Genomic DNA, 52,036 nt, shown 5'->3' with positions numbered 1-52,036 from the left:
ATGTAGGGGCAGTGGCTTGTCCCTGCCCGCTTGTCATCGTTTACGGGCACCCACAAGGGGATGCCCCTACAGCAGGATATAAAATTTTGTCATGTACTATGAAAATATTCGTATAAAATTTAAACAGACTCTAAAAGAAATCTAATACACATCACATTATGAATTATTTTAAGATTACGATTTTAACAATCGCGTTATTGCTGTTGTCTCACTCCCTGTGTGCTCAAAATGAAGGGAAATACAATCCTGTAGATTTTTCATTACAACTGAAGAATATGCACTTATGGAGAGGGTTACAAGTTACAAACACGGCATTGGCAGCTGTAGACCTGAACATTAAAGATAAAAGCAAGAGCTTTACTTTCGGCCTTTGGGGTGGTGCAGGTTGCACAGGAGACTATAAAGAGTTTGACTACTATTTGTCGTATGAGAAAAACGGTTTCAAAGTAGCGTTGTGGGATATTTATAATTTTTCCAAAGACGCGACTTACAACAACAGGCAGGTCTTTAATTACAGTGCCAGAGAAACAGGGCATTTTATAGATCTTTCGATTGCGTACCGTTTTCAGGGAAGTTTCCCGTTGAATATTAGCTGGGCAACTGTGATTTTTGGACGAGACAGGGGGGCGATGAATGAAAAGAACCTGTATTCCACTTATGTGTCTATGGATTATCCTGTACTGAGAGGAAACGTTGTGGATGTGGATCTGGGGCTTGCCGGAGCATTTGCTCTCAATCCTGAAAAAGGAACGGATGCTCATTTCTACGCCAAAGACGCCGGTATTGTAAATATTAGTGTTACAGCCTCTAAGAAACTGCAATTAGGAAGCTATACTTTGCCCGTTTCGGTGATGGGTATGTGGAATCCGGCTAATAATGAAGCTAATCTCCAAATCGCATTGGATATATTCTAATAGTAGTGCTATACTTTTACGTTAGTGAATTATGTCAATCAGTAGTTGATAAGTTAAATGTTCAATTTCATTAGTCGTTTGTCGTGACTCGGCATAACATAAAATAAATTTTAGTTCTGCCCTCGCTACTTAAAACGTTCTTTTATTTTTTACATAAAGCTATCCTAGGCTAAATACTTTAGTCGTAGCTCCCTGCTGCCGCGCCCTCCCGGGCTTGTCCCTTCTTTTGGCATTGCCCAAAAGAAGGCAAAAGGCTAGTGCTTTGTCCCTCGGCGACCCACCAACGGCTTGCCGGCTAAACGGGACGAAACTCGCCTTCGGCTCGGACAACATCCCGTTTCACGCCGCCTGCACCGGGTGGGTACCCCGCCTGCGGAACTTATGCACGGAGTCGCAACGCAACGTCAAGACAGAGGATAGACCCTGCAAATCAGGCGTCAGCCAGCGCCGTTAGCAAGCGTACGGGGTACCCACCCGGTGCAGGCGGCGTANCCCCGCCTGCGGAACAGATGCACGGAGTCGCGACGCAACGTCAAGACAGAGGATAGACCCTGCAAATCAGGCGTCAGCCAGCGCCGTTAGCAAGCGTACGGGGTACCCACCCGGTGCAGGCGGCGTAGAATGAAGTGCGGGCGCTTTTAAGCATCATCTGCCAATTATCGCAATGATGAATTTTTCATCACTTCATTCAGCCGGCAAACCGATGGTGGGTCGTACGGCGAAGCGGGGCGCAATGCTTTTTTGCTTACTTTTGGAGCTTTGGCCAAAAGTAAGGCAAGCAATCTGTGATTGCGCGCAGAATAAAAAATAAAAGAACGTTTTAAGTAGCGAGGGCAGAACTGAATTAAAAATTCATGTTATGCCGAGTCGCGACAAACGACTAATGAAATTGAACACATAATTTAAACAAAACGAAATACTGATTCACATGAATTATTAATTTGGAAAGGAGTTATCAGCCTGATAACTCTTTTTTACTTACATAAACTTTCGATATTTATTTAAATAATTTCGATTTAAATATTTTGTATTTCGAAATGTTTCGTATATTTGTGTATCATATTTTTAAACTAATTGTCATGAAACATTCTCCGGAATCATTTGATGTAATTATTATCGGTGGAGGCGCTACGGGGGCGGGCGTTGCCCGTGACTGCTCGCGCAGGGGACTCAATACCGTGCTTCTCGAACGCTATGATATAGCTACCGGGGCTACCGGGCGAAATCACGGGCTTTTGCATAGCGGAGCGCGGTATGCCGTCACAGACAGGGAATCGGCTGAAGAATGTATCAAAGAAAATATGATATTAAAGCGGATAGCCAGCCATTGTGTTGAGGAAACGAACGGTTTGTTTCTAAGCCTTCCCGAAGATGATATCAATTATCAGAAGCGATTTGTTGAAGCATGTACTTTAGCCGGTATAAAGGCGGATGTAATTGATCCTAAAGCCGCCCTTCTGTTAGAGCCTTCTGCAAACCCTGATATTATTGGTGCGGTGCGAGTTCCTGATGGTTCTATCGATCCGTTCCGGTTGACGGCATCCAATATGATAGATGCAAGGGAGCGTGGAGCTACAATACTGACTTACCATGAAGTAACAGGGTTGATCAAAGAACAGGATCGCGTTGTTGGCGTAGAAGTTTTCGATCACAAACAAAAAGAAACGAAGAATATATACGGTTCCATCGTTGTGAATGCCGGAGGTATCTGGGGGCAACATATCTCGGCACTGGCTGGTGTAACAGTCAAAATGCTACCTGCAAAAGGTTCTTTGCTCATATTCGGGCATCGGGTAAACAATCTGGTGTTGAACAGATGCCGGAAGCCTGCTGACGCGGATATTCTCGTTCCGGGAGATACGATATCGTTGATTGGTACCACTTCTATGAATATTCCTTACGACCAGATCGATAATATGATTGTAACCCCGGAAGAAGTGGATATATTGGTAAGTGAAGGGGAGAAGCTTGCGCCTAAACTTGCCCGCACCCGTATTCTGCGCGCTTATGCGGGAGTGAGGCCTTTGGTGGCTTCGGATAATGACCCTACCGGCCGTAATGTAAGCCGTGGCATTGTGTTGCTGGATCATGCCGAAAGGGATGGCTTGCAGGGATATATCACAATCACAGGCGGAAAACTGATGACTTACCGCTTGATGGCGGAATGGGCAACCGACCTGGTTTGTAAGAAACTGAATGTTGTTAATGCCTGTACGACGGCTGATGAAAAGCTTCCCGGATCGCGTGAGAATGTAGAAGAAATTAACAAAAAGATAATATCATTGCCGGCGGCTCAACGCAAATCGGCTATTTACCGTCATGGTGATATGGCTGGGAAATTTTCGGATAATACACAATTAGACAATAGCCTGGTTTGTGAGTGCGAAGAAGTTTCGGTAGGAGAGGTTAAATATGCTTTGGATGAGCTGAATGTGAAAAGCCTTGTAGACCTCCGGCGTAGAACACGTGTTGGGATGGGTACTTGCCAGGGAGAACTTTGTGCCTGCCGTGCTGCGGGAATAATGGGAAATACGGATAAATTCTGTACCAAACGGGCGAAAGAAGATCTGTCGTCTTTCCTCAACGAGCGCTGGAAAGGTATTTATCCCATCGCATGGGGCGATACATTGCGCGAAAGTGAGTATACGGCATGGATATATCAGAGTATATGCGGTTTAAAATCATCGGAAAAAGAAAAATAGTATGAAAATGAGCATGGATCACAATTTATCAAAGTCCAAGATAATTTTGTCATGCGAGTTTCCATACATCCATTGAAAACAAAATTATAGTATGAAATTCGATACAGTCATAATAGGAGGAGGATTATCCGGCCTTGTGTGCGCTATTCGTTTGTCTCAGCAGGGGCAACGATGTGTTATTATCTCATCGGGACAAAGCGCGCTGCATTTTTCATCCGGTTCTTACGATTTGCTAAATACTTTACCGGATGGGAAAGAGGTGGGCAACCCGTTTTCTGTAATAGGCGACCTGATTGAGCAAGCGCCGGATCATCCATACTCTAAGCTTGGAGTTGATAAGTTTCCTGTGCTGGTAAGTAGAGCCGAACAATTCTTTTCGGGGATAGATGTTCCTTTATCCGGTTGTGGGCAAAAGAATCATTACAGGGTTACCCCGATGGGCACGCTTAAGCCTACATGGTTGTCAGCCTCAGGATTCGTGACCAGTGACAATGCTGATAAGTTGCCGTGGAAGAGCGTGTCTATATTTAACCCTGTAGGCTTTCTGGACTTCTATCCGCAGTTTATAGCCGATGAATTCCTTAAACTGGGTACCGAAAGTGATATACATCTGTTTAATCTTCCCGATTTAGACTACCTCAGGCGTAATCCGAGTGAACTGCGTTCTACGAATATTGCACGGGTGCTGGACAAGAATGTAGATGAAGTCGCCAACATATTGAATGATAAAAGCGAAGGCAGCGAAGCTATTATTTTCCCGGCTTGCATAGGCTTGGAGTCTGATGCTTTTCTGCGCCTGCAACAGGCTGTGCGTAAGCCTGTCTTATTAATACCTACAATGCCTCCTTCTATTATAGGCATTCATACGCAGCAGTATTTGCACGATTATTTTCTCAAGCTGGGAGGTGTATATATGCTTGGCGACAGTGTAAAGAGGGCTGACGTGGAGGATAATGCGGTAAAAAGGGTCTATTCATTCAATCATGGAGATATACCTTTCGCAGGTAAAAATATAGTCCTTGCCACCGGAAGCTATTTTAGCCAGGGACTGATAGCGACTTCGGATAGTGTGTACGAGCCAATTTTCAATCTGGATGTATCATATTCAACAGACCGCCAGGAATGGTATAATTCTAAAATATTCGAACCTCAGGGTTATCAGCGTTTCGGAGTGAAAACGGATAATTCCTTCAGGGGGATGCGGAATGGTAAGATTATCGATAATTTATATGTATCAGGGGCTATTCTTGAAGGTTTTAACCCGATAAAGGAAGGCTGTGGGGCAGGCGTATCCATATTGAGCGCGCTGAGTATAGCCGAAAGTATTTTAAATAAATGAGATAGATTATGAACTTGCAACAACATAATATCAGTGAGAATAATTTCGAGCAATGTATAAAATGTACAGTCTGTACAGTATATTGTCCTGTGGCAGCCGTAAATCCCGACTATCCGGGGCCAAAACAGGCAGGGCCTGACGGCGAGCGCCTTCGCCTGAAAAAGGCAAATTTTTATGACGATGCGTTGAAATACTGTATCAATTGCAAGAGGTGTGAAGTTGCCTGTCCTTCAAATGTCAGAATCGGGGATATCATACAATCTGCTAAAATAAAATACAGCAAGAAGAAGCCAAAAGTAAGGGATTTTATTCTGGCGAATACCGACCTCGTGGGAAGCCTTGCCACTCCGTTCGCACCCATTGTGAATACAACCTTAGGATTGAAACCCGTAAAATTGGTATTGGATACGGTGTTTAAAATAGATAGTCACAGAAGTTTTCCTAAATACTCTTTTGGGACGTTCGAGGGTTGGTATAAAAAGCATGCGAAGGAGCAACTGGCTTTTTCGAAACAGGTCAGCTATTTTCATGGTTGCTACGCTAATTATAACAATCCTGATTTAGGGCGTGATCTGGTGAAAGTTTTCAATGCGCTGGGCATTGGGGTGCAGCTGCTTAAAAAAGAGAAGTGTTGCGGTGTCGCCCTCATTTCCAACGGCTTTATCGAACAGGCCAGAAAACAGGCTAAAGTAAATGTCGCTTCTATCCGTGAGTCTGTACTGGATAATAATATTCCTGTGGTGGCTACATCATCTACCTGCGCTTTTACAATAAGGGACGAATATCCTCACTTGTTGGGTATCGATACCAAAGATGTGCGGGATAATGTCGAACTCGCCACACGGTATATATACAGGCTGTTGAGTACTACCGACTTAAAAATTAAGCTGAAAGATAAAAAAATCAAGGTGGCTTATCATACACCATGCCACATGGAAAAGCTGGGGTGGTCTTATTACTCAATAGAGTTGCTCAAGCTTATTCCTAACATCGAACTGAAAGTATTGGATTCGCAATGCTGCGGCATAGCGGGAACTTATGGTTTCAAGAAGGAGAACTACAGGACATCACAGGATATTGGCGAGACTCTGTTCAAACAAATAGAGGCAGCCGATATTGATTATGTGGTAACAGATTGTGAAACATGCAAATGGCAGATAGAAATGTCGACCACAAAGCGTTGCGAACATCCTATATCTATACTGGCTAAGGCGTTAGCATAATTGCAGGGACGGGGCTTGCCCGCCCGTTTTTAATATATTTTCGAATAAAGTTTCGGTATAGCTTGAAAGTTTTGAAATTACGAAATATATTGGAGCTGGATATTTATGAATATATCGGTCTTTATACTATGAATAATTGATGTTGTATAGTTTTAATGTGTTTGTATATAGTATTTTAATTGAATGTTTATGTAAAGTTTCGATTCGAAACTTTTTGTAGTCTTTAAATTTGTGAAAAAACTTTATTATTAGTATATTTGTTATAGAGCATGGAAAAAGAGGATGGTAGCCTTTCAATTATAGTTTTCCTATTGTTTTGTTTTTCCGATATAAGAAACTGTTTAAATTTTATTCGTTCCAATTTTTAGAGATGTTTTAGAGATGCTTTTTTCTTCCTCGAAACGATAATAGCGGGCTATTTGAGTTGAGAGAAAGGAAAAAACAGCCTAAAACAGACTAAAAATGAACGAAGAAAAAGGTATAATAAAATATTCGTATAAAATTTAAACAGTTTCTAAGAATATTCAAACAGGTCTGTGACCTGAAACATTATAAAATATAAATATTATGTCAAAAATTTACAGTATAGATGCAACGCAGGATTTGAAAAGAAGGGAATATAATCTCTTTGAGAACCGTGAACAGGAAAATAATTTATCTCCGACTTATGTAGGCATTCTGAAAATATTCAAAGAAATATTTAAGCAGGTGGATATAGCTAAAATTATCAGCAATAAATAATCGGCAAGAGGTTATTTAATATTTCCTCTTTGATTTGAGTCATTCGTTATCTGAAAACGAATTCATAAGCTACACTCTGTAAAAGCCGGATGCCCGCTATAAAACTTTGTTTTCCCATACTTATTATACACTTCCCGTTTTTCCGTTAAGAGCGGACAGGCTGTTGCTTGTTCATTAAATTATTTATGTCTTTTGTTTAAAATTGTCTTATATAGAGATATTTGACATAGTTGAACAAGGATATAAAGTAACAACAGAAAAGCATGAAAAAGGTGTCACTTTTGTCACTTTTTTGTGGTATGTGTTTTGTTATTAGTGCTTTATGTTGCTCGTGAATTGTGACACTTTTTTCTTATTATTACAAAAGCAACATAATTGGACTATTTGGTGTTATTTTTGTATATCATTGGAATATGCAGAAGATATGGCTGAAAATAAATTATATATCAAAAATATGGTTTGCAACCGTTGTATTATGGTTGTCAAGGCGGAACTGGAGAAGTTGGGAATTAAACCTTTATCTGTAGAACTGGGCGAGGTTATCCTGCCTCAAGCCCTTGATGCAAAGCAGAAAGAAGAACTAAGTGACGATCTGCAATCTTTAGGTTTTTCCCTGATTGACGACAGACGGGGACGATTGATAGAGCAGGTCAAAAACCTGATTATCGAACTGGTTCATTATAATGATAATGACTTGAAAATCAATCTTTCGGATTATATCGGCGAAAAGCTTCATCATGATTACAATTATATAAGCAACCTGTTTTCGGAGATAGAAGGTTCTACCATCGAAAAATATTTTATAGCTCAGAAGATAGAGAAAGTAAAAGAACTATTAGTCTATGATGAGCTGACTCTGAATGAAATAGCCTTTAAGCTTAATTATTCGAGCGTAGCCCACCTCAGTGCACAGTTTAAGAAGGTAACGGGGTTGACACCAAGCCACTTTAAGCAAATAAAGACAAATAAGCGCAAGTCGTTGGACGAGGTGTAAATCTCATAAACTTTTCGAAAAATAATGTAACATGTCTGTGAACTATTACCATCATCTTTGCATTGATATATAAATAAGACAAAGATGAAAACTGATAATATAGTTAAAAAAGCATATCCCGTACTTCAAATGAGCTGTGCGTCATGTGCTATCAGCGCGGAAAGCATTGTAAAAGGATTGGAAGGGGTAGTTAGCGCGTCTGTTAATTTCGCAACTACGATGCTTACCGTGGAGTTCAATCCAGCCATTGTTACAGCCGAAGATATACGCGCAGCGGTGCAGGATGGCGGTTACGACTTGCTTATCGAGGAGGATAAAGCTGCTACAACGGATTTGCTCGATGAAATCCATACAAAAAAGTATAACGGACTGAAACGAAAAACGATACTTGCCGTTGTCTTGTCACTTCCAGTGGTTGTTATAGGTATGTTTTTCATGGATATACCTTATGCGAACGAAATAATGTGGGTATTATCCACACCTGTTATTTTCTGGCTTGGAAAAGACTTTTTTGTAAATGCATGGAAGCAGGCACGGCACCGTTCCGCCAATATGGATACATTGGTGGCATTGAGTACCAGCATGGCATATCTGTTTAGTGTATTCAATACATTATTCCCTCAGTTCTGGGCGGGCAGGGGAGTACATCCGCATGTGTATTTCGAAGCGGCCAGCGTCATTATAGCGTTTATCCTGTTAGGACGCTTGCTGGAAGAAAAAGCGAAAGGCAACACATCTTCTGCTATAAAGAAACTGATTGGATTGCAGCCCAAGACTGTAACTGTGGTTGAATTTGGCGAGTATAACGAAATTCCTATCGAACGGGTGTATGCGGATGATATAATTGTAGTAAAGCCCGGCGAAAAGGTCGCTGTTGACGGGGTGGTTACGGAAGGGGCCTCGTATGTGGATGAGAGTATGCTTAGCGGCGAACCTGTTCCCGTACTGAAAGAGAAGGGTGGAAAAGTGTATGCAGGTACGATAAATCAGAAAGGGAGTTTCCGGTTCAGAGCCGAAAAAGTCGGTTCGGACACGATGCTTGCCCAGATTATCAAGATGGTGCAGGATGCGCAGGGTAGCAAGGCTCCTGTACAAAAGCTGGTGGACAAAATAGCCGGCATATTTGTACCTGTGGTTATTACCATCGCGCTAGTCTCTTTTGTCATCTGGATTATAGTTGGGGGTACTAACGGCTTCACACAAGGGCTGTTGGCATTGGTTACGGTGCTTATTATAGCTTGTCCCTGCGCGCTCGGACTGGCTACGCCTACTGCCATTATGGTAGGGATAGGTAAAGGCGCGGAAAAAGGTATACTGATAAAAGATGCCGAAAGCCTTGAACTTGCGAAAAAAGTAAATGCCGTAGTACTGGATAAAACAGGAACTATAACGGAAGGAAAGCCTGTAGTGACCGATATACTTTGGCTGAATAATGATGACGTTAAGAAGGATATATTATACAGTCTGGAAAAACAATCGGAACATCCATTAGCTGATGCCGTTATAAATTATTTTTCAGATGTGTCGCCCGTAGCCGTTTCAGATTTTGAGAGTATTACAGGGGCAGGCGTCAGGGGAAAGGCAGATAATGAAGATTATTTTGTCGGAAACAGGAAATTCCTCGATGAAAAGGGCATAATTGTAGATAATTCATTAATTGCCGAATCGGATAAGCTGAGTAAAGAGGCAAAGACAGTAATCTGGTTTTCGGATAGTGATAACGCATTGGCTGTTATTGCCATATCCGATCAGATAAAAGAAACATCGGTAAGTGCTATACGGAAACTGCAAAGCTCTGGTATAGAAGTGTATATGCTTACCGGAGATAACGAGGCAACCGCTATGGAAATAGCGTCTAAAGCAGGTATCAGTCATTACAAGGCAGAAGCGTTGCCGCAGCAAAAAGCGGAGTATATAAAGGAATTACAATCGGAAGGCAAGATTGTTGCGATGGTTGGGGACGGGATAAATGACAGTACGGCGCTTGCACAGGCCGATCTCAGTATAGCGATGGGGAAGGGCAGCGATATTGCAATGGATGTGGCTAAGATGACTATTATTTCATCAGACCTGACCAAGATTCCTGAGGCCATTAAGCTGTCGAAGCAAACCGTGGCCACTATTCGCCAGAACCTGTTCTGGGCATTCATCTACAATCTGATAGGTATCCCTGTTGCCGCGGGGATTTTGTACCCTTTCAGCGGATTCCTTCTGAATCCTATGATTGCGGGCGCGGCTATGGCTCTGAGTAGTGTTAGTGTAGTAAGCAATAGCCTGAGGCTGAAATGGAAAAAGTAAATACGTAGGTTTAATAAATTAAAATAGAGGACGTTATGGAAACAAATAAAATATTAAAATTCAGAACGAATATCAATTGTGGCGGATGTATTGCCAAAGTAACTCCCTTCTTAAATGAAGCTAAAGGTGTAAGCAGCTGGGAAGTAGACACAGATAACCGAAATAAGGTACTTACTGTGGTTTCGGATGGAATTACTGAAAATGAGGTAATTGATGTTGTACAGAAAGCCGGTTTTAAGATAGAGAATCTCGGCTGAGGTAATATAAAAATAAAAGTCTCCCGTTAACTCAACGATAGACTTTTATTATAATTTAATTGAATGAAAATAAAGAACCGTAGTGCGGTTGTAAATAAGAAGTTGTGAAAAGCAATGTAATCCGGCACTACGGTATTGAAAATCAGAAAAACTACTCTAATATATTTTACCTATAAATAATATTAGTTTTTACAATCTGAAGCTGGCTGTGCCTGATTTACCGTGAGTTACATTGGTTATAACAATCCTGTAAGTGCCTGAATTCCAGGTAGCCATATTTACGGATAGCACTTTTCCGCCGTATCTGCTTACGGTCTTGGTGTACAATAATACATTAGACGAATTATATATTTCTATCTTAAATTGGTCTTTACTATAAAAATAGAAATCAAGGCTACGGCCTTCAATATAAATGTCTATAGGCTCTATGCCTGTTGATTTTGTTTCACCCTCACTGCTAATCTCTCCCATGATTTCGATTTTATTATCTAATACATTATTAGAGTCGGCAGAGATAGAAATTGGAGCAAGCAATAGTAAAAAAGTGAAAAGGCAAAGATATTTCTTCATAATATATCAGTTTTAAATTAGTATTTTGTAGATGCTAAGTTAAACAAGATATATCGCGTTTCTGATACCTAAAAACGGGGATATGACTTTTTTGAGAGGACTCGTTTTTCTAATTCTCTTTTTGTCAATTAGTTAATCTTCTTAGTCGTTTAATGAAATATGACTTTTATTTAGGGCAAATATGACTATTCCTACTTTTTTTTGACACTGCTATTGAGGTAATCCACAATATTTCCATAATCTTTTACCCCGATCTTTTTTCTTATGGTAGACCTTTTGGATGTGACCGTATTGATACTTTGTCCCATTATGATACTAATTTCCGAATTGGTGAAGTCGGAATAAATAAGGCAGCATATCCTGAATTCCGATTCGTCCAATTGAGGGAATGTTTCGCGGAGTGAATCAAAGAACCCATCGTGTAGTTCATTCATTGTCTGGTACAGGATGTTCCAGTCCAATGTAGCTTGGTTGTATACTATTTCGTTAAATTTCTTCAATAGTTTTTCGCCATATTTCTTTTCATCTTCACGCAGGAAACCTTCCAGTAAAGCTGATTTCTTGAGTATATCGAAATGGTGCAGCAGTTTGTTTCTGAATGAGTCTTCCTTCTTATTATAGCTTTTAGCCATTTGGCTTAGCTGGATTATTTTCTGCTCGGCTTCCAGTAAAGCCCTGCCTTTTTTCTGGTTCTTATAATAAAAGTAGAAGAATATGACAAGTATAATTAATCCCAGGCCCAGCATTACTATAATTAAAAACTGCCTTTGGATAAGCAACCTGTTATTTGTATTTTTTATAAGTTCAAAGTCATATTTTTTCTGTATTTCCAGAATACTTTGATTTTCGTTCTTTTCGTAAATATTATACAGATTGGTTATACAGTCTTTATTATATTCTAAAGCTTTTGTATAGTTGTTTTTTGCTTCTTCAATTTCAGATAGAGACTTATATATTTTAAAAGATATAAAAGGATCATTATCCCCTTTTAATAGGTCTAAAGATTTCTCGAAATAATATATTGCGGAATCATTCTTATTCTCGCTGTTTAATACTTGAGCTAATGTAGAGTATATTTTAGCTTTTGTCAGAGGATTAGATGCATAAATAATAGCGTCATTTAGATATTCTTTTGATTTGACATAATCCTCTTGTTTCTTAAAAATCGCTCCTATATTCATTCGGATACTGGACTGGCAAACAGAATCTTTTGATATATCGGCTATATCCAGTCCTTTTTGGTAATAGTAGAATGCGCTGTCACTCTCCTTTTTCAGCAGGAAGCTATTTCCTATATCTCTTAAAGTGTACGCTTCATTTTTGAAGTTTTTGGCTTTTTCAAAATAGTTAACAGCCTTTTTAAATCTGGTAAGAGCTTCATCCTGTAAGAGTTCATTGTAATAAAGATACCCTATGTGCGACTGTATCAGGCCTTTTACGTTGTAGTTTTCCTGCGTTTGGTCTGCATAAGTCTCAGCTTCCATATAGGCGGTCATCGCATCTTTATTGTTCTTCTGTGCTCTCAGCACTTTTCCGGAATAGAAGCATGCAAGCGCGGCTTTTTCAGCATTATCCTTTCTTTTGTAATAGTTTTTTACCTTGAAGATGATTGTGTCTTTAGATATATCTTTATGGCTTCTGTCGCGGGCTTGTACCCATAACAGATAGTACCTGTTCATATTTTGATTACTCAGGTTTTCGGGGTATAATACCGAATCTAATAAGGCGAGCGCACTATCGGGCTTGCTCTCGATCAGGGATTCTGCAATGTTGATATGTTCTCTGGCATTTTTCGATTCTGAGCTACACGAAAAATAGAAAATTGGTATTATTAATATAATGTACAACTTTAGCTGTCTCATAGTTTGTAAATTTCAATAGTCACAAAGTTACTTTTTATATTTTTATTGTGACAAATGTTTCTTAAAAAATAGTAGTCTTAAAATAACACAGCGCGGATTGTATGTTATTACTTCAAAGGGTATTTACTCTTCTGGCAAAATATAATTGAATTAGATAAAACATCAAACGTTAAATAACATTTGAGGCCTAAGGTAGGGGGTGAAAATGAATATACAGGCCGCCTTGTGTATTTTGTTAAAATATAGCATAGGCTCGCATAATGTTAAAAGTGATGCTTTTTTAGCGAAAGGCAATGTTTTTATATTAATAAATTTGTTTTTCTGAAAAATAAAGATGATGTTTGTGTAAACATATTTTAATATATGGGTGGTTGACCTTTTTTCTGGATATTATTATTTTATATTTTAACAATCATATTTTTAACGGTTTAAGTAGATATTCTATTTTTGAAATATTGCAATCTAAAATAAATTAACATGTTTATGTGTTATATGTCATAAAATTAGTTATTTTATTTGACAAAATAGTATTGCTTTTAGATAATATAGTATTTGTATATTATTATCCAATATGGTACTTTCGAACAGTTAGGAGACATACTGAAATGAACATAACTTAATTAACCTAAAATTTATGCTTATGAGTGAATAATACAAGTAAACCATGTAGATTTAACCGACCTCAATTTAATACATTAAGAAATACACTCACAATAAACACATCCATACCTGAATTATGAAAATAAAAAGGCAAAATATAACGAAGTTAAGTGCTATTTTTACCCCTGTAAATTTGGTGGTTAGTTCTATTTTGCTAGAGAGAGAGAGAGAGAGAGAGAGAGAGAGAGAGAGAGAGAGAGAGAGAGAGAGAGAGAACATAATACAGAAAAATATTTTCATCAGAGGACAAATACAGGGAAAGATATTTTGTCCCAATCTTTTATTTCCGAAAATGAAGCTTATTTCGAATAACTCCGGTTGTTTGGGATAAGTTTTTTGTGTTTATTATTTGACTGGCTATTCTTTACTGCACTTAGATGTGAGGGGATGAATTTACTACAGATCCCTAAAAAGTATTTTCAAGTTATTAAGGTATTTCTGGTTAACCTTAAACAGGAATACGAAGTTTCACAAACAAATGATAGTTATATGAAGAACATACAAGTTTTACATGAAAAATCATGGAAAGAGATTAATCGCTGCTTAAAGTTGATTATCTTGTTTTTATTGATAAGTGTACCTTGTGCTTATGCCGAAAGTAATGGTATTAACGAAGCGAAGCAAGAACGATTAATTACCGGTACGGTTACGGACGATACCGGAGAAGCACTGATCGGGGTAAGTATCAGCATAAAAGGTACTACAACAGGTACGTTGACAGACCTGGATGGTAAATATTCATTATCTGTACCAAATAGCAGTGCAATACTTGTTTTTACATATGTAGGTTATGATACACAAGAGTTTACTGTTGGAAACCAAAGTAATATCTCTGTTGTATTAAAAAATAAAGACGCGTATCTGGAAGAAGTAGTCGTAGTAGGTTATGGTGTGCAGAAGAAGAAACTGATAACAGGTGCTACTGTACAGGTATCCGGCGACGATATAGCGAAACAAAGTACTGTTAGTCCTTTTACAGCGTTGCAGGCTCAGACACCCGGCGTAAACATTACACAAGGTTCGGGTATGCCTGGCGAAAACTTTATTGTAAATATTCGTGGTAAGGGAACTATGGGTGATTCTGCGCCACTGTATGTTGTTGACGGAATAACCGGAGATATAGGTCTGTTCAATTCACTGAACCCTTCAGATATTGAATCTGTAGATGTGTTGAAAGATGCGGCTTCTTCCGCTATCTACGGCTCGCGTGCAGCTAATGGTGTTATCCTTGTTACAACCAAGAAAGGGAAAGCAGGTAAAGTTCAACTTACATACGATGGTTGGGTAGGCTGGCAAAATGCTTATAGAATGCCTGCGTTACTGAATGCGAAAGAATATATGACCATCGTAAACGAATCGTACTTCAATACTGGAGGTAGTGGAGCGATGCTGGATTTCGAAAAACTGATACCTGCACAATACCAGTCGATAATGGATGGTACATGGAACGGCACAAACTGGCTAGAAGAAATCCGGAATAAAAATGCTCTTACCCAGAATCATTCCATCGGCCTGACCGGTGGTACAGATATGTCTAAATTCTCGATGGGGTTCTCTTATACATCACAGGATGGTATATTTGGCAAACCGGCCAATCCGGAATATACACGCTCTAATGCACGTATTAATTCGGAACATGTGTTGCTGAAAGGCAATGGGTTCGATGCTATCAAGATAGGTGAGAATGTAAACTATACATATAGCACAAAATCGGGTGTAGGTATTACCAATATATATTGGAACGACGTACACAATATGGTTGGTGCTTGTCCACTGTTGCCTATCTACGACAGCAATGGTAATTACTATGATAAAGCAGATAAGGATGCGGACGGTTGGGCTCTACAAGGAGCTATAGCCAATCCGGTAGCCCAGATGCTTTACTCAAGGGGTATGAACATGAGCCGGAATCATAATCTGAATATGAATGCTTATCTTGAGATACAACCGATAAAGAATTTAATATTCAGAAGCAGTTTCGGATATAAGATGAGCTCTTACAACTACAGGTCGTACCAACCCAAATATACACTGAGTAATACAGTAAGTAATGCCTATGACTCTAACAGCCAGAGTGCAGGTATGGGGTATTCTATTTCACTTGATAACACAGTATCATACTCTCTAGATGTGAATCAGGTACATCACTTTGATGCTGTACTAGGACAATCTATAGAGAAAGATGGTACGGGTGAAAGTGTAGGTGCTACAAATTTTGTTTCGCAATTTCCTGGTTCGTGGGATAATGCTTATTTGGATAATATGAAAGGCGAACCTGGCGTAACAGTAGTTACTGCAACCGGATCGCCGTGGGGAGAAGGCCGCCTTGTTTCATTCTTTGGACGCGTGAATTATAACTATCAGGAAAAATATATGGCGACAGTCATTCTGCGTGCAGATGCGTCTTCTAACTTTGCCCGCGGAAATAGATGGGGTTACTTTCCGTCTGTGTCGGCTGGTTGGGTAGTTACCAACGAATCATTTATGGAAAGTTCTCGTTCGTGGATGGACTTCCTGAAATTGCGTGGTAGCTGGGGACAAAACGGTAATAACCGTATTAATGCATTCCAGTATTTGGCTACTATTGCTGCGGATAAGCACAATGGCTATTATTTTGGAAATGATATGAAGAGTTTGGTACAAGGTTCTTACCCTTATGTTCTGCCAAATCCGGATATAACATGGGAAACTACAGAACAGCTGGATTTCGGTATCGATGCACGATTCTTGAATGCTCGCTTAGGCCTGATTTTCGACTGGTATAAGAAAACTACTAAAGACTGGTTAGTAACAGTTCCTGTGCCGGCCATGTTAGGATTGGCAGAGAAAACCATCAACGGAGGAGATATTGTAAATCAGGGATTTGAATTAGGGTTGAACTGGAATGACCGTATTAACGATTTTACTTATGGGGCCAATTTCAATCTATCTCACAATAAAAACGAAGTAACCCGTATTGACAATTCGGAAGGTATTATACATGGTGATGAGAATGTCTTGAGTCAGGGGACTGGAGAAATGTACCGTGCTCAGGTAGGTTTTCCGCTTGGATATTTCTATGGATATAAAACTGCAGGTGTATTCCAGAATGCCGAACAACTTGCGGCTACTCCGGCTAAACTTGCAGGCTCGCAACCGGGAGACCTGATCTTTGTAGATGATAATAACGACGGATCTATTACAGCTGAAGATAAGACAATGATTGGAAATCCGAACCCTAAATTTACAGTGGGCTTGAGCCTGAACTTCGGTTATAAAGGTTTTGACCTTTCTATCGCTGCCGCAGGTAAGTTGGGCTTCCAGATTGCAAAATCATATCGTTCGTTTGCCGATAGTCCGTTGAATAATTATACTACCGAAATATTTGACAGATGGCATGGTGAAGGTACCTCCAACAGATTACCTCGATTGACCACAGGTAGTGATCCTAACTGGCAAAACATTTCCGATATTTATATTGAGGATGGAGACTTTATAAAACTTCAGAATCTTACTATAGGTTATGATTTTAAGAGACTGTTCCCAGCGATGCCTTTAAGTCAGGCTCGTCTGTATTTTACTGCGCAAAACCTGTTTACAATCACAGGCTATTCAGGTTTGGATCCTGAAATCGGATATGGAGACAGTAAAAGCTGGGCATCGAACATCGACGTAGGATTCTATCCTAGTCCGCGTACATATCTGGTAGGTGTTAATCTTAAATTTTAATAGGTATTGAATTATGAAAAAAATAATATATATAGGATTTGCAATTATAACAACCTTGCTGTTCTGGAGCTGTGAAAGTTTTCTTGATACAAAGAGCTATACGATGAAGGATACGAGTAATTTCCCTCAGACAGTAAGTGACGCAGAATCATCATTGACTGGTATTTATACCACATTCAGCAAAGCTATAGATAACGTGGCTCAAACCTCTTTCTTTGTGGCAGAGTTGGCTTCTGACGACCGTTTCGGCGGAGGTGGGGATAATGATAAACTAGTGCAGTCTATCGACCATTTGATGAATTATAAGAGTGATGGTGCTGCCGATGCATTCTGGAAAGCCCGTTACAGTGGTATTCTTCGTGCCAATATGTTGCTTGAAACCATAAATAATTGTTCCGGTTGGGAGAGTGATGCTCAGAAAAATCAATTCGAAGGCGAAGCTTTTTTCTTACGTGCTACATTTTATTTCGACCTGTCGCAGATGTATGGCGAAGTACCTTTAGTACTGAGTTCAGCGGCTGAAAATAAGCCGAAATCTCCTGCTGATGAAACTTATGCACAGATAGCTTCCGACCTGAAAAATGCTATTGAAAAGATGTATTCCACTCCTTATACTTCGGTAGCATCAGGTCATGCAACTAAATGGGCTGCAGAAGCTTTGATGGCGCGTGTATTCCTGTTCTATACCGGATATTACGGAAAAGATTCTCTTCCTTTGCCTGATGGTGGAAGTGTTACTAAAGATCAGGTTGTAGGATGGCTCGAAGATTGCATCAACAATAGTGGACATGGCCTTGTAGGCGATTTTCGCGAATTGTGGCCATACACGAATTCATATACTGTTGAGCAATATAGTTATACAAAAGGTAAAGGACTGGCATGGGCCGATAATGGCAATAAGGAAACTATATTCTCCATTAAATTCGGTACACTCTCTGACTGGGGTGATCAATATACACTGGGTTATTCCAATCAGTACAATCTGTTTTTCGGACTTCGTCAAGGTTCTACCAATAATGGAACAGAATCTACATTCCCATTCGGACCGGGATGGGGGGCAGGTCCTGTAAACACTGGGCTGTGGAACGAATGGAGAACGGCTGAACCAAACGACCTACGACGTGTAGCTTCTATATTAGACGCAGAAGCCGAATTAGCAGATTATGGTTTTGGAGGTGATTCGCAAATGGAAGAAACCGGATACTGGGCAAAGAAATATATGCCTGTTTCGGCTTACAACGGCGGTACATGGATTGGATCCTATACTATAGCTAAAGATGGGGCAAGTACAGATATGCAATTATTTAACACGCAGGATTTGGTTTTGATTCGTTTTGCTGATGTATTGCTGATGCATTCCGAATTGAAACAGGATGCTACAAGCATGAACAAGGTACGCGCACGTGTGGGATTACCTGCTGTTTCTTATTCTCTCGATGCATTAAAGAAAGAACGCCGTTTTGAACTTGCGTTTGAAGGTTTACGCTATTACGACCTGATGCGTTGGGGTGATGCTCCTACAGCTTTGGCTAAACAGGAGGGGGTGAACATCTATAATAAGGGTGTTGCTACAGTTATGAAGGCTCTGGGTGGCGGCTATAAGGCTCGCTATGAGGCTACAGGTGGATTCAGACCTATTCCTCAGACTCAGATTGACTTGTCTGCCGGATTGCTTGAACAGAATAAAGGTTGGGACACATCTGACGCAAATTATACAAGCTGGTAATTTCCTTAGTGTATTGTTTAATTATAACATATAAATTATGAATAAAGCGATTATATATATATTAATGCTGTTCATGGGTATATTGACAGCTTGTGATCCTATTGAAGACAGAGATACGCTGACTGGCGTTATTACTGCTGACCAACTCGATATTTCCGCTACTCCTATATTGGTAAACGGGTTGAGATCGAACAAGATCGTATTGATAAATCACAGTCCTGTATCATGTGAATGGGATTATGGAGTAGGGCTTTCCCAAAAAGCGCTTGATACAGTGTTGATGGTTATTGAAGGTGATAGCCCGATAAAGTTCAAAGGTTTGAATGCTGATGGTACATTTATTGAAAAAACGTTATCTGTAAATGTAGAGGAATTGTCGTTTAAAGTACCTGCAGAATGGGGGTTGCTTTGCGGAACCGGCGAAAAAGAATGGGTATGGGCTTCTTCCAACTGCTGGGGTAACGGAGGATATTTGATCAATCAGGCTCCCGCATGGTGGATACTTTCACCTGGTGCAGATTTGGACGCACAAGCAGAAGGAGAGGGAACTGTTGATGCAAGTCTGGTATTCTCTATACAAGGTGCCTCTTTAACTAAGAAAAGGTCTGATGGCACAACTGCAAAAGGCACATTCTCATTTGATATGACTAAGACTACCAATGATACAAGTGGTAATATCTGGGCTATAGGCAAATTGAAAACTGCCGGAGTTACAGTCCTTGTCGGTGTGTCGCCGGATGAAGGTAAAGCACCAGTGTATGAATATGACATACATACTTTAGATGAAGAAACCTTGATTTTAAGTTATGCACCTGCAGGATCTGGGGAATGGGGTACTGCGTATTATTGGGTGTTTAAGGCAAAATAGGCTTTAGGGATTTGACTATTAGTATTATTTGTGAGGGTTGTCTTATGTATATGAGTCAACCCTTATTTCATTAAAATACCTTACAGTAATAATTTCCTGTTTATTGCTTTGATAAATAGGTGATTATATGAGAATACGTTCCCGCTTAACGCTGTGAGGTTTTATTATTAGAAAACAATTGGGTAAATACCCGAAAATATAACACAGAAAAAAGGTTATCATGAATGTAATGATAACCTTTTTTATTGAAAAATTAAATCCTTACTTCAGGTAAGTATCGAACCAACGGAAAAACTCTCTTTGGAACAATACTCCGTTTTGCGGCTGGGCTATCCAATGATTTTCATTCGGATAAATAAGCATACGTGCCGGAATACCTTTCAGTTTGGCAGCATTGAATGCCATCATTCCCTGCGATGCAAGAATACGGTAATCCAGTTCGCCATGCGTAATCATGATAGGGGTATCCCATTTATCAATAAATTTGTGGGGCGAATTGGCGTAAGAACGCTGAGCGATAGAGTTGCTTCTATCCCAGAACGAACCACCCAGATCCCAATTGGCAAACCACATTTCTTCTGTTTCCAGATATTGAGCTTCCAGATTGAAGATACCTGCATGGGCAAGGAATGCTTTGAAACGTTTGTTGTGGTTCCCTGCCAGCCAATACACAGAGAAACCTCCATAACTTGCTCCTGTGCAACCAAGTTTATCTGCGTTCACATAAGGTTCTTTAGCAACCTCGTCTATTGCCGACAGGTAGTCCTTCATATTTTGGCCACCATAATCTTTACTGATCTGTTCGAGCCACTCCTGACCGAATCCCGGCAATCCGCGGCGGTTGGGCGCTACAATGATATACCCGTTAGCCGCCATCATTTGCAAGTTCCAGCGATACGACCAAAACTGGCTCACTGTACTTTGAGGGCCTCCCTGACAGTAGAGCAGGGCAGGATATTTCTTATTCGGGTCGAAGTTTGGCGGATATACTACCCATGTAAGCATTTTTTTGTTATCGGTAGTCGTTATCCAGCGCTCTTCCACCTTACCCATTGTCAGTTGGCTGAGTATGTCCTTGTTTTCGAAACTCAGTTCAGAAGCTTCGCCTGTAGCTATATTTACCGAGTATATTTCGTTTGGTTTAGATAGCGAATGGCGCAGCGCTATCAATTTATCTCCTGCAATACTGAATGATTCATAGTCATGTTCGCCTTTGGTTATCTGTTTTATTTCCTTTGTGTGTATATATGCTTGGAAAAGCTGGGTTTTAGCTTCTACGCAAGATACAAAGTAAATGCTTTGGTTATCGTCGCTCCATGCCAGATAGTCCGTATTATAATCGAACGCTTCGGTTACATATATTTTGTCCTTTGTAGCCAGATTCATAACAAACATCCTGTTCTTATCCGACTCATATCCATCACGTTCCATGCTTTGCCATGCGATATATTTGCCATCGGGAGAAAATACAGGATTAATATCGTAGCCCATCATTCCTTCTGTCAGGTTTGTAGTCTGTTTGCTGTCTATGTCGTACAGGTAGATGTCCGAATTGGTAGACAACGCGTATTCCAAGCCTATCTTCTTGCGGCATGTGTAGGCAATTGTTTTGCTGTCGGGGCTCCATGCCAGTTGTTCTGTACCACCAAACGGCAACATCGGGCATTCGTATGGTTCATCTCCCAGAATGTCGACACCGTCAGACATTTTATCTCCATCAAAATCGGCTACAAATGTATGTGGTATTTCTTCTACCCATTCCGACCAGTGCTTATACATCAGGTCGTCTATTATGCGTCCCGATGCCTTTGGCAGGTCTTTGTAGCGGTCGGATGTACGTTCTCCGAACTTAATATTCTTGATGTACATTATTCTTTTACCATCAGGAGAGTATGAGAATCCGTTTACATCCCCTTCTATTTTGCTGATTTGCTTGCGTTCGGTTCCGTCCGGATTCATTTCCCATATCTGGGAAGAACCGCTTTCGCTGCTAAGGAAAGCAATTTTAGCTCCGCCTTTTACCCATACGGCATTGCTTTCACTTTTAGGGGTTTGGGTTATCTGTGTCTTGTCCGAACCATCTGCATTCATCGTAAACAGCTCTCTGTTAGTCTTGTTCTGTTCTATGCTGACATAAGTCACACCATACAGTATTTTAGACTTGTCAGGAGAGAGTTGCACATCTGTCACACGTCCAAAACTGTGCAATATTTCGGGAGTCATTATCCCGTTTTCAACCTTGACAGACGCTTTGCCTATAATAGGAGCGTCCTGCTCTGTGTCAGCCTTTTTATCTGTCTGATTACAAGCCATCAATGTTGCACCTAAAAAGAATGCCATAATTGATTTATATTTCATATGTTTAATTATTTTTATGCCTGCAAAGGTAGTGATTTTTTAGAAATGCGGTATTATTCAGGAGATTGAACTATTGAAATTTAGCGATAGGTAATGATTTAGAAACTACTTAACCGCCTTACCTCGCTTCATTTTTCACCACTTCAAATAACTCTTTTACAAAGGTAGACAATATATCTTAAACCTCAAATAGGCAGAATATTTTCATTTGATTCTGACCGATTTGAATTCCACTGTTGGCACAGTTATTTTATTTTCAACATCGTTTCTTCTTTCCCATTCCTCATTATTGATGGCATCCTAATCGACTGTTTTCTGTTCGATTGGCAAAGGTATCCCAGAGATGCGATACGTCAAATTCGGAGCCCTAAAGGGTTTTGCCCGAAATCTTCCTCTTTCCGCAAGCGGCGAGCGTATTTAGTGCAAAAAATTTGTCTTCATCACCTCTCTGACCTTTTGCCGCCAATACGAAACAAAAACAGCCGATCTGACGGATGCCGCATGAAAAAAAAAGTCATGGAAAAGAGAAACGATAGAACGAAACAAAAGAACAACCTCACCTCTGGAATTAACATAAAATTGGTGCTTAGGTTAGTATGTACGGTAGTATGTATCTGGTTACTGACAAAAGTTAGTGCTGCTGCATGGTCATTCGTTACTATGGCAGTTGTGTATCTGTTTGTCCGCTTACTGATTAAGTGCGTATTCCGTCTGATAGGCATTCTTATATCGGTTTTCCTTTTCCTGCTTATCGCTTCATTAATCGTAGTATTCATATTCTAAAACTTACCATCATGAACAAAGTATTTTTATTAGGTGCAAACCGTGAAATCAACAGAGATAAACAAGTAGTTGAAGTAAACCAAGTTATCCAAATGGAAGGATACCATTACGACCGATATGTAGTGTATGAAATCCGTAAGAACAATTGGGGATTGGCATACAAGCTGATTAACCTACGGACGAAGGAGTTTTTTACGACAGATATTATCCGACCGCTTAAAGAGAAGTATGGTATCGGCTACTATTACGATAGCGAGAACCCTCAACTTATGGACAGCACAGAAGTGGCTAAATTTTTACAAGAGGCAAAAGACCAAAAGCAAGCGGAGGAATACGAAGCAGAGCAGGAACGCATCCGCACGGAAGAAGTCCGGGTTATTGGGCGCAAACGTTTAGCTGAGATACTTCCCGATGAAGCAAAGGCAATGATTGTCGGACGGTTGAAACAAAACGAGTCCGACTCGCAAACCGATTACTACGCTTCTTCGGTACAACGGACTGTGATATTAGGTTTTTCCAAACATACACGGGATTTGTTTTCTGAGATGCGCAAGTATGCAGGGAACTTTGAAGGAACTGCCTATCTATCCGAATACAACGAGGACTATGAACACCGTGAGAAGTACAGTATGGGCGATGGGTATTACTTGGGAGAGAGCAAGTACAGCGGTTGGATAATCGAGAAAGTAAGCCTATACAATCGGGAACGGTTTATAGAGGATTACGCCTATACAGCAGGACAAGAGGAAAACATCTGCATCAAGGCACTGCAAACAACACCTCCTGCCGTAGTACAACAAACGGACGGTCTGCAATTTGAAATCGTGGATTATTCGGAGAAAGCATTAGCTTTATTTGGAGATACACGACCGATTAAAGACCAACTCAAAGCATTGGGAGGGCGTTTTAATCCAAAATTATCTCACAATGGGACCAAGAGAGCAGGGTGGATTTTTGCCATCGCTAAGAGAACGGAATTGAACAACTTATTAAACCTAAAATAGATAAAGCCATGAAAGGAACTGATATTTTCGAGAGAACGATACATACCTATTTAGTACAACGTGCTGCAAGTGATGAACTATTTGCCGAGAAGTATGCAAACCCGCAGAAAAGCATTGACGATTGTGTTACTTACATTTTAAACACAGTACAGAAAAGCGGTTGCAATGGTTTTGCCGATGATGAAATTTACTCTATGGCAGTACACTACTATGATGAAGATAATATCGAAGTAGGAAAGCCGATGAACGCCCATGTAGTAGTAAACCATGTAGTGGAATTGACCGAAGAGGAAAAAGAACAGGCACGTAAAGATGCCATACAAAAAGTACAAGATGAAGCATACAGGAAAATGACACACCCAGTCAAGAAAACGAAGAGAGTAGTAGTAAATCCCCAACCATCTTTATTTGATTTTTAAGTTATGAAACCGAAGAATAAATATCAGAAGCGAGTTTTTGAACTAAGTAAAAAACTATCTCCCCTTACCAAAGCACAGGTAAAATGGGGATATAAGAACTGTATCGACCATATCGGACGGAGAACGAAGAAAGGCATTATCTCTTGTTTGGAGTGCGGTCATACATGGACGGATAAGACAACCGAAACACATTGTACCTGCCCGAGTTGCAATACAAGGCTGATTATCAACGATACAACGAAACGGGTATTTGATGATTACCAATACTTCTGCATGGTTACCAAATCCGAAGAATTTCAGATACTCCGTTTCTTCTATATCGACTACAAAGCCAAAGTAGGAGAAAAAGCCAGGTATTTTCATTCGGAAGTAATACAACTCTGGATTGATGCTAACGGCAAGCATACAACCATTGCCAAGCTACGACCGATATTCTGCTTTACCGATACATGGAACTTTTGTAGTAATCTTGAAATACGTCCGAACAAGAACTTTTACAATGCGCTCCCAACCGCCACTTATCCGCGTATGAAGTTAATCCCCGAAATCAAACGGAGCGGATTTACAGGCAACTTTCATAAACTTACACCGTTCGACCTATTCCGCTATATCGTAACCGAAAACAAAGCAGAAACCCTATTGAAAGCGAAGCAAACAACACTATTACAGTTCTTCGCTTACCATACCTCACGGAGTATTGCTGATTATTGGTCATCTATCCGTATCTGCATCCGAAACGGTTACAACATTGATGATGTTGCCATGTGGTGCGACTACATTGATTTACTCCGCTTCTTTGGTAAAGACCTGCATAATGCACATTACGTTTGCCCCAAAGAGTTAAAAGGCGAACACGACAAATATGTACAGAAGAAACGAGCGCATATTGAGCGGAAACGCAAGGAAGAAGCCAAACAACAAGCCCTAAAAGACGAAGCCTCATTCCAAGAACTGAAATCCAAATTCTTTGGCATTCAATTTACGGACGGAGTAATCCAAGTTCGGGTACTTGAAAGCGTAACAGAAATTATGCATGAAGGCGATGCGATGCACCATTGTGTATTTACCAACGATTATCATCTAAGACCCGATAGTCTTATCCTTTCTGCTTGTATTGACGGGAAACGGCTTGAAACCGTTGAAATCTCCCTTTCCAAATTGCAGGTAGTTCAATCAAGGGGTGTATGCAATAAGAACTCAGAACACCACGATAGGATTATCAAACTTGTAAATAAGAATATATCACTCATTAATAAAAGAATAGCAGTATGAAAACAACAGAAGTAAACGAGAATTTAATCGGCAAGTATTGCCACATTTTGGGCGACTTAGAAAATGGCTTTTTTAACGGAAAGCCGTATATCTGCCACGAAAGTATCACACGAGTTATCACTCGCATAACTGATACCCATGTCATTTGCGAATGTGGCAGGAAATTCTTGAAAAACGAAAACTTAGAGATTGTTGAACGATAGTAACCATAGGGCGGAGCAATCCGCCCACAACATCCAAAGCAATGAAATTGAAAATAAATAAAGCAAACACAACCTGCACAATCAGCGGACTGACCCCTATCGAAGTAGATGTAATGTTGGCAGTTGTTGATACCGCCAACAGACGATGTTTTCGGGAGCAGGAAAATAGTGGAGAATGGTATAGCAACGATGATTTTATATTACTCCTTACCAATGAACAACGCAAAGCGTTGGCAAAGATAGGCGAAGAAATACAGCGGATTTATAACAGCTAATAAGTAATATCATGGCACAGGAAAAAATGGACGATTGGATGCAGTATGCGAAAGACCTTGCAAAAGCGGAACGAGAACTGGGTATTGAACATTGGGTATATATCACTTTTGAAATTCGCCACGAGGACAGAAGCCGGGAAGTCTTGCACAAAATAGACATCCCCCGTGATATGTTAGACCGTTGGCGGTGGCTTATCGAATGGCGTAAGGCAAAGTTAGTGTGCAAATATCCGAGAAAAAGAGTTCAGGTATATCATTGCTATTACGACAAGCGTACAGGTTTACAGACTGGTTTTGATTTTTTGTTAGGTAAAGTAGCATCGGCAAAAGCACAGATTACCAAAGTCGAAAGAGCCATTGCCCGATATATTGACTACAAAAAACACAATGACTTGTTTTTCAACATTGATACGGACGAACAGCTATTGAAGGTTTACGGCAAATTAGAACAGAAGAAAACGAATTATCAAAAAATGTATGCGATGTTACAAGAAGAAGTTAAGAAGCATAAGGAGAACAGCGATAGATACAAACTATTTATCGGCTTCAATAAATTAGGCGAATTCGGCACAATCAGTGAAGCCAAGAAACACGCCAACGATAGCGGATTATCGGGTGTATTTAACCTGATTGGCGACAAGTATCAAGACAGTTGGTATGTCTCCGAAATAAAGTAACAAAAGGGCGGTTTTTTCCGCCCGACTTCTTTTTACAGTGAGCCTGAGCGGTCAAAAAAGAAGCAAAAAACCAAAAGAAAAAACGATAGTTTTTCTCATACTTTTCCTAAAATAAAGCTTATCACCTGATGTGATATACATTCAGTTTCTACTCCTTTACCCTTTAATCATAGTAAGCAACATCTTAAACTGTTTGCTTGCATACAAAGCATGAGGAATACCCGCAGGCATAATTACAGACTGACCAGTAACCAGCACTAACGGTTTGCCTGCTATTGAAATTTCAGCTTCCCCATCTAAAATTTCTACCATAGCATCAAACGGTGCAGTATGTTCGCTTAATCCCTGTCCTTTATCGAACGAAAAGAGGGTTATGTTTCCCGCATCATTTTTCAATACCTGTTTACTGATAACACCACCGGTTGAGTATTCAACCATTTCTGCCATATTCAGGATGGCTCCTTTTTCAAATAACTCAGTCATAACCTATTGCCGTTTTATTCCCATGCGCCGGAGCAGGCACATTTGGGCATTTCTTTTTTTAATATCTGTGTAATGTAAAATTCGGCGAATTTATTTTTAATCTCAAACCTCGTTCGGAGAAACTGGTCTTTGATAAATTCCGGTGTACCTTCCGCTTTCGACGGATCACGAAAGCCAAAGTGCAAGCGTCGTTCCACCTTTCCAATAAAAACAGGACAGGTTTCATTGGCTTCATCACAAACGGTTATTACATAATCCCACGCTTGATTGATATACTCCCTGACATCATGCGGAGTATGGTTACTTATATCCACTCCGGCTTCAGCCATTACTTCGACAGCCATCGGGTTTACTTCCTTTGCAGGTTCTGTTCCCGCTGAATAAACTTCAATCCCTTTATCAAACGATTGTAGGAAACCGTGAGCCATTTGGCTGCGACAGCTATTTCCTGTACATAAAATCAATATTTTCATTGTGTTGTATTATTAAAAGAATGTTCCATAAACCAGACCGGAGATTGTCGCCATGATAATGACCAGTGTTACATAGACAACCGTCTTTTGCGTACCCATAACACCTCGTATAACGAGCATATTCGGTAAGGAAAGCGAAGGGCCTGCAAGAAGCAAAGCTAATGCAGGGCCTTTTCCCATACCGGAAGCAAGCAATCCTTGAATAATCGGTACTTCGGTCAATGTGGCAAAGTACATGAACGCTCCTGTAAAACTGGCAAAGAAGTTCGACAATAGGGAGTTTCCACCTACCGCCCATTCAATCCATTCATTGGGTATCACACCCGCAATCGCAGTATCATCGTGCGTAGAGCCGAGCAGGAAGCCTGCTGTAACCACTCCGATAGCGAGCAACGGCATTATCTGTTTGGCAAATCCCCAGGCAGAAAGTGTCCATTCTTTGTTTTCGGCATCCCGTTTATCCAACAAGGTAACAAGGGATAGGGCTGCAATGCCGACAATCATCGGAACAAGTGGAACCAGTTTTGGGTTCGGCACAAATTGATATGCCAGTACTGCTGAACTTGCAGTGGCGATAACTCCGGCTATAACCCATTGCCATTTAATTTTCAATATAGCTATCAGGGAATAAGCAAGCAGAAGGGAAAGTGCGCCTGTTATATACCATTTATAAGTAAAGATATAGAACCATATACTTGAAGTATCATCCACAGCAGGAGCACCCCAATTAGCAAAGACAAGGATAAATACCAACGTAAAGAAATGGAACATCGTCTTTGACATCGGGCGTTTAGCCGGAGGAACAGTAATGTTCATCTGTTCTTCTTTTTTCGCTTTTTCCTCTTTGCGATAGATAAACGACATCACCAGTCCGATAATAACCGAAAATGTAACTGCCCCAATCATACGGGCGACACCCATTTCCACTCCAAGAATACGCCATGTGAGAATAATAGACAGTATGCTGATTGCCGGTCCTGAATACAGGAATGCAATAGCAGGCCCTAATCCGGCTCCACGTTTATAGATACTGGTAAACAACGGCAGAATAGTGCAGGAGCATACCGCCAGAATAGCACCCGAAACAGCAGCAACTGTGTAGGATAGCCATTTTTTAGCATTTGCTCCGAAATACTTCAATGCCGCACCCTGACTGATAAAAACAGCTATCACCCCTGCAATGAAGAAAGCAGGCAGAAGGCACATGACAACGTGTTCCTGTGCGTACCATTTCGATAAGTCGAGTGTCGCATCAATCGCTGTCATAAACCGTTCGCTGCCTAAAGGCAGGAAAAATACTCCGGCGAAAATGACAACCATCCAAAGCAGGATTTTCAACTCTTTCTTAGTTTCCATATTTGGCTTTGTTATACTCCCAATAACTGGCGGATTTCGCTTTCAGAAGGGACATGACCTTTGATTTTTACTTCACCGTCCACAACTATACCCGGCAAAGACATCACGTTGTATTTCATAATTTCCATAATATCTTCCTGTTTGGACAGTTTTACATCTAATCCATTCTCTTCAATTACTTTCTTTACTGTTTCGTAGGTTGTTTTACATTTGGCACAACCTGTACCCAATACTATGATTTCCATATTTGTAATTATTAAATTCCTGTTATTATATAATAGATGCCGACCACAATAAATATCGCTGCCACAATCCATTTGAACCATTTTTGAAAAACACTCATTTTGTTATAGAATTTTCCCACGTTACTTACGCTATAGGCCAAAAGCCATGCGATGATGATGACAGGCAGTCCTGTGGCAATAGCGAATACAGGCGGAAGCAATAACCCTGACGGGCTGGCAATCGTCATCGGTATCAATCCGCCGAAATACAAAACACCGCTGTATGGGCAGAAAGCAAGAGCAAAGAGTAATCCAAGCAAGAAAGCATCAAGGTAGGTTTTCTTTCCTTTTTTGTTTTCTATCTTTGAGGTTAGCTTGCTCATTCCCGGAAGCTTTACTTTGATAATATCCAACATAAATATCCCAATAATAACCAATGCTATTCCCAGCCACATCCCGCCTACGTTTTGCAGTAATTTGGCTACCTGAAACTGGCTTGCTCCGAAATAGAAAATCAGTCCAAGCACTGTGTAAGTGAACATTCTGCCAAGCGTATAGAACACGCCGTTAAACATCACTCTGTGCTTATCGCCGATGTCTTTGCTTAGATAAGCCGTGGCAGTGATATTGGTAGCCAGCGGGCAAGGACTGATGGCTGTCATTAACCCCAAGAGGAATGCTGTCAGTAATGGGAAGTTAGACCCATCGACCAGATTCTGCAAAAACTCCATCATAACCTTTTATTGACTTCGGCTTTGATAAGGTCGGTGAGACTTTCAGGAGTATTGATGGCAGTAGCAAATGCTTTGTCGGTAATATCTATGGAATTGTCCCCTTTAGCAATGATAAGAGCATTCCACGTTACTTCGTATTTTTCTACAAGCGAAGCATTTTTCTCCTCATCGGTTTTTACTTCAATGAATTCCACATGGGGATTGTCCGCGTAAAGTTCTTTTATGGTCTTTTCTGTTACATTACCCACTGCAATACAAGTTTTACAACGCTGTTTGCCGTGGAAATAGTAAACGTTCACAGTAGAAGCATCCGCTACTTGCTCTTTAGCTTCCGTCCTGGTAGCTTGTGCGTTGTTTTTTTGTGTTTTGCCACCGCAGGCAACTAACAATACGGCAAAAAGCCCGATTAAAATACTCTTTTTCATTTGACTGTCATTTTATTAGTTTGTACTATGTTTATTATAATATTTCTTTCTAAACCAAAAAGCTAAATTTACCAATAGGATCAATACCGGAACTTCGACCAATGGTCCGACTACTCCGGCAAAGGCTTGTCCGCTATGTAATCCGAATACACCGATTGCCACTGCAATAGCCAGTTCAAAATTGTTTCCGGTGGCAGTGAAAGCAATGGAAGCATTTTTGTCGTATGAAGCCCCCACAAGCTTACCAGCGAAGAAGCTAAGCAGGAACATTACGACAAAATAAATAAGTAGCGGTATGGCTATGCGAACTACATCCATTGGTATTTGCACAATCAGTTCACCTTTCAGGCTGAACATAAGGACGATTGTAAATAACAGTGCGATTAAGGTTATCGGAGATATTTTCGGGATAAACTTTTCCTTATACCATTGTTCACCTTTCCATTTCACTAATATAAGTCGGCTCAATATTCCCATTAAGAAAGGAATACCTAAGTAGATAGTAACCGTTTCAGCTATCGTGCCAATGGAAATATCAACGATAGCCCCTTCAAACCCGAAAAGGGGAGGAAGTTTAGTGACAAACAACCAAGCGTAGAAACTGTAAAAGAATACCTGAAAAATACTATTCAAGGCAACTAACCCTGCACCGTATTCCGTATTCCCTTCCGCCAAATCATTCCACACAAGAACCATCGCTATACAGCGGGCTAATCCTATCAAGATAACTCCAACCATATATTCGGGGTAATCATGTAAAAACACGATAGCGAGTATAAACATCAGGATTGGCCCGATAATCCAATTCAGGATTAACGAGACTGATAATATTTTTACGTTCTTGAAAACCTTTGGTAATTGCTTGTAATCGACTTTTGCCAATGGCGGATACATCATTAAGATAAGCCCGATAGCAAGTGGAATATTTGTAGTTCCTTTAGACATGGAATCAATGGTTGAACTAACAGAGGGGGAAAAGTAACCTAAAGCTACACCGATACCCATTGCCAGAAAAATCCACAGTGTAAGATTCTTATCTAAAAAACTCATTTTATTTTTTTTCATCGCCTTTTAATTTAATTATTGAGATTAAGCAACCAATGACCAACATCCCGCCATTGATCGAACTTCCAGCCGATTTCTTTCATATGAGAAGCCTGTTTGAATCCGAATTTCTCATGTAATTTCACGCTACCTTCATTCGGAATACAAATTCCGGCAATTAGCAAATGAGTATTTTCTTTGTCTAAGTTTTGGAATAAATGATTATATAGTACTGTACCGAATCCTTTTCCGGTTTGCTCTTTATCTAAATAAATTGTAACCTCTTTCGTAGATGAATAAGCGCATCTGCCGTTCCATCTATGGATATAATAGTATCCTACTATATTGCCTTCTATTTCTCCCACATAATAAGAAAATCCCGAATCAATTATCTCACTGATACGCCCTTTCATTTCTACTTCTGAAACAGGGGCAGTTTCAAATGTTACAGCTGTATTCTCTATGTAATAGTTATATATTTCACAAATCCTATGGGTATCGTCCAATGTTACTCTTCTTATATTCATATATAATTATTCAATTCGCTTTTGTACGCACAATTCGCAAACAGACGAACGTGTTGGGTAAATTTTTTATCGGGTCTTGCAACTATCTTCATTCTTAACCGCCACAAAAAGTGTAGCAAACATACTTTTTGCTTTCTCCCAATTTTCATCATTGATACAGTATTTCACTGTTGGGAGAGTTATAGTCCCTTGTATCAAGCCTGCATCTTTTAGTTCGTTAAGGTGTTGCGACAACGTACTTTTGGCAATAGGTAGTATTTCCGACATATCGCCATGATAACAACATGACTGGTTGGCAAGCATTTGAAGGATAGCGATACGGATAGGATGCCCCAATGCTTTTGCAAAACGAGCAATTTGCTCTTGTTCTTTTGTAAGTTCTTGCTTTGACATATTCTTTATTTCAGTTCGCAAATATACGAATAGTTTTTTTTATTCGCAAGATTGCGAATGATATTTTTGCTATTATGAAGTTTTCATGAGTTGAATTATAAATGTAGGTCATACAAAACGGAGATATGCTGCTAATTAGTTATTCGGGAAAGAAATAGTATCTTTACACAAAGTTTATCTCATAAAACTATGGCTGAAGTATTTTACGATATAACCCATCTGACCACTGATGAACTTCGGGAGCTGTTTGCTTCTTACCGCAAACTTGGTTGGATAGATTTTGAATATGAAGTATTAGGTGAGAATAACCCTCCGGTACAGAAGCTTTCGGATGCCGAGATTATTTTGAATATTGAAGCTGATAAAGAAGGGAACTATATCGTCTTTATGCTCAACCACGAAGACGAGGAAGACGGTGTGATGATTGGTTTCCGGCTAAGTTATCATGAAAATCTATTCGCTTACCTGCATCTTCCGCCTAAATATCTGAAAGAACTTATCGACAAATATGCTCTGGTAAGTAAGGCTACGAACGTAGAAAACTTGACTGTCGAGCAGTTCCTGATAAAGCAAGCGAAAGATATTCCATTGAACTAATTTCATTCTCAAATAGATTAATTTGCATACAATTATGTGTACCATAACTATTATTACAATAATCATTAGTGCCATTGCTCTTATTTTATCGGGTATAAACACTTATAGGCAATTCTTTTATCGAAAAAAATTGGTATTCTTGACTCCTGCCGAGTCAAAGTCTTCTGATCATGAAATAAGATTAATTGTTGTATATACAAATGCAGGAAATCAACCAATGAATATAATTAATACCAGTATTAGGCTAAATGGTGAATTTGGATATTTTGATAAAGCAAATCATTCTGCATCCAAAGATTCAATAAATCCTATATTTATAAAAGGATACGAATGTAAAGCAATAGAAATTTCATATAATCTACCTAATGATGTTGACTACAAGAAAAATAGCCAAATAGAGATTGAATTACTTGTCTCCTTTACGAATAAAAAAGGAGAATTATGTCAGGAACGTTTTATAATTGGGTTTTTACAAACTAATAAACACATGACGAGACCTTTTATATACAATGAAGGATTTAAGATAAAAGAAGGTATAAAAATAAAAGGATCAATATCTGTTTGATAACATAATAATATTTAGCTAAACAGGCAGAAAGACCTTCATCCTCCTGCCTGTTCTAAACTACAACTGCGCATTTATCGCATTCCTAAACTCTATCGGATCGGTAACGTAACTAAATACGTTGGTTGCCCCTCCGGTTGTCAGGAGGATTGTTCCGAATCCCAATAGTCGTCCGATAAGTCCTTGATTGATGCTCAGTCCTTCGCATTTGGTCAGCATCAATTCCATTGCGTTACGGCTTAACAAGCCTTGTTTAAGTATTACCCGTTTGTTGGTTACCACATAATGTGTTCCGATTTTCATGTACAAGCTTCTGAGTAATGTGAATATGCCGAGAGGTAATGCCACAATTCCAATAAGATGTTCAAACATATTGGAAGCTGGGAAAAAGTGGATGCCGACTAATAGCAAGACAACCGGCGAAAAGAAGATGCACCAATGTACGTGCGCTTTGTACTCAATCGTTTCCCCAGCTTGCAGGTTTTTATCTATATAGCTTTTCATACATCGCTTTCTTAATCCTCTCCCTGCTCATTATTAAAGGTAAAGGAAAGCGGATACTCTTTCCCGAACGAGTCTAAAAAGACCACCTCTATATTGTGAGCATCTTCCGATAAGGAACGAAAATAAAGCCGGAATGAACTATCCGTTACTTCGTATGGATCGTTAGGCAGGAATGGTTTCCCATCCCCCATCCATAACTGCCCCTTCCCATCATATTGGAAGTAACGAAGGTAGTACCGAACATTGTTGTATTTCCCATCACGATGCAATGTACAGCGTATTTCGGCAACCTCATTTACTTGCAACTTTTTGGGTACAGGCAAGTAAGTAACCGAGAATTCATAATCCTGCTTAATATCAATATCGTCGCTACAGGCACACGCTACTGCTGCGAGCAGTAGCGTAAATAAAAAGTATGATAATGTCTTTCTCATTTCTTTATAGTTTTATTCGTTAAACATTTAATTTAGAATGAACTTGATTCCTACGCCGATTTGCGTGTGGAACATACTTATGGAAGAACCGCCCAATATCCGCTCACGGACATTGAGTAATAAGACAATGCGGTCTGACAAGTATGTTTCAATCTCAAAAGTAACTGCACCACCGTACAGGAAATTGTCATCGCTCGTTATGGTAGAGCCATCAAAGAGCAAAGACTCTCCCCAATTGACTGTTTCATATCCCGCCATAGCTGATGCGCCGATGGAGAAGAAGAACGTTTTACTTCTATCCGACAGGAATTTGTAATAATATCCTCCTTCCGCCGTGAATTGAGAAGTCGATATCAACTCCGTTTTGTACCCGTAGGACTTTTGAAGATACTCCGCTCCGAATACCCAACGGTTGCCATTCTTAGTGTAAGTAGAAAGAGCAACTCCTCCGGCAAAGGCTTGTTTGTCGCCTTTTTCCAAATAAAACCCATCAACGGCGCTTACTGTAAACTGCAATCCTTTCTGTCCCGGCAAGTAACGCTGGGCGTGTGCCTGCCCGGTAAGGGCAAGGCACAAAGTCATAAGTAATACTATCCGTTTCATTACTGTACTTTTAGTTCGTTGATTTGTCTGGCACGGATGAGGTCTGCGTTCTCAACGGTGAAAGTCTGGTTGCGACCTCCATTCTTTTCAAAGACCTCGATAATAAGCTGTTTGTCGTAAGGGATAGTGATTTTATCCAATGCAAAGACTGTCCGTTCCGTCCTGTTGGCACCAACCGTTGTCATAAAATTATAGGCACGAAGCGGATAGATAACCGTTTCTTGAATGGCGGTACGTTTGGAGACTTTCTTATCTACGATTTTCATGCGCACAAAATCTACATCGAAGGCTACATTGGTTGAGTTTTTGAGTTGAGTATGTAGGTATAATAGATTATTATGCGAATAGATACCTTTCAGGGTGTACTGGATGCCGAAACGTTTTCCTCCGATGTGTTTAATATGTCGCTTGTTATCTTTATAAATGGCACGATTGATTAGGTACACAACACGGGGCGATTCGCTTCCGAGTTCCTTCAGGTAGATGTCGAACGAATTGTTCGGACGGTTAGTTGCAATACCGTCGTGCATAAAGTCGCGCATCTCAATATTGAGCTTTTCCGGCTCATCGGCATACTTTACATTATAGGTATAATAACTTCCTTCATCTGTGATTACGGCAAGGTTGGTTTCCGCTTCAAATCCTCTGATGGAAGCTTTCACACGAAGAATGTTCTCTGAACTTCCCGCTTTCCCTGCAATAATGTTTGATGAACCGAGGTCCACATAACGGATTGGGGAGGGGAAGATAATATGCACAGTCTTATCAAAAGTAACTTCGAGCCCATAAGGCGGGATCATCCTATCGAAGGTTATCTTCTTGGTCAGGCCTTCATAATAATCGCCAAATGTCGGTTTCAATACTTGTTGTAACTCGCCTTGCATCTCTTCGGACGACTGATTGACGGTTACAATTTCATCATTGGCTAATGCCGATCTTCGATTCTCTGTTTGTGCATAAGCTGATAATACACCGGTCGCTATGACAGCGAACATTAAAAAATACTTTTTCATTTCTTACTTTGAATTAATTTGTGGATAAATATTGTTTGATAATTAGTTTTGTTTCGGCAGTAGCAGTACCCGGTAACCGCTTTTAAGATGAACTTTGACCTGACGGATTTTCTTTTGCATATACTGGCTTACACCCTGTATCGCTCCTTTGGTCAAATCGGATGTTATCTGCGCTCCCATATCGTCGGTTATCGTAAAACTTGAACCGACCGAACTTCCCATATTGGCTGCAATCTCTTTGACCGCTTCCAACTCCAACGAGTTCGGAATAAAGATGCCCCTTTGCCCATCGGAATCATAGACAATGATTTCCACCGGAATGATTGCTCCGCCCATTTCTATAGAGTTGATGATAATACCGAGCCGTTCGCCTTGCAGCGATGCCGTTCCCGTCAAAAGGGAATTAGCCGGGATAACCGTAGTTCCGGCTATCATGGCTTCCGTTAATCGTAACCGAACACTTTGCCCGCTTATCAGTGTCTGATCATTGTGAATGACTGCTGATATGGTATTCTTTTCATTTACTCCGACAGCAGCATCCATTGTATTGAATCCCAGATTGCGAGGCTGATTGAAACTTGCTATAAATTCCGCATTGGGAATATTCTGAGCCAGAGCCGATACGGTCTGTTCAGATACCTGCCGGATTACGGAAGCTCCGGCTTTATCATTCCGCTTGTTGTTATTGGAAGAATTGCCCTTAGAATTTCCCGCTTCGAGGATGATATCCTCTTCTTCTACCTGTGTCCCGACTGTTTGTCCTTGACCGGCTGGCATATACCTGGCTGCCAACTGGTAGGATTTTTCCATCAGGAGCAACTGGTCATCAACAGCACTCTTTTTTGCGGTTTCTTCTTCCAGTTTCCGTTCCAGCTCCTGAACACGCCACTGAAGTTCAAGCTGTGCCTGTTCATCTACTTCTGTAGCGGGCTGTTCGTAGAAACTGCTGAGTGTGTTATTGATATTCCGGTAAGAAGAAGCCGAATTTCGTATCGCATCATTCGTTGGAGAAGGATTACTGTTTGCTCTTTCTTCCGTTATTTCAATCACATTTTCCCGTATCGCCTCTTTATCGTCCCCGATGAGGGAAGAAAAGTCTTCCAACGACTTACGTTTTTCACTTCTGTTTCGCATTAATGCTTCCTGTTCGTAGGCTTTTTGCTTATCGCCGATAAGTCCCGAATTATTCGGGTCGGGGATTTCGGTATTAAAGCCGCTCCCTTGTTCTTCCTTTATTTTGTCAGAAGAAGACGGAGCAAAAATCAGGTATAATGCGCCTAAGAATATGATTCCGATAAGAGCAAAGAAGCCGTACTTTTTCAGTTGCTGCTTCTGTTTCTCTTTTTCCTGTTCCTTAACAGGGTCTGTTTTTTCTTGTTCTTTTTTCATTGCTGATTAAAAATTTATTGATTGTATTATCGTTCTCTTGTATCTCGATATGAATCGGAGAGTCTATCAGGTTCACCGTATCTTTCCGGATACCGGAATCCATAATATCCAAACCGTCTATATGCCGGACTTCGGGTATTTCTTTCCTTGCATCTTCACGTCCCCAATTATATATGGTAGAGATTGTGAAATAGATATTCCCTATGGTAAAAATGAATAGCATAGACAGGATGACGACTATGCGGGTATCTTCCGAAAGACTGCCACACATCCGGCGAAGAAAATCATTGATGCTGTAGCCTATTTCTTTAAAGATATGCTTGATATGTTTCATGACTTCCAAAATATTAGCGGTCTACAGTCATAATATCCTTATTCTCCTTTATCTCGAAATTCTCCATAAAGAAACCGTGAGGGTTATCATCCGAACGTGAAGTGTTGAGAAGCCGGCAGGTAGTAATAAGCGAACGTTCTGTGAGATTGCTTTCCCGAATAATTATCTGCCTGGCATAAGTGGAAACCTCATACGGATACGCATTGTAATTACACCTGATACTGTCTACAATCACATTCTGAATGATATTGCCCGAGATTATACGGTTATAATATCCCTTCTCTGCCATATCCTTGTAATAATTGAAAGCGGACTTGTCGCAAAGCACCATTGCCCGCTGGATATTACTCTCTATCGCCCGTTTGTCGGGGGAAAGTGTGAAAAACAATTCATGAAAACGCTTCACGTGTTCCCTCGCCTCCACCGGACGATTTTGTGAGAGGTCTTGTGAAAGAGCGAGCATCAATGATTTTCCTTCATCCAGTACATAAATTTTCTCCCTTTGTTTCTCGGCAAAGCCGTAGGCACTCCATACGGAGTACCCTGCGACTATTGCACATAAACAAAGAAATACAATACTGAAAAGCCTGATTTGCCGAAAACTTGTTTCGATATTTTTTAATGACTTAAATTCCATTTTCTTATTTATTTCTTTTTAATGTTTAATTGTTTTGAATTACTTGTGGTTTTAAGGAGTTCTCCCGGAAGAACCGGATTGTCCTCCACCACCTGTAGCGTTGTTTCGCCCCTGTGGCTGGCTACCGCCACCACCGGAACCGCTACTATTGCTACTTCCGGAGCTACCACTTCCTTTTAATCTTCCCATAATGTTCCCGGCTGCCGCGCCAGCGCCGGCGCCAGCCAGAGCAGTACCTTTGGAAGCAGCTTGGTTCACATTCTTACTGTAATTGCCCATACCTCCCGCCTGAATAATCCATCCGGCAACAGCCGGGATAGTGAAGAATCCTACAATGCCGATAAGCAGAAAGACCACATATACACCGTCCGAAGCATCTAAAGCATAGCTCGGATCGACTTCCATACGGGCAATATCACTTTCTAGCATACGTGATTGCAAGCGAGCCATGACAGAACTGAACAAATCCGATACGGGAAGCCACAGATATACGCTGATGTAGCGTGTGAGCCATTGGATTAGTGTCGATTGGAAGCCATCAAAGACCGATATGGCAAAGGCTATCGGACCTAAGATGGCAAGGACAATCAGGAAGAAAGTCCGTATTACGTCTATTACCAATGCGGCGGCGTTAAAGAGCGTTTCCAAAAACGAGCGGAACAAGCTTTGAAACCATTTCTTCATGTCATACATGGCACGTTCGATATACATTCCTGCAATCTCAGGCGCACCCATGATGCCGAGTTCTTCCAGTTTCTTGTCAAACTCCGCCTGGTCGACCAAGTAAGCCGTTTCCTTATTTTGCTTTTTCTGCTCAAATTCAAGGCGGTCTTTGGTTTCCGCCAACTGCCGCATATCCAGTGTCTGCCCGTCCAAGATGCCATGCGCACCCTGTACTACAGGACTTAGGATACTATTTACGGTTCCCAAGACCAAGGTCGGGAAGAACATAATGCAGATGCCAATGGCGAAAGGACGAAGCAAGGGATAGACATCAATCTGCTCTGCCCGTGCGATGCTTTGCCATACACGGGAGGCAACATAGAGCAATGCACCGATTCCGGCAATGCCTTTGGCGACCCCGATAAGGTCGCCGCATAAAGGCATCATGTCGTCGTACAAAGCACGGAGTATCTGATGGATATTATCAAATTCCATAGTTTACCAATATTTATCGGTATCACTTCCGTACAAGTCCAGCACACGCTGCGAGGCATTCTTCTCTTTTGCCCGGAGCAGGGATACGGAAATGTTCTTATTGGTGTAGTACTTTACCAGACTACGGTATTCCAACATCTTATTATAAGAGTTGTCGATAACTTCCATCCGTTCCTTATCGGACAGGGACAGCGTACTGGCATTGACAATACCTTTGAGTTCCTGCAACACATCATCCGACTCGTTCAGCAGTATGGTATAGCCGTTGGCTATGGCAACCAGTTCCTCTACCGTAAAATTGTTATCGGTCAGCATTTTTTCAAAACTGTTCACATAGATGTCGGTAATATCGCCAACCATCAGGATGGTTTTCTGTACTTTGCGGGCATCTTTCACAAGGTTGTTTACCGCTTTGAGTGCATCGTAATATTCCCGACCTTGATTATACACTTTCTGAACTTCCTTGAAATTATTCAGCATATTACTGGCGGTACTTGAGGTATGCACTATGTTTTTTGTGGCATTGATGATACCCTGTGCCAGATTTCCCGGATCGGCAACGACCCACTGGGCTTTCGCCCCGGTTATGGTAAGCATACAGCTTACACATAACATGAAAATTCTTATCTTCATATTCACGTTTGTTTTTAATTAATAAATAATTGATTTGTAAATACTTATTTCTCCTGTTTCATAGAGAGCCGTTTTATGGCAAGCTCCAAATCCCCGCCTAATTCTTCAGCAAGACGGAAGACTTCCACTTTTTCCGTTTCTTCGGTAGTATAGGTCAGGTATTCACTTTTGGAAACCTCCGTCGCATAAACTGCCGATTGCGTTCCTCCGAGTCCTATCCAGACTTCTTTGTAGAGTCTTGAAGGATCATTCGACATATTAATAGAAAGTATCTGTCCCCGTTCCTTATCCGTTAGTCCGAGCATATTCTGGATACCGTCGAATTTATTCATGTATTTTCTCTGGTCGAGAAGAATCTTACAATCGGAGTTCGTGATAATAGCTTCCTTTACAATCGGGGAATGGATAATATCATCCACTTCTTGGGTAACCACCACTGCCTCACCGAAGAACTTACGAACGGTTTTGAACAGATATTTTAGGTACATAGCCATCGAATCGGTAGCAATCGCCTTCCACGCTTCTTCCAAAAGCAACATCTTTCTAACTCCTTTCAAGCGGCGCATCTTATTCACAAACAGCTCCATAATGATAATTGTGATGATAGGAAAAAGTACGGGGTTGTCCTTCACTTTATCAATTTCAAATACAATAAAGCGTTTGTGCAGTAAGTCCAATTCTTTATCCGAGTTCAACAGGTAATCGTATTCGCCACCTTTGTAAAACGGCTCGAGTATGAAAAGAAAATTGTCTATATCAAAATCCTTTTCCCTTACCTTTTTACTGTCAATGCTGGCACGGTATTCATTTTTTATGAACTCATAAAAAGTATTGAACGAGGGAACTATGCTCTTATCATTCTTTATCAGGGCAATGTACTCATTGACCGCATTGGATAACGCCACACTTTCAGCACCCGAAGGTTTTTCGTGTTCCTGTTTCCATAGAGTAAGGATAAGCGTTTTGATAGATTCCCGTTTCTCTATATCAAATACACCATCCTGTGTATAAAAAGGATTGAACGAAATCGGATTTTCCTCCGTGTACGTATAATACACACCATCCTCTCCCTTTGTCTTGTTATGAATCAGGTTGCATAAACCTTCGTATGAATTACCCGTATCCACAAGCAGAACATGTGTTCCCTGTTCGTAGTACTGGCGGACGAGATGATTGGTAAAAAAGGATTTTCCCGAACCACTCGGTCCAAGTATAAACTTGTTGCGGTTCGTAATAATTCCCTTCTTCATCGGCAAATCCGAAATATCCAAATGGATAGGTTTACCGTTACGGTCAGCCATTTTTATTCCGAACGGAGAAAGAGAGTCCCGGTAATTGGTTTCCTCAATGAAGAAACACAAGGCTTGTTCGATGAAAGTATAAAAACTTTCCTCTGCCGGGAAATCCCCCTGATTGCCTGCTATCCCTGCCCAAAAGAGCGTTGGTACATCTATGGTATTGTGCCGGGGTTTACATTCCATAAGCGCCAACTGGCTTCCTACGTCATTTTTGATACGCTTCAAATCTTCCCGGTTATCCGCCCATGCCATCACATTAACATGTGAACGTACCGAAGTGAGTCCGAATGAATGCGCTTCGTTCAGGTAATCTTCAATCCACTCGCGATTAATTTGATTGGAACGAGAGTACCGTCCTAGCGAGTGCATATTCTTTGCCTGCTTTTCAAACTTTTTCAAATTTTCGGCGTGGTCATCAATAAAAATGTATTGGTTTACCACATGGTTACAGGAAAGAAGCACTCCGATGGGAGCGGCAAACGACAAACGGCAATCACTCCGGTCAGTGGATAGACGTTCGTAACGGCTGTCGGTATAAACCTTACCCGGCAAATCATCCGTATCACTCAGGGTATGGACACACAGAAAATTATCGCCGATTTTCATTTCTCCGGCTCCGAGTGAAATGTCTTCCAGCGAAGTTGTATCGCCCATCAGGGAGAAATACTTTTCGATAATTCCGGCATTGTCTTCTGTACCGACAATCTCATCCGTCGTAAAGCGAGTCATCGTAATAAAGCCTGAATCATTCATAATCCGTTCGAACTGGTCGACTGATTCCAGAAACTTCTGTGCCGTTTCTTTATCCTGCATTTCCTTTGGGACAAGAAAGCCACGGGTAAGAGCCGTGTAATTGCTTTGCTGCCGTGCCCGGTCTTTCGTTGTTTTAGTAAGATATAGGAAACAAGTGTGATTCAGAAACGGACGTTCATTGAAGTGCTGTTCGTAGGATTTACTCAGGAAACTCATGTCTTCCTTATCGGTCTTCGCCTTGTAGCACTCTTCGGTAAACCAATCCTGTTTACAGACAATGGAGTAATCCGGCAATACCTTGATTGCTTTTACCCAAGATGAATGGATGGTGGTATATTCTTCCGATGTTACCGAATAGATTTCCGGCAGTTCCACTTTGAAACCTATAGTAATATCCGCATCTTTGGAAATGATACATCCATTTTCTACAGAGAGTATGGGGAACTTATTCTCCAATGTTGTTATTTTCGATGTATTCCTCATTATTTTTCCTCCTTCTTTATTATATGTGTGAAAAGGCGCCCAAGCCGTCTCCGATTACTGATGTAGCGCGGATGGTTTTTGGTTGCTTGCACCTTCATCAATCCATGTTGTCCATATTTCCCATTCAAATGGAAAGTTGCCCAGGTTAATACGGAGCCGGAGATTAAACCAAAACCAACGCATATCATTTGAGGTACGCCGATCATATAGATGACTACCGTTACAATGAAGACGGCGAGTAGACCGCCGACGAAAATAAAAAGGTATTGAGCTATCAAACCCTTAAATTCCGCCGGGCGGCCAATGCCCTTGTTAATATTAAATTCCACCATATATTACAGGAAGAATGAACGAAGAATAGTCGCGGTAACAATCAGGAAGATACAACCGCCGAACCAAGAGGCTGCTGTTTTGCTGGTGTCAGGATCGCCGGACTGAAACTTGGAGTAAACCTTAACGCCTCCTACCAATCCAAGGACAGCTCCGATGGCGTATATCAACTTCGTTATCGGATCGAAATAACTCGAAACCATACTTGTGGCATCGTTGATGCCCGCCATTCCATTACCTTGTGCGAACGTGTTTGCTGCTATGAGAACCATTGCAGCCAGAGCGAAGAATCTTTTTTGAGTCTTGTTGTTTATTTCTTTAAGCATAAAATTGTTTTTAAGTCCGGGAGTGAAAGGAACTTTCCTTATTTAGTTCCTCCCTACTCCGAGACTGGTTTGACTTTGAATTAATTTGTGGATACTTTACTGTAGATGCTTCTGCGCTTTTATCGGGGTGAATAGTCCCGGCACAAAATCATCTCCTTTTAATTTACGTGCTTTACTTTCTCATTTTTAACCTCCTTTCTTTTAGTTATGAAATATCATCTACATTGAAATTTGCAAAATCTTCAGACTCATACAGTTTTTGTTTCTTCCGGCTTGCACTCATCTTTTGATTTTGAGCCTCCGCCAGTTTTTGCTCGTGCCTGTCCATCAATTCGGTTATCCGTTTGGCGTACTCGGGGCGGTCGTTCTGCATAGACTTTACCAGCTCGGTGTATTTGTTTTCGGAGAGCACCTTTCCAGCCAGTTCTTCGTCTGCTTCACTGCTGTCATCTGGATTACTTACGGTTTTTGCTGTTGTTCCCAAATTATTGTAATCAATCCCGCTCGCTGCTTCATCCGGCATGTTTCCCTCTGCAAGCCTTTCGTATTCATCATTAAAATCAACATCAGGAACTTCTTCATTATCTTCCTCCACTTCTACGCCTTCGCCTGTTTCCAAATTGACGGTTTCGTCCGCCGATTTTTTTGTTTCGGGGGCAAATGTATCTTCTTTTTTCTTAGGATTTTTCGTTTCCAAATCCGTGGCAGCATTAGGCAGAGGTTGGCGTAGGACGAATTTTGATTTTCCTAAAACCGAAGGTAGTTCTTCCTGCTTTTTTGGTGGCGCAGCCTTCTCTTTTACCTCTGTTTTTTCCTTGCTGATTCGGATGGATATAGAGATTTTGTGTCTGAACAGTTTCTTTAGAAAAGGATACACATAGAAAATAACAAGCAGCAATATTGCCGTATAGACAAGCAGTACAAGCAAGATGTTATAAGTTTCCATCATTTAATGATTTTGCCTATGGGTTTCTGGTACAGTTCGTTTATCTCATCCTTATGTTCCCGGAGATGTTGTTGCAGAATGGTATCAATATAAGCTCCGATAGTAAGTCCTCTTTCACCGAGCCTTCTGACTATCCCGGCGATGGTTTCCTGTGTATCCTTGTTGATATACACACATTGTCTTGTTTTTAACTCTCTGGATTGAAGAAACTGCTCTTCATACCCTATCACTTTCACGAAATTTTCCTGATTATTCATCTTCGTTATTTTTTACTATGTTCTTAAAAATATCTCCTTCTTCCCTGTAATAGATGGCTCTTAACTCATCCGCATGATCCTTTATATGTTGTGCCATGACCGTATCAATGAATACACCGACCGTCATGTTCCTGACTCCGAGTTTATTTACAATCTTTGATATAAACTCGTGTACATCCTGACTGATATAGACACTTTGCCGTTGTTTCAAAACTCTGGGTTTCAAGAAGGCATCAATGTATTCTCCGTTCTTCTTTTTCTTATATGTACGTTTGGGAGTTGCTTCCTTTTCTTCCGGCTCTTCTTTTTCTATTATTTCTTCTTCGGGTTCTTCCGCTTTCGGAGCAGGAGTTTCGGGATTCTCTTTTTTTGGTAATGCCGAAGGAGTAGCCCTGCCGTCGAGAATACTTAGGAATTCTTTTTCATCTATATCATCGACTTTCTTTATTCCGTCACTTCGTTTTGCCATACTACTTTTGTTTGATGTTTATCAGTTCTTCTATTTCATCAGCCAGCAAGTTCAGCTTGCTGCCTCTTATCAATCGCTTATCGACAGGGAAAAGGGTACACCGGAATATCGGGGCGATCATCTCGCTCATCTCATGGCGGTAGCGTTTCGTGTCGGGTAGGAAGTTTTTCATGACCGATAAACCGAGCTCCCCGATACCGTCTTCATATACATTATATAAATCCGACTTCTCACGGGCATCCACCATATTCCATAAAAGGTAAAGCCCCTGCAATTTACCTTTCCTCGTGCTGATTATACGGTCATTAATAATACCGGCAAATTCCAATGTGGATTGCAAGACCATCTTATCCGCGGAGATCGGGGAGAAAATATAATCCAACGATTAAAGTCTGAACGATCCCTTCACTGTTCAATGTCCCCGGCAAATCGAAAAATATAACATCCGGCGACTCCCCGATATATTCGTCAATCATCTTTTTCGCTGCATCTATAGCTCCCGGCGCGGGACTCCGTTCTATCGGATAGTTCCTTTTACCTAATGCTTTGAACTGGTTAAACGACTTCTCCTTATAATAAGGGATTTTGTTTACAATTTCCTTATCCCTTTCCCGCATCTTATGAATACTGTATTGCGGGTAATCGCAATCAATGACTCCAACTCTGTAGCCTTTCACGTAATGAAAGTAACTCGCCATAAGCACCGTTAAGGCACTCTTTCCGATTCCACCCTTTTGGGTAGAAAAGGCAACCAATAATGTTTTTTTCTCCATGTCATTCAAAATTTATTTAAGTGAAACATTCGTTTATTATGGAAATAGGAAAGTTGTGAAGTCCGTCTTTGCTTTGTTGTTTCTTTGTATTGGTGCTGGTTTCTTTCTTTATATCATTGTCCGCATACTTCTTTCAGTTTTCAGAAATTTGCAGAAATACCCATTTTTATCATCACTCCTCTATTTCTGCAATCCATTATAGTTGTATTCCGTTATGGGAATGGCTATATATAGATGTATGGAAAAAGAAAAATGATTTGGCAATGAACGGCGGATTTGCTTTTTCAAAAAACGATTTCGATAAATCAGTCGAACAGCAAAACAATGAAACAGTAAACCAATAAACCAATCGAACAGTAAGCCACTCGTTTTTTGAAAATCTATCTTTTCATTTCAGCACTATTAAAATCTTCATTTCAGCAAAGGAGCAACGCTTTACTTCCTTATTTCTCCAGCAAAGTAAATACATGATTTTTGTATAATCCTAATAATCAGAACGCTGTGGTAGTGGTTGGCATTCCATTGGTAGAGTGTTTACATTTTGGGTGGATATTTTCTATTGAGAAATGGGATATTTTCATCCTATTTGGTAGAAGATTTTGGTTTTACCGGCAGTAATTTTCAGCTTTCCGATTTGCTTGTTTTCTATGAAAACGATTTCCGATTTGAACCTTCTCTCTTCTTACCGGCAATTCTCTTTTCCCAGTTCTTTCCGAGTCCGTTTTTCTCTCTGATTATCCTCGAAAGAATAAAAAAGCCGTAACTTTTTTAAGGGTTGTAGTATTTGGCACTCGTTGGCTTAGGTTATGCCTATCCATCTTATTTTCAATGAATTTAACTTTGCATCGGAATTATTCATCCCAATCAAAGCTTACTTTTTCGAGTTAAGCTAACCCACAAATTCGCCCACGAATGTGGGTGGATTTTGATGTTCAAAAAGAACATGGCAAGGTATGTTTTGAGCAGCTTGAAATAAATTTCAGCATCTCAAAACCCTTGCCCCTGAAAGGGGAAGAATTATTCCGAAGTCATAATTCAGTAACCATTTTCAAAAACGATTTCCCCGATGGATGAAACAAGAAAAAGGAAGGTCGGCAGGCTTCCAAAGAAAGACCCTGCCGTTTTCAGGTACTCAATCAGCTTTAGCCGTGAAGAGCATGATAAGTTCCTCACGCTCTTTGAGCAGTCGAGGCAAAAGGTCAAAGCGCATTTTATTACTTCCTGTATTTTCGGTAAGCCTGTAAAAGTGGTACAAATAGATAAGGGGATGCAGGATTATTATATGCGTCTGACTACTTTTTACGGGCAATTCCGTGCGATAGGAACGAATTATAACCAATTGGTAAAAGCATTGAAGTCTAATTTTTCAGAGAAAAAAGCAATGGCTTTACTCTACAAATTGGAGAAAACAACCATTGAGCTGGTCGAATTGCAACGAAAAATATCTGCCCAGATCGAGGAATTTGAACGTAAATATTCCGATTCATGGTCGCAAAAATAAACACCAACAGTAACCTTTTCGGTACATTAATATATAATAGTCAAAAGGTCGAAAATGATGCTGCCAAGATTATCCATGCTAATAAAGTGATGCAGGATAAAAATGGAGAGTATAATATGCTGCTTTGTAATCAGTCCTTTGCTCCCTTTCTGGCTGCCAACCGGAAAACGGAAGAACCCATTTTGCATATCTCCCTCAATCCGCATCCCGATGATGTATTGACCGATGAGCAGTTGATAAATATTGCAGATGAGTATATGCTAAAGATGGGATTCGGTGAGCAGCCTTATATCGTTTTCAAACATGAAGACATCGAACGAAAGCACATTCACATTGTGAGCACAAATGTGGATGAAACCGGCAAGAAGATTAATGACTTTAATAATTTCCGACAATCCAAAAAGATCACGCAAGAACTGGAAGCGAAGTATAATCTACATCCGGCAAGTAAGCGAGATTATACAGAAGAAGTACCCCGATTGAAAAAGGTGGATTACAAAGCAGGGGATGTAAAGAAACAGATTGCCGGAAACGTAAAAGCCTTGATGCAGTCTTATCGTTTCACATCACTCCCCGAATATCGTGCTTTGCTCTCTATCTATAATATAGGTATAGAAGAGGTAAGCGGGGAATCCCGGGGCAAATCCTATCGCGGATTGGTGTATTCTGCTTTGGATAATAATGGGAACAAAGTCGGTAATCCGATAAAATCCTCTTCCATTGCTAAAAGTGTCGGATATAACGCATTGCAAAAGAAAGTGGTGTCGTCAGGTAAACTCATAAAGGATAAGAACTTAACCGAACGTATAAAACCTATTCTTGATACTGCTACCCAAAATTATCGGAACAGACATTCTTTTGAAGCGGAGCTTTTGCGTAACGGCGTTAGTGTTGTCTTTCGGGAGAATGAAGAAGGACGGATTTACGGTGCAACGTTCATTGACCATGAGAACCGTACCGTATTGAATGGCTCGAAAATAGGTAAGGCTTATTCAGCCAACGTATTTAATTCTCTTTTCCAAAACAGCGTAGCGGATGAACCTATAACCAACGATCAGGAAATAAATAATACAGAAGAGAATTTGGTAATTCCCCCTGTGTTGGAATTGGATATTACGGCTACTCCCAAAGAACAGGAAGATTTGGAAACTCAAACCTCCGGCTTTTCAGAAAACACATATAAACAGAAAACCGATGATTCGGATTTCAGCAGTCCATTTTCGCTGTTGGAGCAGCACGGAGAAGATTATGAAGCGGAAAGCTTTGCCCGCCGGAAAGAAGCGGAAGCCAAACGCCGCAAGCGTAAAGGAAGACGTATGTAAACAATCAACATATAATTATTTATTCATTTCAAAAACAAAATTTTATGCAAAACGAAGATGATTTGAGAGGACTCGCCAAGGTGATGGAATTCATGCGGGCCATTAGTATTTTATTTGTTATTATCCACATTTACTGGTTCTGTTACGAGTATATTCGTGAACTGAATTTTAACCTGTCGGTGGTGGATAAGATACTGCTCGGCTTTAACCGGACAGCAGGGCTTTTTTCTAATATGTTATGGACGAAACTGTTTACTGTAGTCTTTATGGGATTGTCCTGTTTGGGAACGAAAGGGGTAAAGGAAGAAAAAATAACATGGACGAAGATATCGGCATTCGGAATTGTCGGTTTCATCCTGTTCTTTCTAAATTGGTGGGTATTGGACTTATTCCTTCCGCTTGCAGCAAATACAGCCATTTATATTTTTACACTGTCGTTGGGATATATCTGTATGCTGATAGCGGGATTATGGATGAGCCGCTTACTTAAAAATCGCATGATGGATGACGTGTTCAATTATGAGAATGAGTCTTTTATGCAGGAAACCCGCTTAATGGAGAATGAATATTCGGTCAATCTTCCGACTCGATTCTTCTATAAAAAGAAGTGGAACAACGGTTGGATAAATGTGGTTAATCCCTTTCGTGCGACCATCGTGCTGGGAACGCCCGGCTCGGGAAAGTCTTATGCAGTGGTAAATAATTTCATCAAGCAACAGATTCAGAAGGGTTATAGTCAATATATCTATGACTACAAATATCCCGACCTCTCTACTATTGCTTACAATACGCTGATGCAGAATAGGAAAGCATATAAGGTTGAGCCGAAGTTTTTCGTTATTAACTTCGATAATCCTGCCGGAAGCCACCGATGTAATCCGATTAATCCCGATTTCATGACTGATATATCAGATGCTTACGAAAGTGCCTATACCATAATGCTCAACCTCAATAAAACTTGGATTACCAAACAGGGGGACTTCTTTGTGGAATCGCCCATCATCTTACTTGCAGCAATTATCTGGTATTTGAAAATCTATAACGGTGGGAAATACTGTACTTTTCCCCACGCCATAGAATTTTTGAATAAGAAATACACCGATATTTTTCCGATTCTGACCTCATATCCCGAACTCGAAAACTACTTGAGTCCCTTTATGGATGCGTGGCTCGGAGGTGCGGCTGATCAGTTGCAGGGGCAGATTGCAAGTGCTAAAATACCGTTGTCCAGAATGATAAGTCCGCAGCTTTATTGGGTAATGACGGGCAATGATTTTACACTCGACATCAACAATCCCAAAGAGCCGAAAGTCCTCTGTGTAGGTAATAATCCTGATAGGCAAAATATATATTCGGCGGCATTGGGATTATATAACTCAAGGATTGTAAAACTGATTAATAAGAAGGGGATGCTCAAATCTTCCGTCATTATCGACGAGCTGCCCACGATTTACTTTAAGGGACTCGACAATCTGATAGCCACCGCACGAAGTAACAAAGTAGCCGTATGTCTGGGTTTTCAGGATATGAGCCAATTAACAAGGGATTACGGGGACAAAGAAGCGAAGGTAGTGAGCAATACAGTCGGCAATATTTTCAGCGGCCAGATCGTGGGAGATACGGCAAAAACACTATCCGAGCGCTTCGGAAAAGTCCTGCAAAAACGCCAATCTATGACTATCAACAAGCAGGATAAAAGCACCACAATAAATACTCAACTGGATTCACTTATTCCTGCATCAAAAATCAGTGGACTGACACAAGGGATGTTTGTCGGCTCGGTTTCGGATAATTTCGATGAACGGATAGAGCAAAAGATCTTCCATTGTGAGATTGTTGTCGATAATGCGAAAGTGGCTGCCGAAACGAAAGCTTATCAAAAGATACCTGAGTTTACCAGCTTCATAACCGAAGATGGCGAAAATGTGATGCAACAGGAGATTGAACGGAACTATTACCGCATAAAAGAGGAGGCACAGCAGATTGTGGACTTGGAGCTGACGAAACTGAAGGATGACCCGAAGTTTAAGGATTTGGTGAAGAAGTAGAATAAAAGCCCTGCTCTGTCAACCCTAAAAGGCAGAGCAGGATGTTTTAAGTATCTGATAACAATATATCTGTAATTTTAATATCTGCCATTTTATTACTACGTTTGTGTTAGCATATGAATAAAGTATTTTGTATTTTCAGAAAGCAGTCTTCAAATCCAGATAAGTTTCGTTTTTCTGGCAATGGTTTTTTTATTGACAATAATGGAACCTTTATAACGGCTGGGCATGTCTTTAGAGAGAATGGAGAACGTTATATTGGATTTTATGAAGAAAACGAAGATATAGAACTGACACCCCTTAACAATGAAAAATGTAAAGCCATTCATCGTAAAATATATAATGACCAAAATTATCTCCGCAACGATATTAGACTTAGAACAGAGTTTCAATGTGCCCCAGAACATAAAGATGTCGCTATCGGAAAAATAGATATACACAATACAGAATTTCTGAGTCTGATAAGAAAAAGACCTTATGAATGGGATAAGTTATCTGTATCATTTTATTGTCGAGATCAAAATTTGACGGAAATGGAGACAGAACTTATTAATGGGAAAATTCCAAACTCTTTTGTGAAAAGCTATAACGTAACCTTTACATTTAAAGACACAAGGCTTCATTTGGCTGAAATTCCTTATCTGGTTAAATCAGAGGACAGGCTAAATTATTACAATAATTGTATGCTACTTAATGGTGATGGTAAAACATATAGAGGTTCAAGTGGATCTCCTATAATAAATCAGCGAGGACAAGTTGCCGGCATTGTGATAGGAGGAGATAGATATTTACCTATCGCGACGATGCTTTTGGCGAGATATGTGATTAAGAAAAGCAAGAAACTAATTAAACTGCTCTAATAGAGAGACTGAAAATTCTATATCTGAATCCTGTTTTACATCAAAGTAACTACACCTTTTACACCTCTACAACGTCAATTTCATGCATCTGTGCTCCATCATAAAATCCCCAGAAAATTGACTTGCGACCAACGATTGCAAGAAAAACTCCACCGATGACAATCTCCGATTTATAAAACACATCGCGGATAGATGATGCATATTCCGGCGATACCCACCCAGTGATTCCGGTGATACCCACCCACTCACTGTGCAAATTAGTCTGACAAAATTACCGTTTTTTTCTTAAGC

At 40.5% G+C, this 52,036-nt stretch carries 52 protein-coding genes and 1 pseudogene; 24 read left to right on the top strand and 29 right to left on the bottom strand.

The features are described 5' to 3' along the window. Positions 1–158 precede the first annotated feature (158 nt). The 8 genes from D0T84_RS07610 to D0T84_RS07580 all read left to right on the top strand — a co-directional run bounded on the left by D0T84_RS07610 (position 159) and on the right by D0T84_RS07580 (position 10,468). Complete coding sequence (locus D0T84_RS07610; RefSeq protein ID WP_163307288.1) at positions 159–914, top strand: hypothetical protein; 756 nt, start codon at positions 159–161, stop codon at positions 912–914. A 1,079-nt stretch (positions 915–1,993) separates the two neighbouring features. Then, positions 1,994–3,616: an anaerobic glycerol-3-phosphate dehydrogenase subunit A gene (gene glpA, locus D0T84_RS07605; protein WP_163307287.1), complete on the top strand. Its 1,623-nt coding sequence runs from the start codon at positions 1,994–1,996 to the stop codon at positions 3,614–3,616. 91 nt (positions 3,617–3,707) lie between these two features. Next, a complete protein-coding gene (glpB, locus tag D0T84_RS07600) occupies positions 3,708–4,955 on the top strand; it encodes a glycerol-3-phosphate dehydrogenase subunit GlpB (protein WP_163307286.1) in 1,248 nt (415 codons plus the stop codon). 8 nt (positions 4,956–4,963) lie between these two features. After that, positions 4,964–6,178 (top strand): anaerobic glycerol-3-phosphate dehydrogenase subunit GlpC, encoded by a 1,215-nt coding sequence (gene glpC, locus D0T84_RS07595; protein WP_163307285.1) that lies wholly within the window; start codon positions 4,964–4,966, stop codon positions 6,176–6,178. 567 nt (positions 6,179–6,745) lie between these two features. Then, positions 6,746–6,919, top strand: a complete 174-nt coding sequence (locus D0T84_RS22435) for a hypothetical protein (protein ID WP_185155710.1) — start codon at positions 6,746–6,748, stop codon at positions 6,917–6,919. Positions 6,920–7,343: 424 nt separating this feature from the next. Next, the gene (locus tag D0T84_RS07590; RefSeq protein WP_163307284.1) at positions 7,344–7,913 is read left to right on the top strand and encodes an AraC family transcriptional regulator; all 570 of its coding nucleotides are present in this window, start codon (positions 7,344–7,346) and stop codon (positions 7,911–7,913) included. Positions 7,914–7,997: 84 nt separating this feature from the next. Further along, positions 7,998–10,211, top strand: coding sequence for a cation-translocating P-type ATPase (locus D0T84_RS07585; RefSeq protein ID WP_163307283.1), 2,214 nt, complete (start codon positions 7,998–8,000; stop codon positions 10,209–10,211). A 35-nt stretch (positions 10,212–10,246) separates the two neighbouring features. Then, positions 10,247–10,468 (top strand): heavy-metal-associated domain-containing protein, encoded by a 222-nt coding sequence (locus D0T84_RS07580; protein WP_163307282.1) that lies wholly within the window; start codon positions 10,247–10,249, stop codon positions 10,466–10,468. 189 nt (positions 10,469–10,657) lie between these two features. Here the strand turns inward: D0T84_RS07580 and D0T84_RS07575 are convergent, their stop codons facing one another. Together D0T84_RS07575 and D0T84_RS07570 are read right to left on the bottom strand one after the other, a co-directional pair. Further along, entirely contained in the window at positions 10,658–11,038 is a 381-nt protein-coding gene (locus tag D0T84_RS07575; RefSeq protein ID WP_163307281.1) for a DUF3244 domain-containing protein, read from the bottom strand. Positions 11,039–11,229: 191 nt separating this feature from the next. Further along, positions 11,230–12,900, bottom strand: coding sequence for a LuxR C-terminal-related transcriptional regulator (locus D0T84_RS07570; RefSeq protein WP_163307280.1), 1,671 nt, complete (start codon positions 12,898–12,900; stop codon positions 11,230–11,232). Positions 12,901–14,049: 1,149 nt separating this feature from the next. On the opposite strand from D0T84_RS07570, the gene D0T84_RS07565 reads away from it, so the two are divergent. From D0T84_RS07565 to D0T84_RS07555, 3 genes are read left to right on the top strand one after another with little or no spacing between them, the layout of a single operon-like run. Further along, complete coding sequence (locus tag D0T84_RS07565; protein ID WP_163307279.1) at positions 14,050–17,268, top strand: TonB-dependent receptor; 3,219 nt, start codon at positions 14,050–14,052, stop codon at positions 17,266–17,268. 13 nt (positions 17,269–17,281) lie between these two features. Next, positions 17,282–18,994 (top strand): RagB/SusD family nutrient uptake outer membrane protein, encoded by a 1,713-nt coding sequence (locus tag D0T84_RS07560; protein WP_163307278.1) that lies wholly within the window; start codon positions 17,282–17,284, stop codon positions 18,992–18,994. A gap of 37 nt (positions 18,995–19,031) precedes the next feature. Continuing rightward, on the top strand, positions 19,032–19,862 hold the full coding sequence (locus tag D0T84_RS07555; protein ID WP_163307277.1) for a hypothetical protein: 831 nt from the start codon (positions 19,032–19,034) through the stop codon (positions 19,860–19,862). Between the two features lie 261 nt (positions 19,863–20,123). Here the strand turns inward: D0T84_RS07555 and D0T84_RS07550 are convergent, their stop codons facing one another. After that, positions 20,124–22,220 (bottom strand): S9 family peptidase, encoded by a 2,097-nt coding sequence (locus D0T84_RS07550; RefSeq protein WP_163307276.1) that lies wholly within the window; start codon positions 22,218–22,220, stop codon positions 20,124–20,126. A gap of 516 nt (positions 22,221–22,736) precedes the next feature. On the opposite strand from D0T84_RS07550, the gene D0T84_RS07545 reads away from it, so the two are divergent. Genes D0T84_RS07545 through D0T84_RS07515 form a run of 7 tightly spaced genes read left to right on the top strand, consistent with a single transcriptional unit; the run spans position 22,737 to position 26,853 of the window. Continuing rightward, the gene (locus tag D0T84_RS07545) at positions 22,737–23,003 is read left to right on the top strand and encodes a hypothetical protein (RefSeq protein ID WP_163307275.1); all 267 of its coding nucleotides are present in this window, start codon (positions 22,737–22,739) and stop codon (positions 23,001–23,003) included. An 11-nt stretch (positions 23,004–23,014) separates the two neighbouring features. Next, on the top strand, positions 23,015–24,007 hold the full coding sequence (locus tag D0T84_RS07540) for a fusion protein (RefSeq protein ID WP_163307274.1): 993 nt from the start codon (positions 23,015–23,017) through the stop codon (positions 24,005–24,007). An 8-nt stretch (positions 24,008–24,015) separates the two neighbouring features. Then, positions 24,016–24,426, top strand: coding sequence for a PcfK-like family protein (locus tag D0T84_RS07535; RefSeq protein ID WP_163307273.1), 411 nt, complete (start codon positions 24,016–24,018; stop codon positions 24,424–24,426). Positions 24,427–24,429: 3 nt separating this feature from the next. Continuing rightward, a complete protein-coding gene (locus tag D0T84_RS07530; RefSeq protein ID WP_163307272.1) occupies positions 24,430–25,698 on the top strand; it encodes a PcfJ domain-containing protein in 1,269 nt (422 codons plus the stop codon). Continuing rightward, positions 25,695–25,901: a hypothetical protein gene (locus D0T84_RS07525; RefSeq protein ID WP_163307271.1), complete on the top strand. Its 207-nt coding sequence runs from the start codon at positions 25,695–25,697 to the stop codon at positions 25,899–25,901. Before D0T84_RS07530 ends, D0T84_RS07525 begins: the two co-directional genes overlap by 4 nt. 41 nt (positions 25,902–25,942) lie before the next feature. Next, positions 25,943–26,176, top strand: a complete 234-nt coding sequence (locus D0T84_RS07520; protein ID WP_163307270.1) for a hypothetical protein — start codon at positions 25,943–25,945, stop codon at positions 26,174–26,176. 11 nt (positions 26,177–26,187) lie between these two features. After that, entirely contained in the window at positions 26,188–26,853 is a 666-nt protein-coding gene (locus D0T84_RS07515) for a hypothetical protein (RefSeq protein WP_163307269.1), read from the top strand. A 156-nt stretch (positions 26,854–27,009) separates the two neighbouring features. On the opposite strand, the gene D0T84_RS07510 is transcribed toward D0T84_RS07515, so the two are convergent. From D0T84_RS07510 to D0T84_RS07470, 9 genes are all read right to left on the bottom strand, one after another. After that, a complete protein-coding gene (locus tag D0T84_RS07510) occupies positions 27,010–27,336 on the bottom strand; it encodes a cupin domain-containing protein (protein WP_163307268.1) in 327 nt (108 codons plus the stop codon). Between the two features lie 14 nt (positions 27,337–27,350). After that, positions 27,351–27,809 (bottom strand): arsenate reductase ArsC, encoded by a 459-nt coding sequence (locus D0T84_RS07505; RefSeq protein WP_163307267.1) that lies wholly within the window; start codon positions 27,807–27,809, stop codon positions 27,351–27,353. Between the two features lie 12 nt (positions 27,810–27,821). After that, complete coding sequence (locus D0T84_RS07500; protein ID WP_163307266.1) at positions 27,822–29,165, bottom strand: permease; 1,344 nt, start codon at positions 29,163–29,165, stop codon at positions 27,822–27,824. A gap of 11 nt (positions 29,166–29,176) precedes the next feature. After that, a complete protein-coding gene (locus tag D0T84_RS07495) occupies positions 29,177–29,410 on the bottom strand; it encodes a thioredoxin family protein (protein ID WP_163307265.1) in 234 nt (77 codons plus the stop codon). Positions 29,411–29,421: 11 nt separating this feature from the next. Next, on the bottom strand, positions 29,422–30,120 hold the full coding sequence (locus tag D0T84_RS07490) for an aromatic aminobenezylarsenical efflux permease ArsG family transporter (RefSeq protein ID WP_163307289.1): 699 nt from the start codon (positions 30,118–30,120) through the stop codon (positions 29,422–29,424). Continuing rightward, complete coding sequence (locus tag D0T84_RS07485) at positions 30,120–30,548, bottom strand: nitrophenyl compound nitroreductase subunit ArsF family protein (protein ID WP_163307264.1); 429 nt, start codon at positions 30,546–30,548, stop codon at positions 30,120–30,122. The genes D0T84_RS07490 and D0T84_RS07485 overlap by 1 nt, the downstream gene beginning before the upstream one ends. 15 nt (positions 30,549–30,563) lie before the next feature. Next, positions 30,564–31,613, bottom strand: a complete 1,050-nt coding sequence (gene arsB / locus D0T84_RS07480) for an ACR3 family arsenite efflux transporter (RefSeq protein ID WP_163307263.1) — start codon at positions 31,611–31,613, stop codon at positions 30,564–30,566. A gap of 11 nt (positions 31,614–31,624) precedes the next feature. Continuing rightward, complete coding sequence (locus D0T84_RS07475; protein WP_163307262.1) at positions 31,625–32,119, bottom strand: GNAT family N-acetyltransferase; 495 nt, start codon at positions 32,117–32,119, stop codon at positions 31,625–31,627. 66 nt (positions 32,120–32,185) lie between these two features. Continuing rightward, positions 32,186–32,512 (bottom strand): helix-turn-helix transcriptional regulator, encoded by a 327-nt coding sequence (locus tag D0T84_RS07470; protein WP_163307261.1) that lies wholly within the window; start codon positions 32,510–32,512, stop codon positions 32,186–32,188. Positions 32,513–32,701: 189 nt separating this feature from the next. Here D0T84_RS07470 and D0T84_RS07465 point away from each other — a divergent pair, with 189 nt between their 5' ends. Next, entirely contained in the window at positions 32,702–33,109 is a 408-nt protein-coding gene (locus D0T84_RS07465) for a hypothetical protein (protein ID WP_163307260.1), read from the top strand. A 34-nt stretch (positions 33,110–33,143) separates the two neighbouring features. Beyond that, entirely contained in the window at positions 33,144–33,674 is a 531-nt protein-coding gene (locus D0T84_RS07460; protein WP_163307259.1) for a hypothetical protein, read from the top strand. Positions 33,675–33,734: 60 nt separating this feature from the next. Here the strand turns inward: D0T84_RS07460 and D0T84_RS07455 are convergent, their stop codons facing one another. The 16 genes and pseudogenes from D0T84_RS07455 to D0T84_RS07380 all read right to left on the bottom strand — a co-directional run bounded on the left by D0T84_RS07455 (position 33,735) and on the right by D0T84_RS07380 (position 46,014). Then, positions 33,735–34,178 carry a PH domain-containing protein gene (locus tag D0T84_RS07455; RefSeq protein WP_163307258.1) on the bottom strand — a complete coding sequence of 148 codons (444 nt, stop codon included), beginning with the start codon at positions 34,176–34,178 and terminating at the stop codon, positions 33,735–33,737. An 11-nt stretch (positions 34,179–34,189) separates the two neighbouring features. Further along, positions 34,190–34,612, bottom strand: a complete 423-nt coding sequence (locus D0T84_RS07450) for a TraQ conjugal transfer family protein (RefSeq protein WP_163307257.1) — start codon at positions 34,610–34,612, stop codon at positions 34,190–34,192. 27 nt (positions 34,613–34,639) lie between these two features. Continuing rightward, a complete protein-coding gene (locus D0T84_RS07445; protein WP_163307256.1) occupies positions 34,640–35,215 on the bottom strand; it encodes a conjugal transfer protein TraO in 576 nt (191 codons plus the stop codon). Further along, positions 35,215–36,228: a conjugative transposon protein TraN gene (gene traN / locus D0T84_RS07440; RefSeq protein WP_163307255.1), complete on the bottom strand. Its 1,014-nt coding sequence runs from the start codon at positions 36,226–36,228 to the stop codon at positions 35,215–35,217. Before traN ends, D0T84_RS07445 begins: the two co-directional genes overlap by 1 nt. 42 nt (positions 36,229–36,270) lie before the next feature. After that, positions 36,271–37,617, bottom strand: coding sequence for a conjugative transposon protein TraM (gene traM, locus D0T84_RS07435; protein WP_163307254.1), 1,347 nt, complete (start codon positions 37,615–37,617; stop codon positions 36,271–36,273). Next, entirely contained in the window at positions 37,583–37,951 is a 369-nt protein-coding gene (locus tag D0T84_RS07430; protein ID WP_163307253.1) for a TraL conjugative transposon family protein, read from the bottom strand. Before D0T84_RS07430 ends, traM begins: the two co-directional genes overlap by 35 nt. Before the next feature lie 13 nt (positions 37,952–37,964). Further along, the gene (traK, locus tag D0T84_RS07425; protein ID WP_163307252.1) at positions 37,965–38,588 is read right to left on the bottom strand and encodes a conjugative transposon protein TraK; all 624 of its coding nucleotides are present in this window, start codon (positions 38,586–38,588) and stop codon (positions 37,965–37,967) included. Positions 38,589–38,639: 51 nt separating this feature from the next. Next, the gene (gene traJ / locus D0T84_RS07420; protein ID WP_163307251.1) at positions 38,640–39,746 is read right to left on the bottom strand and encodes a conjugative transposon protein TraJ; all 1,107 of its coding nucleotides are present in this window, start codon (positions 39,744–39,746) and stop codon (positions 38,640–38,642) included. A gap of 3 nt (positions 39,747–39,749) precedes the next feature. After that, the gene (locus D0T84_RS07415) at positions 39,750–40,361 is read right to left on the bottom strand and encodes a DUF4141 domain-containing protein (protein ID WP_370525465.1); all 612 of its coding nucleotides are present in this window, start codon (positions 40,359–40,361) and stop codon (positions 39,750–39,752) included. Positions 40,362–40,423: 62 nt separating this feature from the next. Further along, complete coding sequence (locus tag D0T84_RS07410; protein ID WP_163307249.1) at positions 40,424–42,913, bottom strand: TraG family conjugative transposon ATPase; 2,490 nt, start codon at positions 42,911–42,913, stop codon at positions 40,424–40,426. After that, positions 42,913–43,245, bottom strand: a complete 333-nt coding sequence (locus tag D0T84_RS07405; protein WP_163307248.1) for a DUF4133 domain-containing protein — start codon at positions 43,243–43,245, stop codon at positions 42,913–42,915. The genes D0T84_RS07410 and D0T84_RS07405 overlap by 1 nt, the downstream gene beginning before the upstream one ends. A gap of 3 nt (positions 43,246–43,248) precedes the next feature. Continuing rightward, complete coding sequence (locus tag D0T84_RS07400) at positions 43,249–43,515, bottom strand: DUF4134 domain-containing protein (RefSeq protein ID WP_255495251.1); 267 nt, start codon at positions 43,513–43,515, stop codon at positions 43,249–43,251. Between the two features lie 259 nt (positions 43,516–43,774). Next, positions 43,775–44,515 carry a hypothetical protein gene (locus tag D0T84_RS07395; RefSeq protein ID WP_163307246.1) on the bottom strand — a complete coding sequence of 247 codons (741 nt, stop codon included), beginning with the start codon at positions 44,513–44,515 and terminating at the stop codon, positions 43,775–43,777. After that, positions 44,515–44,772, bottom strand: a complete 258-nt coding sequence (locus tag D0T84_RS07390) for a DUF3408 domain-containing protein (protein ID WP_163307245.1) — start codon at positions 44,770–44,772, stop codon at positions 44,515–44,517. The genes D0T84_RS07395 and D0T84_RS07390 overlap by 1 nt, the downstream gene beginning before the upstream one ends. After that, complete coding sequence (locus D0T84_RS07385; protein WP_163307244.1) at positions 44,765–45,241, bottom strand: DUF3408 domain-containing protein; 477 nt, start codon at positions 45,239–45,241, stop codon at positions 44,765–44,767. Before D0T84_RS07385 ends, D0T84_RS07390 begins: the two co-directional genes overlap by 8 nt. 1 nt (position 45,242) lies before the next feature. Then, positions 45,243–46,014 (bottom strand): annotated as a pseudogene (locus D0T84_RS07380) (ParA family protein). A gap of 1,066 nt (positions 46,015–47,080) precedes the next feature. Between D0T84_RS07380 and mobA the strand changes: the two are divergent. The 4 genes from mobA to D0T84_RS07360 all read left to right on the top strand — a co-directional run bounded on the left by mobA (position 47,081) and on the right by D0T84_RS07360 (position 51,745). Then, positions 47,081–47,515 carry a conjugal transfer protein MobA gene (gene mobA / locus D0T84_RS07375; RefSeq protein ID WP_163307243.1) on the top strand — a complete coding sequence of 145 codons (435 nt, stop codon included), beginning with the start codon at positions 47,081–47,083 and terminating at the stop codon, positions 47,513–47,515. Next, entirely contained in the window at positions 47,500–48,837 is a 1,338-nt protein-coding gene (gene mobB / locus D0T84_RS07370) for a conjugal transfer protein MobB (RefSeq protein ID WP_163307242.1), read from the top strand. The genes mobA and mobB overlap by 16 nt, the downstream gene beginning before the upstream one ends. Before the next feature lie 44 nt (positions 48,838–48,881). Continuing rightward, a complete protein-coding gene (gene mobC, locus D0T84_RS07365; RefSeq protein ID WP_163307241.1) occupies positions 48,882–50,885 on the top strand; it encodes a conjugal transfer protein MobC in 2,004 nt (667 codons plus the stop codon). A gap of 116 nt (positions 50,886–51,001) precedes the next feature. Continuing rightward, entirely contained in the window at positions 51,002–51,745 is a 744-nt protein-coding gene (locus tag D0T84_RS07360; protein ID WP_163307240.1) for a serine protease, read from the top strand. Between the two features lie 58 nt (positions 51,746–51,803). Here the strand turns inward: D0T84_RS07360 and D0T84_RS07355 are convergent, their stop codons facing one another. Next, the gene (locus tag D0T84_RS07355; protein WP_163307239.1) at positions 51,804–52,001 is read right to left on the bottom strand and encodes a hypothetical protein; all 198 of its coding nucleotides are present in this window, start codon (positions 51,999–52,001) and stop codon (positions 51,804–51,806) included. Positions 52,002–52,036: the final 35 nt, after the last annotated feature.

This window comes from Dysgonomonas sp. 521 (genome assembly GCF_010501055.1).
GTDB lineage: Bacteria > Bacteroidota > Bacteroidia > Bacteroidales > Dysgonomonadaceae > Dysgonomonas.
The sequence above is the reverse complement of the archived record's forward strand: the minus strand, read 5'-3'. Positions and strand labels throughout refer to the sequence as shown.

Bases quoted from the DNA above. Each gene is read 5' to 3' on its own strand.
- D0T84_RS07610 (WP_163307288.1), top strand. From the start codon at position 159: ATGAATTATTTTAAGATTACGATTTTAACAATCGCGTTATTGCTGTTG.
- glpA (WP_163307287.1), top strand. From the start codon at position 1,994: ATGAAACATTCTCCGGAATCATTTGATGTAATTATTATCGGTGGAGGC.
- glpB (WP_163307286.1), top strand. From the start codon at position 3,708: ATGAAATTCGATACAGTCATAATAGGAGGAGGATTATCCGGCCTTGTG.
- glpC (WP_163307285.1), top strand. From the start codon at position 4,964: ATGAACTTGCAACAACATAATATCAGTGAGAATAATTTCGAGCAATGT.
- D0T84_RS22435 (WP_185155710.1), top strand. From the start codon at position 6,746: ATGTCAAAAATTTACAGTATAGATGCAACGCAGGATTTGAAAAGAAGG.
- D0T84_RS07590 (WP_163307284.1), top strand. From the start codon at position 7,344: ATGGCTGAAAATAAATTATATATCAAAAATATGGTTTGCAACCGTTGT.
- D0T84_RS07585 (WP_163307283.1), top strand. From the start codon at position 7,998: ATGAAAACTGATAATATAGTTAAAAAAGCATATCCCGTACTTCAAATG.
- D0T84_RS07580 (WP_163307282.1), top strand. From the start codon at position 10,247: ATGGAAACAAATAAAATATTAAAATTCAGAACGAATATCAATTGTGGC.
- D0T84_RS07575 (WP_163307281.1), bottom strand. From the start codon at position 11,038: ATGAAGAAATATCTTTGCCTTTTCACTTTTTTACTATTGCTTGCTCCA.
- D0T84_RS07570 (WP_163307280.1), bottom strand. From the start codon at position 12,900: ATGAGACAGCTAAAGTTGTACATTATATTAATAATACCAATTTTCTAT.
- D0T84_RS07565 (WP_163307279.1), top strand. From the start codon at position 14,050: ATGAAGAACATACAAGTTTTACATGAAAAATCATGGAAAGAGATTAAT.
- D0T84_RS07560 (WP_163307278.1), top strand. From the start codon at position 17,282: ATGAAAAAAATAATATATATAGGATTTGCAATTATAACAACCTTGCTG.
- D0T84_RS07555 (WP_163307277.1), top strand. From the start codon at position 19,032: ATGAATAAAGCGATTATATATATATTAATGCTGTTCATGGGTATATTG.
- D0T84_RS07550 (WP_163307276.1), bottom strand. From the start codon at position 22,220: ATGAAATATAAATCAATTATGGCATTCTTTTTAGGTGCAACATTGATG.
- D0T84_RS07545 (WP_163307275.1), top strand. From the start codon at position 22,737: ATGGAAAAGAGAAACGATAGAACGAAACAAAAGAACAACCTCACCTCT.
- D0T84_RS07540 (WP_163307274.1), top strand. From the start codon at position 23,015: ATGAACAAAGTATTTTTATTAGGTGCAAACCGTGAAATCAACAGAGAT.
- D0T84_RS07535 (WP_163307273.1), top strand. From the start codon at position 24,016: ATGAAAGGAACTGATATTTTCGAGAGAACGATACATACCTATTTAGTA.
- D0T84_RS07530 (WP_163307272.1), top strand. From the start codon at position 24,430: ATGAAACCGAAGAATAAATATCAGAAGCGAGTTTTTGAACTAAGTAAA.
- D0T84_RS07525 (WP_163307271.1), top strand. From the start codon at position 25,695: ATGAAAACAACAGAAGTAAACGAGAATTTAATCGGCAAGTATTGCCAC.
- D0T84_RS07520 (WP_163307270.1), top strand. From the start codon at position 25,943: ATGAAATTGAAAATAAATAAAGCAAACACAACCTGCACAATCAGCGGA.
- D0T84_RS07515 (WP_163307269.1), top strand. From the start codon at position 26,188: ATGGCACAGGAAAAAATGGACGATTGGATGCAGTATGCGAAAGACCTT.
- D0T84_RS07510 (WP_163307268.1), bottom strand. From the start codon at position 27,336: ATGACTGAGTTATTTGAAAAAGGAGCCATCCTGAATATGGCAGAAATG.
- D0T84_RS07505 (WP_163307267.1), bottom strand. From the start codon at position 27,809: ATGAAAATATTGATTTTATGTACAGGAAATAGCTGTCGCAGCCAAATG.
- D0T84_RS07500 (WP_163307266.1), bottom strand. From the start codon at position 29,165: ATGGAAACTAAGAAAGAGTTGAAAATCCTGCTTTGGATGGTTGTCATT.
- D0T84_RS07495 (WP_163307265.1), bottom strand. From the start codon at position 29,410: ATGGAAATCATAGTATTGGGTACAGGTTGTGCCAAATGTAAAACAACC.
- D0T84_RS07490 (WP_163307289.1), bottom strand. From the start codon at position 30,120: ATGGAGTTTTTGCAGAATCTGGTCGATGGGTCTAACTTCCCATTACTG.
- D0T84_RS07485 (WP_163307264.1), bottom strand. From the start codon at position 30,548: ATGAAAAAGAGTATTTTAATCGGGCTTTTTGCCGTATTGTTAGTTGCC.
- arsB (WP_163307263.1), bottom strand. From the start codon at position 31,613: ATGAAAAAAAATAAAATGAGTTTTTTAGATAAGAATCTTACACTGTGG.
- D0T84_RS07475 (WP_163307262.1), bottom strand. From the start codon at position 32,119: ATGAATATAAGAAGAGTAACATTGGACGATACCCATAGGATTTGTGAA.
- D0T84_RS07470 (WP_163307261.1), bottom strand. From the start codon at position 32,512: ATGTCAAAGCAAGAACTTACAAAAGAACAAGAGCAAATTGCTCGTTTT.
- D0T84_RS07465 (WP_163307260.1), top strand. From the start codon at position 32,702: ATGGCTGAAGTATTTTACGATATAACCCATCTGACCACTGATGAACTT.
- D0T84_RS07460 (WP_163307259.1), top strand. From the start codon at position 33,144: ATGTGTACCATAACTATTATTACAATAATCATTAGTGCCATTGCTCTT.
- D0T84_RS07455 (WP_163307258.1), bottom strand. From the start codon at position 34,178: ATGAAAAGCTATATAGATAAAAACCTGCAAGCTGGGGAAACGATTGAG.
- D0T84_RS07450 (WP_163307257.1), bottom strand. From the start codon at position 34,612: ATGAGAAAGACATTATCATACTTTTTATTTACGCTACTGCTCGCAGCA.
- D0T84_RS07445 (WP_163307256.1), bottom strand. From the start codon at position 35,215: ATGAAACGGATAGTATTACTTATGACTTTGTGCCTTGCCCTTACCGGG.
- traN (WP_163307255.1), bottom strand. From the start codon at position 36,228: ATGAAAAAGTATTTTTTAATGTTCGCTGTCATAGCGACCGGTGTATTA.
- traM (WP_163307254.1), bottom strand. From the start codon at position 37,617: ATGAAAAAAGAACAAGAAAAAACAGACCCTGTTAAGGAACAGGAAAAA.
- D0T84_RS07430 (WP_163307253.1), bottom strand. From the start codon at position 37,951: ATGAAACATATCAAGCATATCTTTAAAGAAATAGGCTACAGCATCAAT.
- traK (WP_163307252.1), bottom strand. From the start codon at position 38,588: ATGGAATTTAAGTCATTAAAAAATATCGAAACAAGTTTTCGGCAAATC.
- traJ (WP_163307251.1), bottom strand. From the start codon at position 39,746: ATGGAATTTGATAATATCCATCAGATACTCCGTGCTTTGTACGACGAC.
- D0T84_RS07415 (WP_370525465.1), bottom strand. From the start codon at position 40,361: ATGTTATGTGTAAGCTGTATGCTTACCATAACCGGGGCGAAAGCCCAG.
- D0T84_RS07410 (WP_163307249.1), bottom strand. From the start codon at position 42,913: ATGAGGAATACATCGAAAATAACAACATTGGAGAATAAGTTCCCCATA.
- D0T84_RS07405 (WP_163307248.1), bottom strand. From the start codon at position 43,245: ATGGTGGAATTTAATATTAACAAGGGCATTGGCCGCCCGGCGGAATTT.
- D0T84_RS07400 (WP_255495251.1), bottom strand. From the start codon at position 43,515: ATGGTTCTCATAGCAGCAAACACGTTCGCACAAGGTAATGGAATGGCG.
- D0T84_RS07395 (WP_163307246.1), bottom strand. From the start codon at position 44,515: ATGGAAACTTATAACATCTTGCTTGTACTGCTTGTCTATACGGCAATA.
- D0T84_RS07390 (WP_163307245.1), bottom strand. From the start codon at position 44,772: ATGAATAATCAGGAAAATTTCGTGAAAGTGATAGGGTATGAAGAGCAG.
- D0T84_RS07385 (WP_163307244.1), bottom strand. From the start codon at position 45,241: ATGGCAAAACGAAGTGACGGAATAAAGAAAGTCGATGATATAGATGAA.
- mobA (WP_163307243.1), top strand. From the start codon at position 47,081: ATGGATGAAACAAGAAAAAGGAAGGTCGGCAGGCTTCCAAAGAAAGAC.
- mobB (WP_163307242.1), top strand. From the start codon at position 47,500: ATGGTCGCAAAAATAAACACCAACAGTAACCTTTTCGGTACATTAATA.
- mobC (WP_163307241.1), top strand. From the start codon at position 48,882: ATGCAAAACGAAGATGATTTGAGAGGACTCGCCAAGGTGATGGAATTC.
- D0T84_RS07360 (WP_163307240.1), top strand. From the start codon at position 51,002: ATGAATAAAGTATTTTGTATTTTCAGAAAGCAGTCTTCAAATCCAGAT.